56 protein-coding genes and 1 pseudogene (1 of these 57 running past the window's edge) are annotated in these 54,823 nt (G+C 66.4%); 22 read left to right on the top strand and 35 right to left on the bottom strand.

Features of this window, described 5'->3' with window-relative positions:
• Positions 1–1,823 carry the 5' portion of an alpha-glucosidase gene (locus tag ACFVTM_RS17480; RefSeq protein ID WP_390205007.1) on the bottom strand. It extends 10 nt beyond the left edge of the window, so 1,823 of the gene's 1,833 nt are visible here — the first part of the coding sequence; the start codon lies at positions 1,821–1,823; its stop codon lies off the left edge, out of view.
• A gap of 182 nt (positions 1,824–2,005) precedes the next feature.
• On the bottom strand, positions 2,006–3,259 hold the full coding sequence (locus tag ACFVTM_RS17475; protein ID WP_390205005.1) for a mechanosensitive ion channel family protein: 1,254 nt from the start codon (positions 3,257–3,259) through the stop codon (positions 2,006–2,008).
• Between the two features lie 331 nt (positions 3,260–3,590).
• On the opposite strand from ACFVTM_RS17475, the gene ACFVTM_RS17470 reads away from it, so the two are divergent.
• Positions 3,591–4,235, top strand: coding sequence for a hypothetical protein (locus tag ACFVTM_RS17470; RefSeq protein WP_390205003.1), 645 nt, complete (start codon positions 3,591–3,593; stop codon positions 4,233–4,235).
• Positions 4,236–4,361: 126 nt separating this feature from the next.
• Positions 4,362–5,210, top strand: coding sequence for a hypothetical protein (locus ACFVTM_RS17465; protein WP_390205001.1), 849 nt, complete (start codon positions 4,362–4,364; stop codon positions 5,208–5,210).
• A 112-nt stretch (positions 5,211–5,322) separates the two neighbouring features.
• Here ACFVTM_RS17465 and ACFVTM_RS17460 read toward each other — a convergent pair whose 3' ends face one another.
• A complete protein-coding gene (locus tag ACFVTM_RS17460) occupies positions 5,323–5,622 on the bottom strand; it encodes a YegP family protein (RefSeq protein WP_390205000.1) in 300 nt (99 codons plus the stop codon).
• A 246-nt stretch (positions 5,623–5,868) separates the two neighbouring features.
• Between ACFVTM_RS17460 and ACFVTM_RS17455 the strand changes: the two genes are divergently transcribed.
• The 5 genes from ACFVTM_RS17455 (at position 5,869) to ACFVTM_RS17435 (ending at position 10,416) form a co-directional block, all read left to right on the top strand.
• Positions 5,869–6,186, top strand: a complete 318-nt coding sequence (locus ACFVTM_RS17455) for an acylphosphatase (protein WP_390204998.1) — start codon at positions 5,869–5,871, stop codon at positions 6,184–6,186.
• Positions 6,187–6,246: 60 nt separating this feature from the next.
• The gene (locus ACFVTM_RS17450; RefSeq protein ID WP_390205090.1) at positions 6,247–6,582 is read left to right on the top strand and encodes a cupin domain-containing protein; all 336 of its coding nucleotides are present in this window, start codon (positions 6,247–6,249) and stop codon (positions 6,580–6,582) included.
• A gap of 173 nt (positions 6,583–6,755) precedes the next feature.
• Positions 6,756–8,120 carry a diacylglycerol/lipid kinase family protein gene (locus ACFVTM_RS17445; protein WP_390204996.1) on the top strand — a complete coding sequence of 455 codons (1,365 nt, stop codon included), beginning with the start codon at positions 6,756–6,758 and terminating at the stop codon, positions 8,118–8,120.
• 234 nt (positions 8,121–8,354) lie between these two features.
• Positions 8,355–9,713, top strand: a complete 1,359-nt coding sequence (locus ACFVTM_RS17440) for an MFS transporter (RefSeq protein ID WP_390204994.1) — start codon at positions 8,355–8,357, stop codon at positions 9,711–9,713.
• Positions 9,714–9,828: 115 nt separating this feature from the next.
• Complete coding sequence (locus tag ACFVTM_RS17435) at positions 9,829–10,416, top strand: TM2 domain-containing protein (protein WP_390204992.1); 588 nt, start codon at positions 9,829–9,831, stop codon at positions 10,414–10,416.
• A gap of 112 nt (positions 10,417–10,528) precedes the next feature.
• On the opposite strand, the gene ACFVTM_RS17430 is transcribed toward ACFVTM_RS17435, so the two are convergent.
• Complete coding sequence (locus ACFVTM_RS17430; RefSeq protein WP_390204990.1) at positions 10,529–10,852, bottom strand: hypothetical protein; 324 nt, start codon at positions 10,850–10,852, stop codon at positions 10,529–10,531.
• A gap of 181 nt (positions 10,853–11,033) precedes the next feature.
• Entirely contained in the window at positions 11,034–11,624 is a 591-nt protein-coding gene (locus tag ACFVTM_RS17425) for a TetR/AcrR family transcriptional regulator (protein ID WP_390204988.1), read from the bottom strand.
• Between the two features lie 90 nt (positions 11,625–11,714).
• Here ACFVTM_RS17425 and ACFVTM_RS17420 point away from each other — a divergent pair, with 90 nt between their 5' ends.
• From ACFVTM_RS17420 to ACFVTM_RS17410, 3 genes are all read left to right on the top strand, one after another.
• Positions 11,715–12,548, top strand: a complete 834-nt coding sequence (locus ACFVTM_RS17420) for an oxidoreductase (protein ID WP_390204987.1) — start codon at positions 11,715–11,717, stop codon at positions 12,546–12,548.
• 264 nt (positions 12,549–12,812) lie between these two features.
• Entirely contained in the window at positions 12,813–13,226 is a 414-nt protein-coding gene (locus ACFVTM_RS17415; protein ID WP_390204986.1) for an ester cyclase, read from the top strand.
• Positions 13,227–13,523: 297 nt separating this feature from the next.
• Complete coding sequence (locus tag ACFVTM_RS17410) at positions 13,524–13,943, top strand: ester cyclase (RefSeq protein ID WP_390204984.1); 420 nt, start codon at positions 13,524–13,526, stop codon at positions 13,941–13,943.
• A gap of 163 nt (positions 13,944–14,106) precedes the next feature.
• Here ACFVTM_RS17410 and ACFVTM_RS17405 read toward each other — a convergent pair whose 3' ends face one another.
• The 10 genes from ACFVTM_RS17405 to ACFVTM_RS17360 all read right to left on the bottom strand — a co-directional run bounded on the left by ACFVTM_RS17405 (position 14,107) and on the right by ACFVTM_RS17360 (position 24,016).
• Complete coding sequence (locus ACFVTM_RS17405) at positions 14,107–14,892, bottom strand: DeoR/GlpR family DNA-binding transcription regulator (RefSeq protein ID WP_390204982.1); 786 nt, start codon at positions 14,890–14,892, stop codon at positions 14,107–14,109.
• Between the two features lie 88 nt (positions 14,893–14,980).
• Entirely contained in the window at positions 14,981–15,661 is a 681-nt protein-coding gene (locus tag ACFVTM_RS17400; RefSeq protein ID WP_390204980.1) for an SDR family NAD(P)-dependent oxidoreductase, read from the bottom strand.
• Positions 15,658–16,950 carry an exo-alpha-sialidase gene (locus tag ACFVTM_RS17395; protein WP_390205089.1) on the bottom strand — a complete coding sequence of 431 codons (1,293 nt, stop codon included), beginning with the start codon at positions 16,948–16,950 and terminating at the stop codon, positions 15,658–15,660. Before ACFVTM_RS17395 ends, ACFVTM_RS17400 begins: the two co-directional genes overlap by 4 nt.
• Before the next feature lie 18 nt (positions 16,951–16,968).
• Positions 16,969–17,745: an HpcH/HpaI aldolase/citrate lyase family protein gene (locus tag ACFVTM_RS17390; RefSeq protein ID WP_390204978.1), complete on the bottom strand. Its 777-nt coding sequence runs from the start codon at positions 17,743–17,745 to the stop codon at positions 16,969–16,971.
• Positions 17,746–17,787: 42 nt separating this feature from the next.
• Positions 17,788–18,777: an aldo/keto reductase gene (locus ACFVTM_RS17385; RefSeq protein ID WP_390204977.1), complete on the bottom strand. Its 990-nt coding sequence runs from the start codon at positions 18,775–18,777 to the stop codon at positions 17,788–17,790.
• 74 nt (positions 18,778–18,851) lie between these two features.
• Positions 18,852–19,679, bottom strand: a complete 828-nt coding sequence (locus tag ACFVTM_RS17380; RefSeq protein WP_390204975.1) for an ATP-binding cassette domain-containing protein — start codon at positions 19,677–19,679, stop codon at positions 18,852–18,854.
• Positions 19,672–20,565, bottom strand: a complete 894-nt coding sequence (locus ACFVTM_RS17375; RefSeq protein WP_390204974.1) for an ABC transporter ATP-binding protein — start codon at positions 20,563–20,565, stop codon at positions 19,672–19,674. The genes ACFVTM_RS17380 and ACFVTM_RS17375 overlap by 8 nt, the downstream gene beginning before the upstream one ends.
• Positions 20,566–20,568: 3 nt before the next feature.
• Positions 20,569–21,507, bottom strand: coding sequence for an ABC transporter permease (locus ACFVTM_RS17370; protein WP_390204972.1), 939 nt, complete (start codon positions 21,505–21,507; stop codon positions 20,569–20,571).
• Complete coding sequence (locus ACFVTM_RS17365) at positions 21,504–22,439, bottom strand: ABC transporter permease (protein ID WP_390204970.1); 936 nt, start codon at positions 22,437–22,439, stop codon at positions 21,504–21,506. The genes ACFVTM_RS17370 and ACFVTM_RS17365 overlap by 4 nt, the downstream gene beginning before the upstream one ends.
• A gap of 2 nt (positions 22,440–22,441) precedes the next feature.
• Entirely contained in the window at positions 22,442–24,016 is a 1,575-nt protein-coding gene (locus ACFVTM_RS17360) for an ABC transporter substrate-binding protein (RefSeq protein ID WP_390204968.1), read from the bottom strand.
• Positions 24,017–24,245: 229 nt separating this feature from the next.
• Between ACFVTM_RS17360 and pdxA the strand changes: the two genes are divergently transcribed.
• Together pdxA and ACFVTM_RS17350 are read left to right on the top strand one after the other, a co-directional pair.
• Complete coding sequence (pdxA, locus tag ACFVTM_RS17355; protein WP_390204966.1) at positions 24,246–26,660, top strand: 4-hydroxythreonine-4-phosphate dehydrogenase PdxA; 2,415 nt, start codon at positions 24,246–24,248, stop codon at positions 26,658–26,660.
• 87 nt (positions 26,661–26,747) lie between these two features.
• On the top strand, positions 26,748–27,320 hold the full coding sequence (locus tag ACFVTM_RS17350) for a GNAT family N-acetyltransferase (RefSeq protein WP_390204964.1): 573 nt from the start codon (positions 26,748–26,750) through the stop codon (positions 27,318–27,320).
• Positions 27,321–27,439: 119 nt separating this feature from the next.
• Here the strand turns inward: ACFVTM_RS17350 and ACFVTM_RS17345 are convergent, their stop codons facing one another.
• Positions 27,440–27,790, bottom strand: a complete 351-nt coding sequence (locus tag ACFVTM_RS17345; RefSeq protein ID WP_390204963.1) for a hypothetical protein — start codon at positions 27,788–27,790, stop codon at positions 27,440–27,442.
• Positions 27,791–28,438: 648 nt separating this feature from the next.
• Positions 28,439–28,921, bottom strand: a complete 483-nt coding sequence (locus ACFVTM_RS17340) for an SRPBCC domain-containing protein (RefSeq protein ID WP_390204961.1) — start codon at positions 28,919–28,921, stop codon at positions 28,439–28,441.
• Positions 28,922–29,170: 249 nt separating this feature from the next.
• Between ACFVTM_RS17340 and ACFVTM_RS17335 the strand changes: the two genes are divergently transcribed.
• Both ACFVTM_RS17335 and ACFVTM_RS17330 read left to right on the top strand, forming a co-directional pair.
• Entirely contained in the window at positions 29,171–29,650 is a 480-nt protein-coding gene (locus ACFVTM_RS17335) for a DUF6325 family protein (RefSeq protein WP_390204959.1), read from the top strand.
• A gap of 225 nt (positions 29,651–29,875) precedes the next feature.
• Entirely contained in the window at positions 29,876–30,256 is a 381-nt protein-coding gene (locus tag ACFVTM_RS17330; RefSeq protein WP_390204957.1) for a VOC family protein, read from the top strand.
• A gap of 42 nt (positions 30,257–30,298) precedes the next feature.
• Here the strand turns inward: ACFVTM_RS17330 and ACFVTM_RS17325 are convergent, their stop codons facing one another.
• Positions 30,299–31,366: a glycerophosphodiester phosphodiesterase family protein gene (locus tag ACFVTM_RS17325; RefSeq protein WP_390204955.1), complete on the bottom strand. Its 1,068-nt coding sequence runs from the start codon at positions 31,364–31,366 to the stop codon at positions 30,299–30,301.
• A gap of 482 nt (positions 31,367–31,848) precedes the next feature.
• Here ACFVTM_RS17325 and ACFVTM_RS17320 point away from each other — a divergent pair, with 482 nt between their 5' ends.
• The gene (locus ACFVTM_RS17320; protein WP_390204953.1) at positions 31,849–32,022 is read left to right on the top strand and encodes a hypothetical protein; all 174 of its coding nucleotides are present in this window, start codon (positions 31,849–31,851) and stop codon (positions 32,020–32,022) included.
• 94 nt (positions 32,023–32,116) lie between these two features.
• Here ACFVTM_RS17320 and ACFVTM_RS17315 read toward each other — a convergent pair whose 3' ends face one another.
• The 6 genes and pseudogenes from ACFVTM_RS17315 to ACFVTM_RS17290 form a co-directional block, all read right to left on the bottom strand.
• Complete coding sequence (locus ACFVTM_RS17315; RefSeq protein WP_390204951.1) at positions 32,117–33,490, bottom strand: MFS transporter; 1,374 nt, start codon at positions 33,488–33,490, stop codon at positions 32,117–32,119.
• Positions 33,491–33,530: 40 nt separating this feature from the next.
• On the bottom strand, positions 33,531–35,006 hold the full coding sequence (locus ACFVTM_RS17310; protein WP_390204949.1) for an NAD-dependent succinate-semialdehyde dehydrogenase: 1,476 nt from the start codon (positions 35,004–35,006) through the stop codon (positions 33,531–33,533).
• A gap of 19 nt (positions 35,007–35,025) precedes the next feature.
• Entirely contained in the window at positions 35,026–36,276 is a 1,251-nt protein-coding gene (locus ACFVTM_RS17305; RefSeq protein WP_390204947.1) for an iron-containing alcohol dehydrogenase, read from the bottom strand.
• 201 nt (positions 36,277–36,477) lie between these two features.
• Positions 36,478–36,822, bottom strand: a complete 345-nt coding sequence (locus ACFVTM_RS17300; RefSeq protein ID WP_390204945.1) for a helix-turn-helix domain-containing protein — start codon at positions 36,820–36,822, stop codon at positions 36,478–36,480.
• Between the two features lie 29 nt (positions 36,823–36,851).
• The gene (locus ACFVTM_RS17295) at positions 36,852–38,015 is read right to left on the bottom strand and encodes a low temperature requirement protein A (RefSeq protein WP_390204943.1); all 1,164 of its coding nucleotides are present in this window, start codon (positions 38,013–38,015) and stop codon (positions 36,852–36,854) included.
• Between the two features lie 151 nt (positions 38,016–38,166).
• Positions 38,167–38,649: pseudogene (locus ACFVTM_RS17290) on the bottom strand (SRPBCC domain-containing protein).
• A 313-nt stretch (positions 38,650–38,962) separates the two neighbouring features.
• On the opposite strand from ACFVTM_RS17290, the gene ACFVTM_RS17285 reads away from it, so the two are divergent.
• On the top strand, positions 38,963–39,481 hold the full coding sequence (locus ACFVTM_RS17285; RefSeq protein WP_390204942.1) for a cupin domain-containing protein: 519 nt from the start codon (positions 38,963–38,965) through the stop codon (positions 39,479–39,481).
• Positions 39,482–39,572: 91 nt separating this feature from the next.
• On the opposite strand, the gene ACFVTM_RS17280 is transcribed toward ACFVTM_RS17285, so the two are convergent.
• From ACFVTM_RS17280 to ACFVTM_RS17260, 5 genes are all read right to left on the bottom strand, one after another.
• Complete coding sequence (locus ACFVTM_RS17280) at positions 39,573–40,703, bottom strand: flavin-containing monooxygenase (protein WP_390204940.1); 1,131 nt, start codon at positions 40,701–40,703, stop codon at positions 39,573–39,575.
• A gap of 35 nt (positions 40,704–40,738) precedes the next feature.
• Positions 40,739–41,038, bottom strand: a complete 300-nt coding sequence (locus ACFVTM_RS17275; RefSeq protein WP_390204939.1) for a hypothetical protein — start codon at positions 41,036–41,038, stop codon at positions 40,739–40,741.
• Positions 41,039–41,137: 99 nt separating this feature from the next.
• A complete protein-coding gene (locus ACFVTM_RS17270; RefSeq protein WP_390204938.1) occupies positions 41,138–42,826 on the bottom strand; it encodes a LuxR C-terminal-related transcriptional regulator in 1,689 nt (562 codons plus the stop codon).
• A gap of 204 nt (positions 42,827–43,030) precedes the next feature.
• On the bottom strand, positions 43,031–43,159 hold the full coding sequence (locus tag ACFVTM_RS17265; RefSeq protein WP_390204937.1) for a hypothetical protein: 129 nt from the start codon (positions 43,157–43,159) through the stop codon (positions 43,031–43,033).
• 276 nt (positions 43,160–43,435) lie between these two features.
• Complete coding sequence (locus tag ACFVTM_RS17260; RefSeq protein WP_390204936.1) at positions 43,436–44,398, bottom strand: lipid kinase; 963 nt, start codon at positions 44,396–44,398, stop codon at positions 43,436–43,438.
• 294 nt (positions 44,399–44,692) lie between these two features.
• Between ACFVTM_RS17260 and ACFVTM_RS17255 the strand changes: the two genes are divergently transcribed.
• Positions 44,693–44,947, top strand: a complete 255-nt coding sequence (locus ACFVTM_RS17255) for a hypothetical protein (protein ID WP_390204934.1) — start codon at positions 44,693–44,695, stop codon at positions 44,945–44,947.
• A gap of 169 nt (positions 44,948–45,116) precedes the next feature.
• Here the strand turns inward: ACFVTM_RS17255 and ACFVTM_RS17250 are convergent, their stop codons facing one another.
• The 4 genes from ACFVTM_RS17250 to ACFVTM_RS17235 form a co-directional block, all read right to left on the bottom strand.
• Complete coding sequence (locus ACFVTM_RS17250; protein WP_390204933.1) at positions 45,117–45,419, bottom strand: YciI-like protein; 303 nt, start codon at positions 45,417–45,419, stop codon at positions 45,117–45,119.
• A 149-nt stretch (positions 45,420–45,568) separates the two neighbouring features.
• Complete coding sequence (locus ACFVTM_RS17245; RefSeq protein ID WP_390204932.1) at positions 45,569–46,141, bottom strand: FadR/GntR family transcriptional regulator; 573 nt, start codon at positions 46,139–46,141, stop codon at positions 45,569–45,571.
• A gap of 52 nt (positions 46,142–46,193) precedes the next feature.
• Positions 46,194–47,864 (bottom strand): thiamine pyrophosphate-binding protein, encoded by a 1,671-nt coding sequence (locus tag ACFVTM_RS17240; RefSeq protein ID WP_390204930.1) that lies wholly within the window; start codon positions 47,862–47,864, stop codon positions 46,194–46,196.
• A gap of 129 nt (positions 47,865–47,993) precedes the next feature.
• Complete coding sequence (locus ACFVTM_RS17235) at positions 47,994–48,497, bottom strand: Lrp/AsnC family transcriptional regulator (protein WP_028272046.1); 504 nt, start codon at positions 48,495–48,497, stop codon at positions 47,994–47,996.
• 93 nt (positions 48,498–48,590) lie between these two features.
• On the opposite strand from ACFVTM_RS17235, the gene hisC reads away from it, so the two are divergent.
• From hisC to ACFVTM_RS17210, 5 genes are all read left to right on the top strand, one after another.
• On the top strand, positions 48,591–49,700 hold the full coding sequence (gene hisC / locus ACFVTM_RS17230) for a histidinol-phosphate transaminase (protein WP_390204928.1): 1,110 nt from the start codon (positions 48,591–48,593) through the stop codon (positions 49,698–49,700).
• A 43-nt stretch (positions 49,701–49,743) separates the two neighbouring features.
• A complete protein-coding gene (locus ACFVTM_RS17225) occupies positions 49,744–51,156 on the top strand; it encodes an amino acid permease (RefSeq protein ID WP_390204926.1) in 1,413 nt (470 codons plus the stop codon).
• Positions 51,157–51,654: 498 nt separating this feature from the next.
• Positions 51,655–52,497, top strand: coding sequence for a hypothetical protein (locus ACFVTM_RS17220; RefSeq protein ID WP_390204924.1), 843 nt, complete (start codon positions 51,655–51,657; stop codon positions 52,495–52,497).
• Positions 52,498–53,048: 551 nt separating this feature from the next.
• The gene (locus ACFVTM_RS17215) at positions 53,049–53,285 is read left to right on the top strand and encodes a hypothetical protein (RefSeq protein WP_390204922.1); all 237 of its coding nucleotides are present in this window, start codon (positions 53,049–53,051) and stop codon (positions 53,283–53,285) included.
• 74 nt (positions 53,286–53,359) lie between these two features.
• On the top strand, positions 53,360–53,941 hold the full coding sequence (locus ACFVTM_RS17210; RefSeq protein WP_390204921.1) for a hypothetical protein: 582 nt from the start codon (positions 53,360–53,362) through the stop codon (positions 53,939–53,941).
• A gap of 130 nt (positions 53,942–54,071) precedes the next feature.
• Here ACFVTM_RS17210 and ACFVTM_RS17205 read toward each other — a convergent pair whose 3' ends face one another.
• The gene (locus tag ACFVTM_RS17205; RefSeq protein ID WP_390204920.1) at positions 54,072–54,473 is read right to left on the bottom strand and encodes a hypothetical protein; all 402 of its coding nucleotides are present in this window, start codon (positions 54,471–54,473) and stop codon (positions 54,072–54,074) included.
• A gap of 12 nt (positions 54,474–54,485) precedes the next feature.
• Positions 54,486–54,791: a putative quinol monooxygenase gene (locus tag ACFVTM_RS17200; protein ID WP_390204919.1), complete on the bottom strand. Its 306-nt coding sequence runs from the start codon at positions 54,789–54,791 to the stop codon at positions 54,486–54,488.
• Positions 54,792–54,823: the final 32 nt, after the last annotated feature.

Here is a 54,823-nt window from a genome sequence, read left to right as displayed (position 1 = left end):
CTGCGCCGGCGCAAGACCCGCAGTTCCCAGGGCCGCAGGCGGATCGCGCCGGCCCGCACGGCAGTCGCGCCTGCACCGCTGTCGGACGTGCCGGCGTCGGACGTGTAGTTGCCCAGCACAAGCTCCGCGTCGTCCCAGTTCTGATCGCCGAGCTCGACGCCGTGTTCCGCACCGGAGAAGTTGCCCAGCACCAGCAGCTCGGGAATCTCGTCTGAGGCGCCGTCTGAGGAACCGCCTGGGGAACCGCCCGCCAGTGCCCGGGTGAACGCGTAGACGTGCGGGTCATCGGGCAGCAGCATGGTGAAGGTCCCGTGCGAGACCACCGGCTCGGCATGCCGCAGGGCGATCACCTTGCGGTAGAAGCTGAAGACCGAGTCCGGATCATCCACCTGGGCGGCGGCGTTGATGTGGTTGGCGTTCGGGTTCACCGCGATCCAGGGCGCCCCGGTGGTGAAGCCGGCATGCCGGGAGGCATCCCACTGCACCGGGGTCCGCGCGTTGTCCCGGTTCAGCGGCGCGAGCGCGGCGAGGACTTCGGCGTCGGTGTGGCCGAGGTGCGTGGTGGCTTCGCGGTGATGGTTGAGGACCTCGATGTCGCGGTAATCGCTGATCGCGCCGAACGTCATGTTGGTCATGCCGAGTTCCTCGCCCTGATAGACGTAGGGCGTGCCCCGGTGCAGGTGCAGGATCCCGGCCAGCATCTTGGCGGACAGCTCGCGGTACTTGCCGTCATCGCCGAACCGGGACACGGCGCGGGCCTGATCGTGGTTGCCCCAGTACAGGCTGTTCCAGCCCCGCTCGGCCAGTCCCTCCTGCCAGCGGCCCAGGGTCTGCTTCAGCTCGGTGAGCAGGAGCTTCTTGGGCCGCCACTTGTCGCCGTCCTCCTGGTCCAGGGCCACGTGCTCGAACTGGAACACCATGTCCACCTCGGCCCGGGCGGGGTCGGTGTACAGGACGGCGTCCTCCACGGTCACGCCGGGCATTTCGCCGACGGTGAGCAGCTCTCCGGTGCGGCCGGCGAAGACTTCCCGGTGCATCTCCTGCAGGAACTCATGCATGCGCGGGCCGTCGATGTAGTACGGCGAGCCGTCGCCGAAGAGCTTGCCGTCGGCAACGGGCCCGTCAGGCAGCGAGGTGTCCTTGGAGATGAAGTTGATGACATCCATCCGGAAGCCGTCCACGCCCCGGTCCAGCCACCAGTTCATCATCTCGAAGACCGCCGCACGGACCTCGGGGTTCTCCCAGTTCAGGTCCGGCTGCTTCTTCGAGAAGATGTGGAGGTAGTACTCCCCGGTGGCCTGGTCCAACTCCCACGCGGGCCCGGAGAACGCCGAGCCCCAGTTGTTCGGCTCCGCGGCGCGTCCTTGCGCGGCCCCGGCTTCGATGTTCCGGGGTTGCCACCACCAATACCAGTCGCGCTTCGGGTTCTCCTTCGAGGACCGGGACTCCACGAACCAGGGGTGCTCGTCCGAGGTGTGGTTGACCACCAGGTCCATCACCAGTTTCATGCCGCGCGCGTGCAGCCCGTCGGTCAGTTCGCGGAGCTCCTCGAGCGTGCCGAAGAGCGGATCGACATTGCGGTAGTCGCTGATGTCATAGCCGTTGTCGTCCTGCGGCGAGGTGTAGATCGGGGAGAGCCAGACGACGTCGACCCCCAGCTTTTGCAGGTAGTCCAGCTTGCTGATGATGCCGCGGAGGTCGCCGATGCCGTCGCCGTTGGAGTCGGCGAAGCTGCGCGGATAGATCTGATAGACGACGGCGCGTTGGAACCAGTCGCGGGCCGCGATCTTTGGTGTTTCCGCGGGTGCTTGTTCGACCGTCATGGGGACTCCTCAGCTGGTCCGGCAGACTATGGGGGCAGCGTTGCTGCTGTCCCGCCAACGTCTGATTATTGACCAGTTGGGGAAGGCTGGGAAGACCCTGCCCGGCCGTGCTGTCCGAACCTGCCAGCCGTGCTGTCCTAACCTGCCAGCCGTGCTGTCCTAACCTGCCGGCCGGCCGATCTTCAGTTCTGCGAGGCGATGGCGTTGTCGCGGTCCTCGAAGACCTCGTCGCCGGGACCGGAGAAGGCCTTGGAGCGCTGGATCGCCTCGATGGACCCGGTGAACAACTGGGAGTCCTGAGGGTCCGCGTGCCGGGTGTGCTCGCCGGGGGCAGCATCCTTGCCCGGACGCTGGGACCCCGTGACGGCGTCGGACGCGGCGGATCCGGCGGATGCCGCCGTCGCGGACGGCAGTGACTCGAGGCGCACATGGGGTAGCGCCGTCGGGTGGCCCTGCTGCAGGAACAACACCAGTTCCTCCCGGATCAGGCAACGGAGGTCGAACAGGGAGGCGCTGTCCGCGGCGCTGACCAGGATGCGCACCCGGACAAAGCCGGCGGTGGCGTCAGTGATCTGCAGGATTCCCACGCGCTTGTCCCACAACGGGGTCTCCGCCAGGACGGTCTTCAGTTCGGCGCGCATCGCCTCGACGGGGGCGCGCCAGTCGAGGTCGAACTCCACCGTTCCCATGACCTCGGACTGCCGCCGGGTCCAGTTCTCGAACGGAGTGGTGGTGAAGTAGGTCGAGGGCAGGATCAGCCGTCGGTCATCCCAGATGTGGACCACAACGTAGGTCAGGGTGATCTCCTCGATCCGGCCCCATTCCTTCTGGACCACCACCACGTCGTCCACCCGGATGGCGTCCGTGAAGGCGAGCTGGATGCCGGCAAAGACGTTGACCAGCGAGGTCTGCGCGGCGAGGCCGGCGACGATCGAGATCACCCCGGCCGAGGCCAGGAGCCCGGCGCCGAGGGCCTGGATCGCGGGGAACGTGAGCATCATGCTGCCCAGGGCCACCACCACGATCAGGGCGACGCCGATCCGCCGGGCCAGGATCACCTGGGTGCGCAGCCGCCGGGCGCGGCGGTTGTCCGCGACATCCACCCGGTACCGGGTCAGGACCATCGCCTCGACGATGAGCAGCAGCGCGATGGCGAGCCAGGCCAGGGAAGCAATGAGCGCAATCAGCAGCACATGGTCCAGGCCGTGCCGCCATTCGAGGTCCCCGGTGGCGGTGGCCAGTGCGATCCGGACGGCAATCAGGCACAGCGACAAGCGCAACGGCATCCGGGCCACGCGGGACGTCTCGCGCAGTTCGGGCTTGCTGCGGTTGAGCCGGAGCACAATCTTGCGCACCAGCCAGGACAGGACGAGTCCGGCAACCACGGCGAGGGCCATGGCCAGGAACGGCATTGCTTGTGTCAGGAACTCTTGCATTGTTTAAGCTCTAGCAAGCTTCCGCGGGCAACTGAAATCGTCGGCATGTCAACGTGGGTCCGGTCACGCCGCTGCCGGCGGCTGCCGGCAAGATCCGGCGGCAGCCCGACGGCGGCTGCCGGCAAGATCCGGCGGCTTGGTCCGCCCGGGACTTTTGGCACTTGTTTGTGAGCCCGGACGAACAACAATGGTCGAACCACTTGAATCCCAGGGGGAGGGTGACATGCGTCGATTCAGGGTGATCGGCACGGCAGTTTCGGCCAGTTTCTTGGTTGCGGCACTGCTTGGCGCTTGCGGTGCGCCCGCGAGCCCCGGTCCGACGACGCCGTCGATGCCCTCCGTCCCTCCGCTGACGTCCGCGCCCGGCAGCAGCGCAAGCGATGTCCCGCCCACCGAGGCGCCGTCCTCGCCGGCCACGCCCGCGCCGACGGCGGCGGACTGGCAGATCTTCACAACGCCGGACGGGAAACTCCAGTTCGACCACCCGGCCGAATGGACCGTCAAGGACCGCGGCGCCGAGGCGGCCCCCGGCGGGGTGTTTGTGGAGGTCCTCACCGCTGGCGGCAAGTCGCTGGCAACGCTGCGGACCAACGTGGCCACCGGCGCGGAATGCACACAACGGATCCCCTACTCCGTGCTCGACCTGGTGCCCGTTCCGGCCTTGGCCCAGCAGGGGGTCACTCCGCACTTCATCTTTGAGTTGCGGCTGTACCCGGCGGAGAAGGATCCCACGAAGGCCAACGTCATGGCGTACGGCATCAGCTCGGCGCCCAAACCGTCGGGGCCCGATGCCTGCCCGATCTTCCACTTCTTCACGTGGCCGCCCAGCGGCGCGTCGTTCGGGGGCGTCTACAACCCGTTCGACACCAGCCCGGGCAACGAGCCCAATATCGACACTCCGGAGGCTTACCTGGAGACCTCCGAGTACAAGGACATCAGGAAGATGATCACCTCGCTGCGCCCGGCCGGGCAGTAGGGCCGGTCCGGGCTGATGGTGAGGCGGCGAGGAAGCGGAAACGGGGACGAGCCGGGGCGTGTTAGGCGGCGACCCGCAGCGTCTGCGGCTCCGTTCGACCCGGCGCTTGTCCTGGCAGCCCTCATCTTGGCAGCCCCGATCCTGGCCGGCTGCGGCTCGCCGGTGGTGCCACCTGCGACTTCCGGCGCCGCGACGGCGGCCGACGCAACGTCGGGAACTCCGGCTCCGGGAGAAACGCAGCCGGGAACGCACGGAACGCAGGAAACCCCGTCGCCGGGCGACGCCTCGGAAACGGCAACGGAATCCTCGCCGGGAACAGCGCCGGGGACCACGACGCCGGCAACGTCACCGTCGTCGGGGGCGCCGACGTCGTCGTCCGCTTGGAAGACGTTCACCACGTCGGACGGGACGCTAAGTTTTGACTACCCAGCCGCGTGGGTGATCCGGGACCCGGCCGGGGAAGCGCCGCTCGGCGGTGAGTTCGTGGACGTTGTGAACGCCGCCGGCAAGCAGATGGCCGCGCTGCGCACGAACGTGGTCACGGGCGCCGAATGCGGCGATCAGCAGCCGTATATGCTCATCGATTCGGAGCCGATGCAGGCGCTCGCCGAACCTGGCGCGGCGGACCAGAATGTGCCCCGCTACGTCTTCGAGGGCCGCGGTGACGCCACGGCGGCAAAAGCGTCGCCGCCGACGTATGCGTCGTATGGGATCACCATGATGCCGGAGGAGACCGGACCCCTGTCGTGCCCGATGTTCCAGCTCTTCCTCTGGCCGCCCAGCGGCGCGCTGTTTGGCCAGGCCTATGACCCGGCGAAGAACACGACCCCGGGGGACCCCGGGCTGCCGTACCTGGAGAAGGCGAAGCTCTATGCCACCACCGGGGAGTATCAGGACGTCCGGACGATGATCACGTCTCTTCGTCCCGCCGCCAAGGATTCGAGCACGGGCGCCGTGACGGATCCGACGAAGTAGCCGGAGCCGGGGTTGGGATGGCGGGCGGGGGCGCGCCTCAGGGGCCGGCCCCAACTGCCGCCCCGCATGCCTCAGGGGCCGGAACATGGCCGGCTGGCGAACCGGATTCGCGCTAGACGGCGGGCAGGTGACGGTGGTGGTGGTGAATTACCGGTGTCTGCGAGGCGATCCTCGCGCCTTGATGATCGGTGCCGTGATGATCGGCGCCGTGATGACCGGCCCAGGGGTTGCTGCTGCGGTCTTCCCGGATCAGACCGGTGCCGGCGCACTCGCGGACGGCCATGATGCCGTTCGCCGCCTGGCGTTTGTCCTCGAATGCTTTGGAAATGGCCAACACGGTGCCGTCCGCGGCGAGCAGCCGGAACCGGATTTTGGCTTCAGCGTCGGTAAAGATTTCGAATTGTCCAGCCATTGTCATGTCCTTTCGGGCAGTTGTAACTGCCGGTGGAGCGTGAGAGCACTTCGGTGTGCGGTTGCCGGGTCTTCGACAAGCTGTTGCAGTGCTAAGAGCCAGCCTTTCCCGCGCGGCCGTGGCTAGAAAGAGCCAAAGGTCCCTTAGTGTCTGGGTGGTCAGACTAGGCCTGGATGGCCCAACCCGGTGTGACTAAACCCTGTATGACCAAGAACTCGGACGCCGCGCGGGCGCTACATTGGGAGCATGACGGAGAAACACCCTGCGCAGTTTCCGGCAGATTCCGGCGAGCCCGTGCGGCTGAATGCGCGGGTCTCCGGTGTGGTCCAGGCTGTGGGCTTCCGGTACTGGACGGTCAGGAAGGCCGAGGAGCTTGGGCTGAGCGGTACGGTCAGGAACAACGTCGACGGCTCCGTGGGTATCGTGGCCGAGGGGCCGCAGTCCGTGGTGCTGGAGCTGCGGCGCTGGTTGCGCTCGCCGGAGGCACCCGGCCGGGTGGAGCACGTCGAAGAATCCGTCTCGGCGGCGACTGGGGAGTTCGGCGGATTCGACGTGGCGTACTAGGTCCCGGGTTCGGGGCGAAGGACCCTCGGCAGCGCGGCGCGAGGCGAGTACCGTGTGCCCATGCAGAAAATATCGATCGATGCCTTAGCCAGGCAGCAGGTCGCTGCTGCCCTCGCGGCAGGGAGCGGACGGGCCGCGGACACGGTGTTCGGCGGGCACGAGAAAGTTCTGCGCCAGACCGTCATGGCGTTCAAGGCCGGCACGCAGCTGAGCGAGCACCAGAACCCCGGCGAGGCGACCGTGTTTGTGCTCCGCGGCTGTGTGCGCCTGCGGGCCGGCAACGAATCGTGGCAGGGCAAGACCGGCGATCTGCTGATCGTGCCGGATGGGCTGCACAGTCTGGAGGCCGAGGAAGACTCGGCGATCCTGATGACGGTGGCCAAGATCAGGACCTGAACCGCCGGCCCGATTCCGGGAGGCCCGCAGCCATCCGATGAGGCGAAGGAGAGGCCGAAAGTGAATTCCAGGGATGCCAGAGAACTCAGGCACTTGCGCCCCCTATGTGAAAGGGACCGCGCGGCAGGGGCCGCGGTGACCGCCGTCGTCGTACCGCAAATCGGGGGTGCGACATGACCGCCGTACCTTCCCTGGAAGAGATTCCGGAGACCCGTCGGTGGTGGGCGAGGGGGGCCTACGCCGCCGTCGTCCTCGCAGTGGCTGTCCCCTTGGCGGCTGCCGGTTTGGCAGGCACTATTGCGCTGGTGGTGACCGGTCTCGGCGCTGTGCTGGTGTCCGTGGCTGCGATCTACTGGTTCCTCATCAGCCGCGGTTTTCTGCGCTGGTGTGCGCTGGCATTGGCCGTGCTGGCCCCGCTGGTGGTCGTGGTCCTCTACGTCCAGGCGGGCCTGCTCCGGGAGGTGGTTATCTCCCTTGCGCTGGTGTTTGTTGCATTGGTCTGTGCCCGCGCCGCCCTCCGGGAAAGGGGGGAGGGCAAGGCCATGGCGGAATACCCTGCCCCCACTTGGCGGCACGCCTTCCTGGTGATGAATCCGCGTTCCGGCGGTGGCAAGGTGGTGAAGTTCGACCTCCAGCGGAAGGCGCAGGAACTCGGCGCCGAGGTGGCACTCCTTGAGGGCCCGGGGCCGGTGGATGTTGACGCGTTGACCCGGCAGGCGGTGGAACGCGGGGCCGACCTTCTCGGCGTCGCCGGGGGTGACGGAACCCAGGCACTGGTGGCAGGCATTGCGGCCGAGCACAACCTGCCGTTCCTGGTGATCAGCGCCGGCACCCGCAACCATTTCGCCCTGGATCTCGGGCTGGACCGGGAGGATCCGAGCGGCTGCCTGGACGCCCTCCGGGACGGGGTGGAGCTGCACGTCGACCTTGGCAAGATCAACGGCCGCACGTTCGTCAATAATTCATCGTTCGGGGTGTACGCCGAGGTGGTGCAGAGCCCGGCGTACCGCGATGACAAGACCGGGACGGTGCTACAGATGCTTCCGGACCTGATCAAGGGCCATAAGGGTGCACGGCTGCGCGCCGAGGTGGGCGGCGTGACGGTGGACGGCCCGCAGGCGGTGCTGGTGAGCAACGGTCCTTACGGCAGCAACGACCTCGCGGGCCTGGGCCGCCGGACCCGGCTGGACCGCGGCGTTCTCGGTGCCGTGGCGCTGTCCGCGGCCAGCACGCGCGAAGCTGTCGGCCTGTTGCGGCGTGCCACGAAGCGTGGCCTGATGCAACGCACCGCGCCCGAAGTGGTGGTCGGCGCCGACGTGCCCGAGATTCCCGTCGGCGTGGACGGCGAGGCCCTGCTGATGACAACACCGGTGCGCTGCACCATCGAACCGTGCGCGCTGCGGGTCTTGGTTCCGCGGAATCGTCCGGGCGTCCCGCCGGCCCAGCCCTCCCTGGACCTGGTCCGGCTCCGGGAGTTGGCTTGGGGGCGGCACCTGACCGCGCCCGCACCGTCCGCCCGGGCGTCCGCGGGGGAGTGAGTTCAGCGTAGCTCTGTCGGCAGGCACCTGGTTTTTCGGACCTGGTGTCACGTACGGCTGGCTTTCCGGTCCCGGCCGCCGGGTCTTCCGCGGATTCCCGGGAGGTTCCTGCTGCCGCAGCGTCCAAAGTCTGCCCTGCGTGACGCGCCCACCCGACCGACGTCCACCCGACAGATACCGCGGCGTGTGTCGCCTGGTTCGATTTCGGCTGGCGCGGTAGGACAGACTGTTGCCGTGAGCAACTCTCCCCGGACGGGCTTGGCCGTCGCCGGACTCAGCCTCGGCACGTCCCTGAACCCGCTGAACTCCTCGATGATCGCCGTCGCCCTCGTGGTGCTGCGCGAGGACTTCGGGCTCGACGTCGCCACGGTCACCTGGGTGATCACCGCGTTCTACCTCACCTCCGCGGCCGGCCAACCGCTCATGGGCCGGCTCGCGGACCGCTTCGGCCCGCGGCGGCTGTTCCTGCTGGGCATGGCGCTCGTGGCCGTGACCTGCGCGCTCGCCCCCTTCGCGCCGAACTTCGCGCTGCTCTGCGTGGCCCGGGCCTTCATGGCCCTTGGCACCGCGACCGCCTACCCGAGCGCCGTCGTCATGGTCGCTGCGCTGGCGCGGGAGGCGAACGTGAAGTCCACGCGGCCGCTGGGCCGGATCCAGATGGCGAATACCTCGGCGGCTGCGGTCGGGCCCGTGGTGGGCGGCCTGCTGGTGAGCCTGGTGGGGTGGCAGGCGTTGTTCCTGATAAACGTCCCGCTCTCGCTGGTGGCGATCCTGGTGGTCCGGCGGTTTGCCCCGGCGGACTGTGCGCGGGAGCGCGGGCGGGTCTCGGAGCTGGTGCGGGACTCGGACCTGCCGGGCATCGGGGCCTTCATCGGGGCCCTGGTGCTGGTGATGATGGCGCTGCTGAATGTGCTGCCTGACTACCGGTGGTGGCTGCTTGGCGGAGGGCTGGTCCTCGCGGCGCTGTTCGCGTGGCGGGAGCTTCGGTTCAGCCCGCCGTTCCTGGACCTCCGGCTGCTGGGCCGCAACCGGCCGCTGCTGCTGGTCTACCTTGGCTTCGCACTGTTCAACGGCGTCTACTACTTCGCGTTCTTCGGCCTGCCGCAGCTGCTGCAGACCGCGGGCGGCTACGATCCCGGCGTCGTGGGGATCCTGATGCTGCCGCTCGCGGCGATCTCGGTGGTCGGGACGCCGTTCGCGGTCCGGGCGATCGACCGGTTCGGCGTGCGGCGGGTGCTGATTGCCGGCGTCGGGCTGCTCCTCGTCGCGTCGGCGTGCATGTGGCTGCTGACGGTGTCGCTCGCCGTCCCGCTGGTGATTGCGCTGACGGCGTTGCTTGGAGTGCCGTATTGCGTGGTCGCCATTTCGTCGAGCCAGGGCATGTACGTGTCCACGCGGCCGGAGGAGCGCGGGGTGGCCGCCGGGATCTTCCAGACCTGCCGGTACCTGGGCGCGATCACGGCCACCGTGCTGATCGGCGTCTTCTACGGCAGCGGCGTCACCCAGGCGAACTGGGGGCTGATGGTGTTCGTCATGCTGGGGCTGGGCGCCGTGGTGTTTGTGGTGTCGCTGGCGTGGCGGGAGCGGCGGTAGCGCAAGTTCGGTCAGAATAAATCCGGTTCGTGGATTCTTGGGGGATGCCGTCTGTTGACGGTGAGCTGCCGCCCGGGGCGCGGGCAGCATCCTCACCTCATCGAAAGGCACCAGCATGACCCAGCAGCACCCCGAGCCGAAGAGCGGCGCAGCCGAACCGGCGTTCCCCGTTTCTCCCGCTGATGGCACCGTCCCGCCGTACGCGCCGCCGCAGCCGTACGCGCCCGCGGACCCGTACGCGCCCGTGGACCCGATTCAGTACCCTCCGGTCGCGCCTCCGCAGTACCAAGGGCAATATCCCGTGCAGTATGGGAATCCCCAGCAGCCTCAGCCCCCCATGCCTCCGCAGCCTTATCCGGGCCAGCAGTACCAGGGCTATTTGCCCGCAACCCAGCCGCCGTATCAGATGCACTACCCCCAGATGTCACAGCAGGCTCCGATGCCCAACCTGGCCTACGGCTACGCGCAGCCAAAGTCCAGGCTTGTCGCCGGGCTTCTGGGCATCTTCCTGGGCGGACTGGGCGTCCACCGTTTCTACCTGGGCTACACCACGATCGGCATCATCCAGATTCTCCTTACCGTCTTTGTCGGCATCTTCACGTTCGGCCTCGTCGCGCTGTGGGGCTTCGTTGAGGGCATCATGATCTTCGCCGGTGCGTCGTACTTCCGGAATGACGCCACGGGAATCCCGCTGCGCGACTGACCGCTGCCTCCACTATTTCTTCCCGATAGAGATGATCACGCAAAGGACGGCCGGGATCACCCGGCCGTCCTTTCTTTCCCGAATCTTCCCGAAACGCGACAGCGCCGGGGGTTTAGCGCTCTGAAACCAGCGACGTCGGGGGTTCTGCCGCGGCGGGATCGCCAGCCTGCGTCCGGGGCCGGGCGAGCCCACCCGCTAGCGCTACCACCAGGGTGAGCGCTGCCGTCAGTAGGACACCGAAGCCTGCGTGAACATGCAGCAGGGCGGCACCTGCGGTTGCGCCGGCCAGGATGAGGACGACGGCGCCCAGCCTCCTGCCCCAGTGCGCTCCGGTACCGCCGCCCAGGCGTGAATCGGCGGCCAGGCCCGTGAGCGCGCGATTCGCTGAGGCGGGTCGCCACGGTGATGAGCTCGGCGTCGCGGTTGACGGGACCAACAATACTCACGCCGCAGGGAAGACCCGCGTCCGTGGACAGCGGCACGTTCACGGCGGGGAGCCCGGCAATGCCCGCGACGCACGTCAGCCTGCAGGGAATGTCTGAAGTCGTCTGCACGTCCCACTCCGGAGTCTTGCTGTCAGGGCTGCCTCGGCCACCAGCGGCGCCGCGGTTGATGCCCTACCGTCGTGCAACCTCGTCGAGATTGATGTGGGCGGCGTCAGCAGTGAGGCACGGCAAGACGAGCCCGGCCCACCGTTCGCGGACCGGTTCGGGCTGATCCAGTGGTGCGGCTGAGATGAGAACGTAGATATCGGCAACGGTGAGGTCGGGCCGGATCTGCCCTGCAGCGACTCCCAGGTCGATGAGTTCTGACAGTGCCGCCGCTGCACGTGTCTCGTCGACGTTCGCAGCGGCACCCAGTGCCGGCGCTGCCGACTTCGCGGCTTTGTTGATGGCCGAAATCCGGATCACCTCGTGCAGGAACACAACAATCACCGTCAGTGGCGAAGCGCCTCCGCGGACGCGCTCCAGGGCCGCTTCTGCTTCCGTGGTGATCTGCTCGATGTATTCGGCGAGTACCGCGCCCACCAGATCGGTCTTCGTCGGGAAGTGCCGATAGAGGGTTCCGACGGCCACCCCCGCAGCGGCCGCGATGACCTCCATGCCCACGTCAGGACCCCGGGCGGCGATTTCCGCGCGGGCGGCGTCGAGGATCTTCGCGCGGTTGCGTATCGCGTCGGCTCGCACGGGGCGCTGCTGTGTGGTCACGAAGGATCCTCCTGCCAGGGCTTGCACGAAAGTGAATACCGGTTCATCATTTAAGTGAACCACGATTCATATTACGGCAGGAGCATCATCATGACCACCAAGACCGCACTTGTCACCGGCGCATCCTCCGGGATCGGGGAGGCGACCGCGAGGAAACTGGAGAGCCTCGGCTTCACCGTCTACGGGGCGGCACGGCGCACCGACCGCCTGAAGAGCCTTGCCGCTGACGGCATCCGGCCGCTGGCGATGGATGTCACGGACGACGCGTCCATGCAGGCAGGCATCGACCAGATCCTCACCGAGACCGGCCGCATCGACGTCCTGGTCAACAACGCCGGATACGGCTCCTACGGCGCGCTCGAGGATGTCGACATCGACGAGGGCCGCCGGCAGTTCGAGGTCAACGTCTTCGGAGCAATGCGGCTGGCCCAGCTGGTGCTGCCGCACATGCGCACGCAGCGTTCGGGCACGATCGTGAACATCACCTCGATGGGCGGAAAGATCTACACGCCGCTGGGCGGCTGGTATCACGGCACGAAGTTCGCCCTCGAGGCACTCAGCGACTGCCTCCGCCTGGAGGTCAAGCCCTTCGGCATCAACGTCGTCGTTATCGAGCCCGGCGGCATCGCGACCGAGTGGGGCGGCATCGCCGCCGACAACGTGGAGGCCACGTCCGGTAACGGCCCCTACGCCCCACACGCCGAAGCCGTCGCGAAGTCGCTGCGCTCTGGGGAGAACGGGAACCGCAACTCGCCGCCGTCGGTCATCGCCGACGCGATCGCAAAGGCTGTGACGGCTTCAAATCCCAAGACCCGCTACGCCGTCGGGTACGGTGCCAAGCCACTGATCACAGCCCGGGGCCTGCTCAGCGACCGCCAGTTCGACGCTCTCATCACCCGCGCCGTCGGGCTCCAGCGCAGTTGAGCAGAGCCGTTCGGATGTCTTGTCGCAATTCGGTTTCGGGGTCGTACTGACCACTTCCGACAATCCGTGCAGCTGGTGGCAAATCACGGAAGCGACGGCGTTCGCTGCACCCCGTGAGGCAGCGTGTCAGGAACGACGATTCATGAATCGTTTCCGATGCGCGCCGCCGCGGCCACGTCGTCGGCGGAAGCTTGAGCCGTTGATGTGCCATGGGCGGAGTGGGAAACTTGGGTTGCGGTCTCATCCACTTTTAAGGAGTCGGAAATGGCTGACGGAACTGGATTGATCAAGCGGTTCTACACAGAGGTGATTGGGGACGGAAATCTCGCCCTCATCGATGAACTGGTCAGTGATGACTTTGTCGATCACGATCCCATGCCCGGACAATCGCCCGCTAAGGACGGGGTCGCGTTCTTCGTCAACGCGATGCGGACGGCATTCCCGGATCTCAAAGCCAAGACCAGCGAGCCGGCGCTGGTAGATGGAAATCTGGAGGCGCTGTACGTGGTCCTAACGGGAACGCACCAGGGAGAATTGATGGGCGTCGCGCCCACCGGCCGCAGCGTCGAATTCAGCGGCATCGACATCATCCGGGTCGAGGAAGGCAAAGTCGTTGAGCACTGGGGAGCCACCGACACCATGACCCTCATGCAGCAGATCGGCGCCGGATCTCAGTAAGGCAGCACCAAAATAAGCAGCAACAAGGGGCCGTTCCTGAAAGGGAAGGGCCTCTTGCGTAATGGTTTGCCCTCTCGCAGCCCCGCCGGAACGGCATCGGCCAAGGCATCTTGACACTCTCAAAGTCCCGGAATATCTTCTGCCTTAACGAGGCTTTTCGCCCGTTTCTCACTGTTATTTCACAGTATTGTTCGGCGCCCTGCGCGGACCGTTGATGTCTGGCTGCGTCTGCGTGCCCCGCGGGTGCACTAAGCCGGGGGGATCAAAATTCGGTCTCTCGCCTGCAAGGAGTCGGAAATGTCTGAAGATGTTGGATTGATTGAGCGGTTTTACAAGGACGTCATAGAGAGCGGAAACGTCGACCTCGTCGATGAGTTGGCCGCGGACAGCTTTGTGGATCACGAAGAGGCCCTCCCCGGGCAGCCGCCCGGCAAGGACGGGGTGAAGTACTTCGTGAAGACGATGCGGTCGGCTTTCCCGGACATCAAGGTCAAGGAGATCATGCCCAGGGTAGCCGCCGGAAACCTGGAGGCGTGCCATGTGGTTCTCACGGGTACGCATCGTGGGGAACTGGCCGGCATCCCGCCAACGGGCAAGAGCGTCGAGTTCGACTGCACTGACATCATCCGTGTCGAGGGAGGCAAGGTGGCCGAGCACTGGGGCACCACGGACAACCTGAGCCTCATGCGGCAGATTGGCGCCGTGGCCGTTGGATGAACTAAACGACGAACGGGGCGTCGCGGAACAAAGCAACGCGCGCAACAAAAATGGCTGTCCACGTTCCCCACAGGGAAACGCGGACAGCCGTTCGACGTCGACGCCGTTCGACGGCGTTCGGCACCAGTCGACGCCGACGCCGTTATGTCAGCCGGCGCTTGTGTCAGGCGGCCTGCGCCGGCGACACCTCAACGAGTTGGACGGTCACCCCGGACTGCCGGAAGAGCTCGACCTGCTCCGGGTCGGCGCGGTTGTCTGTGACCAGGATCCACGGCGCGGGAAGCTTCACCCAGGCATGGAAGGGGCGTTTGCCGAGCTTGGTGGAATCCGCCAGGACGTAGACGGTGTTGCCGCGGCGTGCCATCAGTTCCTTGAGGCGGGTCTGGGCCTGGTCGGCCTCGCACAGGCCGGCGTCCACCGTGACGGCATCCGCGCCGAGGAACACCCGGTCGAAACTCATCCGCTCCAGGGCGGCCTCGGCGATGGGACCCACGAAGGTCTGGCTGAGTCCGCGGAGGCGCCCGCCCAGGCAGTCCACCTGGATGCCGGGCGAGTCGGCGAGTTCCTGGAGGGTGTTGATGCCGGGCGTGGTGACGGACAGGTTCTCGCGGTCCCGGAGGGCGTGCGCCAGGGCCCCGACCGTTGAGCCGCCGTCGAGCAGGATGTTTTCGCCCTCCTTGACTTCGGCGGCCGCCCAGGCGGCGATGGCTTGCTTCTGCTCGAAGGCCTCGCCGGTCCGCTGCCGCAGGGACGGCTCGGGGTGTGCGCCCAGCGCCACGGCGCCGCCGTAGGTCCGGGCGAGTTTTCCCTGTTCGTTCAGCTGGGCCAGGTCCCGCCGGATGGTGGAGGCGGTCACGGCAAAATGCCGCGACAGGTCTTCCACGGACGCCAGGCCCGTGGTCACGGCGAGGTGGTAGATCTCTTCGCGCCTGGCTTTGGCGGTAGTCATCGTTGGCTCTCCTTCACCGGCTGCTGCCGCATCCGTAGCTGTACCCCTCGGTACATCACTGTCCCCATGCTATTCGGCGCCGATCCTCTCATAGCGACGCGCCGCCGCAGATCACATAGTTCTGTCCCGTGATGGACTTTCCGTGGTTCCCCAGCAGGAATCCGGCAAGCGCCGCCACGTCCTCAGGGTCCACGAGCTTGCCCAGGGCGGGCAGCTTCGGCGGGGTGGCGGCCCGGCCCGGATCGGCGAGCATCGGCGTGTCCGTGGGGCCGGGGGACAGCACGTTCACCGTGATCCCGCGCGGTGCCAGCTCCTGCGCCCAGGTCCGGCCCATGCCCAGCAGCGCAGCCTTGGTGGCCGCGTACTGGCTCTTGCCCGGGGAGCCGGTGGAGGTCCGGCTGCCCACCAGGAGCACCCGGCCCCCGTCGGGCATCCGCGGAACCAGGGCGTTGGCCAGGGTGCTCGCGGCCGCCACATGGACCGTGAACATCCCGGCCAGCGCCTCAGGATCCAGCCCGCCCAGCAAGGCGGTCCGCTGGAAACCGGCGGCGTGTACCAGGGCGTTGACCGGAGGCAGGTCCTCGACGCACGCCGCCAGGGACGACGGGTCCGAGAGGTCAGCCTGCCGCCACTGGAAGCCCGGCCCGAGCTCGGGTTCGCTCCGGCTGAGCCCGGTCACCTGCCAGCCGTCCGCCAGCAGCCGGACCGCGATCGCTTTTCCGATCCCGGAGCTGCAGCCGGTGACGACGGCGTGCGGCGCACGGATCACTGAACGTCGCCGCCCGGTGTGCTCGTCCCCTCGTAGGCCCACTGGGGATCCATACGGACGAACTTGATGGCCTGCCGGAAGTACGTGTAGGCGATGTTGAGGGCGCCGTCCGGACCCTGATGGATGGACGGGTAGGAGTATTCGCGGTTCAGGCCGTCGCGGGAGTTGTTGGACAGGCAGTAGCCGTCGCCCACGTCGAGGTTGCGGCGGACGGGCCAGCTGCGGCCGGAGTCCTCGGAGATCGCCAGCGTCATCGGCGATCTCGGGGTACCCCAGAAGGCCTTCCGTTCGCCGCTGTCGTCGGCACCCGGACCGGCGTGCGTGACCACCGGCTCGGTGATCTGCCCCTGTTCCTCGGCCAGGCCGTCGTCGTCGATCTCGTCGTAGAGCGAGAGCCGGCGCTCCGTGGAGGCCTCGGCGCGGCTGTGGTTGTAGACCAGGGCCAGGCGGCCGTCGGCCAGCGCGGTGAACTGGATAGAGGAGTTGTTGTTCGGCAGCTCGGTGGGAACGGGTTCGCTCCAGGTGCTGCCGCCGTCGGTGGACCGGGATTCGTAGATCGAGTCGGCCCAGCGGCTCCGGAACAGGGCCAGCAGGGACCCGTCGGCCACGGGCTGGATGTTCATGTGGACGCAGCCCAGGCTGCCCGGCAGGACATGCTCAGTCCAGGTGGCGCCGGCATCGTCGGAGATCATGACGGCGCTGTCATCGCTGTTGCCCACCCACTTCTCGCCGGGGGTGGTGATGCAGCGGAAGATCGGGATGATCAGCCGGCCGGACGGCAGCACCACCGGCAGTTGGCGGACGAACACGCCGCCGGTCTCGTTGGCCGCGAACAGCGTCTCCACCGGGCCCCAGGTCCGGCCGCTGTCCGTGGAGATTCGACGGCGGACCTCGGCGGTGTCCTGGTTGCCCGCCTTTTGCGCGGTGTACAGCAGCCACAGCCGGTTGTCCGGGGCGGCGAACAGGATGGGGTTCTGCTCCGAGCGGGCGGAGTCGTCGGAGAGCTGCTCCGCCGGCGACCACTGGCGGCTGCCGGGTTCCAGCGTGGCGAACCAGATCGAGATGTCCGGCACGCCTTCCTGCGTGCCGCCGAACCACACGCAGCCGAGCCGGCCGTCGGGAAGCGTCAGGAGGTTCGCGGCGTGGCTCTGCACCGTGGGGGCCGGCAGGTACGCGTACAGGCTGCCGCCTGCCTCCTTGACCTCGCCGTCGGGCGTGATGGCGCTGTAGCCAGCGTCAGAAGCTGCGGCGGCCGCGGCGGGGGTGCTCAATGAGTCAGTTGCAGACATGTCAGTTGCAGGCACGGTTCAGTCCTTTGCGGTTGCGGCAGCCAGGTGGGCCTTGGCGGCCAGCTCCAAGTGGGTCAGGTCGGAGGCGATCGTGGTGAACGTGTAGCCCTGGCGCAGCCGTTGCGCGGCGACTTCGCCGGCCGGGGTGTGGATGCCGGCGGCCACGCCTGCGGCGGCCGCCGCGTCCGCGATGGTCTCCAGGGCGGCGTTGAATTCCGTTTCGACGGCGGGGTCGCCGGGGTAGGCTGCGCCCACGGCGATCGCGAGGTCGGACGGGCCCACGTAGATGCCGTCCAGCCCGGGTGTCTGGCAGATTTCCTTGACGTTGGCCAGCCCTTCCGGGGTTTCGATCATGGCGAAGACCAGGGTGGCGGCGTTGGCCTCGGCGGGAACCGGGCCGATCCGCAGTGCCGAGCGCATGGGGCCATAGGAGCGGCCGCCCAGCGGCGGGTATTTGGCCGCCGCGACGGCCGCGGCGGCGTCTTCCGCGGTGTTCACGAGCGGGACAATCACGCCGACGGCGCCGGCGTCGAGAGCCTTGCCGATCGCGGTGAAGTCGTTGCCCTCCACCCGCACCATGCCGACGGCGGTGTGCCCGGCGTCGATCGCCATGAGCCCGTTCAGCACGCCCGAGTAGCCGAGCAGTCCGTGCTGCGCGTCCAGCGCCACGTAGTCGTAGCCGAGGCGGCTGATGCGCTCGGTGGCGACGGGCGCGTCCAGCACGGCCCAGTAGCCGACGGCCTGCTCGCGGGCGCGGACCTTGCGGGCGAATTCGGTAGCGAGTTCAGATGTCATGTTGGTGTCTTCTGCCTTCAGTCGGGGAAATGGTTGCGTATGTCAGCGGTTGTAGGCGGGCATGGGGCCGCGGAGGCCGGAGCCGACGGCGTCGCACGCCTCCGATACCTCGGAAGGCAGCGGTCCCTTGGCCACGGCGGCGATGTTGGCCTGCAGCTGCTCCACCTTCGAGCCGCCGAGCAGCATCGAACCGACGCCGTTCCGGTACGCAAGCCAGCGCAGGGACAGCTCGGCGAGGCTGATCCCGGCCTCCGAAGCGATGCCGGCCAGGGCGTTGACGGCCTCGAACAGCTGCTTGTCCCAGTACCGCTGGGTGTACATGGCGGCGAGCTTGGAGTCGCCGAACCGGCCTTCGGAGGGCCGGGCGTCAAAGCTGTGCTTGCCGGTCAGCAGGCCGCCGCCGAGCGGGTTGTAGACCATGGTGTGAACGTCATGCGTGGCGGCGAATTCGAGGTATTCCTCCTCCACCCGACGGGCCACCAGGTTGTAGAGCTGCTGCGCGACCACGGGGCGTGGCGCACCCACCTCACGGGCCACATGGATGACGTCGGCGATCTGCCAGGCCGCGAAGTTGGACACGCCCAGGGCGCCGATTTTCCCTTCGGCGGCGAGCTCCGCCACCGTTCCCAGGGTTTCCTGCAGCGGGGTGACCCGGTCCGGCTGGTGGAGATAGAAGAGGTCGATGCTGTCCGCGCCGAGCCGGCGCAGGCTGCCCTCCACGCTGTTGCGCAGCCCTTCCCTGGACAGCGGGGCGTGCTGGCCGTGGTCCGGATGCGGCATGCCCGCCTTGGAGGCGAGGAGGACGTCGGCCCGGCGGTCCTTCAGGAGGCGGGACAGCATCTCCTCGGTGGCTCCGCCGACGTAGGCGTTGGCGGTGTCGATGGTCGTGATGCCGGCGGCAAGTGCCTCATCGATCATGCGTCCCGCGGTTGCCTCATCGGCGGTGTCGCCGAACGTCATGGTGCCCAGGACGAGCCTGGAGATCGGTAGCTTCAGGCCGTCCACTGGGGTGCCTTCGGGCTGGATGCTCATTGGTTGATTCCTCGCAGTTGCATTGACGGGTGGATGCTTAGGTTGCGGATGGCTGGCGGTGGTATTCGGCGGGCTCAGGCGGTTTTCAGCGCCAGCGATGAGACCACGTGCCGCGGCTTCAGTCCGGTCATGGTGGACGGGTCCAGGGCGGCCCGGCGGAGCCGGCGGGTGTAGTCCTCCTTCGGCGCGGTCAGGACCTGCGCGGTGGTTCCGTGCTCCACAAGCTTGCCGCTGCGCATGACCATCACGGTATCGCTGATTTCCTGCACCACCCCGAGGTTGTGCGAAATGAACACGTACGTGATGCCGGTTTCGTCCTGGATGGACTTCAGCAGCCGGAGGACCTGGGCCTGCACGGAGACGTCGAGCGCGCTCGTGGCCTCGTCGCAGACCAGCAGTTCGGGCTTGGAGGCCAGCGCCCGGGCAATGCCGATGCGCTGCCGCTGCCCGCCGGAGAACTCTGACGGGTGCTTGTCCAGGGATGCGACCGGGAGGCCCACCTGGTCGATCAGGCTGGCCGCCGCCTTGTGCCGCTCGTGCCGGGACCGCACGCCCTGGAGCTTGAGCGGCTCGGCCACGATCTCCTGCGCGGTGAGGTGCGGGTCGAGGGAACCGTACGGGTCCTGGAAGACCATCTGGAACTTGGAGCGCAGGGGCCGCAGCTGGGCCTCGCTGAGCCGTGCCAGGTCCGTGCCGTCCAGTTCGATCCGGCCGCTACTGGGCGTCACCAGGCGCATGAGCGCCTTGGCGATGGTCGACTTTCCGCAGCCGGATTCCCCGACGACGGCGATCGTCTTGCCCTTCTCGACCGAGAACGAGACGTCGTCCACTGCCCGGAAGGTTCCCTTCGAGACGTGGTAGTCCACCACGAGGTTTTCGACGGAAAGGAACGGCTTAGTCATTGCTGGCTCCGATTCTGGTCAGGGTGGTGGCATCCGGCGATTCGTCCCACGCGCCCAGGACGGGCACGGCGGCGAGCAGCTTTTGGGTGTATTCCGTGGCGGGGTTGTCCACGATCTGCTGGACCTCGCCGGACTCGACGAACGCGCCGTCCTTCATGACGTGGATGCGGTCCGAGATGAGCCGTGCCACGCCGAGGTCGTGCGTGATCATCAGGATGCCGATGCCGCGCTGTTCCTGCAGTTCCAGCAGCAGGTCCAGGATGCCGGCCTGGACGGTGACGTCCAGGGCGGAGGTGGGCTCATCGGCCACCAGGAGCTGGGGTTCGCTGGCGAGCGCGATGGCGATCAGGACGCGCTGGAGCATGCCGCCGGAGAGCTGGTGCGGGTATTTCTTCAGCTGCTGCTCCGGGGTGGGTATGTGGACCTGTTCGAGCAGCCGGATGGCGCGGGCACGGACGGCACCCGGGTCCTTGGAGGCCGCGCCGGCGATCCTAATGGCCTCGGAGAGCTGGCTGCCGATCGAGTGCACGGGGCTCAGGGCCGTCATGGGGTCCTGCGGGATCAGCGCGAGCGTCTTGCCGCGGACCTTGTCGATGGCCTTGGGGTCGGCGGTGATATCCACGCCGTCGATCCGGACGGTGCCGGAGAGCACGGCGAGGTCCTCCGGCAGGAGCCTGAGGATGCCCATCGCCGTCGTCGATTTCCCTGACCCGGACTCACCGATGATGGTGACGGTCTCGCCCCGGTGGATTGAGAAGCTGACGGCGTCGACGGCGCGGACGATGCCGGCGTCGGTGATCAGTTCCACCTGGAAGTCGCGGACCTCCAGCAGCGGCTGTTCGGTGTGGGCTGCGGGGTTTGCTGTGGCTGCAGTTTGTGCGCTCATTTCTCAGGCACCCTTCTTCTTGCGGCGGGGACGGTCGCGGAGGCCGTCGCCCAGCAGGTTCACGCCCACCACCATGATCGCGATCACCAGGCCGGGCACCGTTACCAGCCACCAGGCGGTGGTGAGGTAGCCCTGACCGTCGGAGATGATGCGCCCCCACGTGGCGAACGGCCGCTGCGGGCCGGCGCCGAGGAAGGCGAGCGCGCTTTCCAACAGCACGGCTTGGGCCAGGAGGAGCAGCACCACCAGCGTGGCCTGCTTGATGACGTTCGGAATGACGTGCTGGACCAGGATCTGCACGCGGTGCAGGCCCAGGATCCGCGCGGCGGAGACGTAGGGCTTTTCGCGTTCCACGAGCACCATGGACCGGGTCAGGCGTGCCACCTCGGGCCATTGGGCGATGGCGATCACGAACGTGATGACGGGAATGGACGGGCCGAAGAGCGCCACCACCAGCAGCAGCATCATCAGCAGAGGCAGGGACATCTGCGCCTCGATCAGGCGCGAAACAACGGTGTCCAGCTTGCCGCCGAAGTACCCGGCTGCCGCGCCAAAGATGATGCCGATGGTGCCGGAGACCACCACGGCCAGGACACCGATGGTGAGCGAGACCTGGCCGCCGTGCAGCACCCGGGAAAGCAGGTCGCGGCCCAGCTGGTCGGTGCCGAACAGGTGCCCCTCGGTCAGCGGGGGAAGCAGCCGCTGGGCAAGGTTCTGGTGGTTGGGGTCCGCCAGCGGCAGGAACCCGGCCAGCACGATGGGAACGACCACCAGCAGCGTGCAGATGACGCCGGTGCGTATCTTGAACTTGGCGCCGGCCCGTCGGCGGGTGGCGCCGGCCTTGGCGATCAGCTCCTTGGTGACGGCGCTGGGGGAGGACTTCCTGGCCGGGGGCTCGGTGGGTACGCCTGCGGGAGGGACTGCGGTGTCGCTGATACTCATGCTGTGGCCGCCTTTCCAAGACGAATGCGGGGATCAAGTAGCGGGTAGGCGAGGTCGACGAGCAGCTGGACTCCAACCGCCAGCAGAGCCGTGATCAGGACCGTGGCCTGGATTAGCGGGTAGTCGCGGGTTTCGAGCGCCCGCACAATCAGGGAGCCGACGCCGGGCCACGCGAACACCACTTCCACCACCACCACGCCGTTGAGCATGGCCGCGAAGCGGGTGCCGAGGGCCGTGAAGACGGGGATGGCGGAGTTGCCCATGGCGTAGCGCCAGGTCAGCAGGGAATTCCGGACGCCGCGGGAGCGGGCAACGGTCAGGTAGGGTGCGGCGAAGTTCGCCGTCATTTCCCGCCGGACCATCCGCGAGATCAGGGCGATCTGCAGGATGGCGATGGTGACGGTCGGCAGGACCAGGCTGCCCCAGGTGGCGAAGCCGGAGGCCGGGAAAATCGGGATGAGGACGGCGAAGAAGGTGAGCAGCATGATGCCGGTCCAGAAGTCCGGCATGGACTGCCCGGCGATGGTCAGGACGTTGACGCCGAATTCCTTTTTGGTGTCCGGGCGGCGCGACATCCAGACGCCCAGCGGGATGGCGACCACTGTGGTGAGCAGGATCGCGGACGTGGCCAAGGTCAGCGTGTACGGCAACCGCTCCATGACCACCTGCACGGCCGGGGCCTGGAAGGAGTACGAGGTGCCGAGGTTGCCGGTGAACAGCTGCTGCAGGAAGATCCAGTACTGCTCCAGCAGGGGCAGGTCCAGGCCGAACTGCTGGCGGACCTTGGCGAGCTCTTCGGTGGTGGCCAGCGGTCCGGCGTAGGCAACTGCCGGATCGCCCGGGGCCAGGCGGATCAGGATGAACACCGTGGAAACCGTGAGGAACACGGTCAGCAGGCCCTGGCCGATCCTCTTGAGGACGTACTTCGTCATGGTCAGGCCTCCAGCCGGACGTCAGCGAGCGGGTAGGAGTTGGTGGGAGCCAGCGAAAGGCCGCCCACCCGGTTGCGGTGGGCCAGCACGGACTTGGGCACGAACGCCCAGGCACAGGGCCAGGTCTCCCAGATGGCCTGCTGGGCCACTGCGAGCAGCTGCTGCCGCCGTACGGGATCAACTTCAGTGGCGGCGGCCTGGATCTTGGCGTGCACGGCGGGATTCACGTATCCCTGGTAGGTGTCGCGGGTCTTTTCCTTCTCCGCGGTGCCGGCGTACATGCCCTGCATCATGGTGATGGCCAGGCCGGTGGGGCTGCTGAAGCCGTTGCCCAGCAGGTCCCAGTCGCCTTGCTTGCCCTGGCGCCAGGCCGAGATGTTGCCGCCGGCTTCGAACTGCTGGAGCTGGGCCTGGACGCCGATGTTGCCGAACATTTCCACGAGGGCCTCCATGACGGAGGTGTCGGAAGCGAATTCGCCGGTTTCCCAGATGATCTTCAGGCTGAGGTCGTTGACGCCCAACTCCTTGAGCCTGGCCTTGGCCTTCTCGGGGTCGTAGACGTAGGCACCGGTCTTGGCGAAGCCGGTCAGGCTGGACGGGGTGACGCCCTCCGCCTGGCTGACGGAGTTCACCAGCACGTCCTTGACCAGCGCTTCGCCGTTGATGGCCCAGCTGAGGGCCTCACGGACCCGGACGTCGGCCAGCGGGTGCCCGGCGGGCTTGCGGAAGTTGTAGAAGATCTGGTTCAGCCGGAGGCTGGACGCTTCACTCAGTACGACGCCGGGAAGTCCGGCCAGCTGTTCGCGCGAGTCGGGTGTGATGGAGTCAATGACATCCACCTCGCCGCTGCGCAGGGCGATGACGCGGCTGGATTCCTCGGGAAGGAACCGGACCTCGACGGTGTCCACCGCGGGCGCCGGGCCCCAATAGTTCCCGTTGCGCTTGAGGCTGTAGGTGCCGGCGCCGCGGTTGAACTTGGTCACGACGTACGGGCCGGTGCCGACGCCTTCCTGCAGCTCTTCGGGCTTGTTCTTGGCCGCGGGGCTGATCAGGATCATGCTCATCAGCGAATCGAGGATGGGAATCGGCTTCTTGGATTCCATCCGGAAGGTCCGGTCATCCACAGGTACCACGGTGGGGAATTCGGGGAAGAAGCCGGCAACGAAGGAGCCCTGGACCTGCTGGTACATCTTCAGAGCCGTGGCGACGTCCTCGATCTTCAGCGGCGTGCCGTCGGAGTACTTGACGCCTTCACGGAGCCGGACGGTCCATACCGTGGGCGAGGTCATTGTGAAGCTTTCGGCCAGGACCAGGACGGGCTTGGTTTCGGGGCCGATGGCGGTGAGGCCCTGGCGCACGGCGCGCTGGACCGTGACGGCGGCGTCGAACTGGTTGAGCTTGTTGTCCAGGCTGACCAGGGAGCGGTTGAGCGCCAGGGTCAAGGTGCTGGGTCCCGGCAGGCCGGTGGGGCCGGCACATCCTGCGACGGTGCCTGTGCCGAAGAGAACTCCGGCGACTGCGCCGAATTGCAGCAGGCGGCGCCTGGAAATCTCGGGTCCTTGAGGAAGAACGGTCATCGTTGACCTCTCGGTAGAACGGGGGACGGCTGGCGACCGGATGGCCGATGCCGCTGTTATGTGCATCACTCTGCCACCATTGCGCGTTTCGCGCAACCCATCTAGCGCGATTCGCGCAGTTGTGTCATGATGAGGACATCGAGAGCTTGATGAATGGCTCGATAACCAGCTTCAACACCAGCTGCGTTGCTAGCTTCGATACCGGTCCGATCCAAGGGAGGAGGGAGACATGGCAACAGTGCTTATACAGGCCGATGACTTTTCCGGCGCCGCTGAAGTAGGGGAGTGTTTTGCCCGGCAGGGGTTCGGCACACGGATCCTTCTCGAACCATCTTCCGCGACTTCCGACGTAGTGGTCGTTGACACCCACTCGCGGTCTTCCGCACCGGAAGCCGCCGCAGCCGCCGTCGCCCAAGTCTTTGCCGGGCCGGCCGCTGCGGACGCTGCCGTGCTGTTCAAGAAGATCGATTCAATCTGGCGGGGGAACGTGGGCGCCGAAGTGGCGTCCCTGACGGACCTCGGTTTCCACGTGCTGGTCGCCGGCGCATTGCCGCAGTTGCGGCGCGCCGTGGTGGATGGACGTCCCTACGCCGACGGCGTGCCGCTGGCCGACACCGGACTCTGGAAGGCGGAGGAAACTGCGCCGCCGACCTTGATCGCGGAGGTTCTGCCGCAGAGTTCCGTTCAGGGGCTGGATCTCGCTGCGGTGCGATCGCCGAACCTCGCCGACAAGCTCCTTGAATTGCTCTCCGGTGGTGACGCCGTGACCGTGGTGGCCGACGGCGAGACCGAGGCTGACCTGGAAGCCGTGGTCCAAGCCCTTGGGCGGCTCGACTATGCCGCCGAAGGCCGGCGGATCGTCCTGGTGGGCACTGGTGGCATCGCGGCCGTGCTCGCGCAAAGCGTATCGCCCGAAGCGCGCTCGACGCCGAGCACGGGAACCCCAGTCCCTGCGCGAAACGCGCAGATTGCCGCGGGGGACTCACGTACTCCAGACGCCACGGGAAGCGGCAGGGCGCGGCCGGTGCTCGCCGTCGTCGGATCCGCGTCCGAGGCCGCACGCAGGCAACTGCGGGAGCTTCAGTCCGGAGGTTTCACCCTCGTCGGGCTCAGCCCGGAGGAACTGCGACAGCCTGGAACAGCCCCGAAGCTCGGCGCTGTCCGTCAGGCCCTCGCCGCCGGCGAGCCCGTGGCACTGACCGTCGTCGCTGACAAGGTGGATCCCCGCGAAGCCGGCGCAATCGTCAGCAACCTGGCGGACTTCGTGTCCGCCGCCGTCGACCCCCCGTCGGGACCCGCCGTCGTCCTTCCTGATCTCATCCTGACAGGCGGCGAGACGGCCCGCGAGGTGCTGGACCGCCTCGGCATCCGGGCGCTGGAGCCGCTCGGCGCCCCACAGCACGGTGCAGTAGTCAGCCGCGCCGACGACGGCAGGCTGGTGGGCACTAAACCCGGCAGCTTCGGCGATGACCAGGCCCTGCTGCAGCTCTACCACTCAATCCAAAGCCGCTGGGCCAATGAACCGGCCGGCACCGCACGTCACGAACCACTCGACCCTTCCGCAAAATCTGGAGAAACCATGAATTCAGCGTTGAATGCCACCGATTTGAATGCCACCGATTTGAAGGCAACAGCACAGGAAACCCGCCCCGTCATCGCGGTCACCATGGGCGACGGCGCCGGCGTCGGCCCCGAAGTGACGGTGGGCGCGCTGCTGGCCGAAAACGCCTACCGGGACTGCCGTCCGGTGGTCATCGGTGACGTGTACCGGCTGGAGCTGGGGGCGAAGGCACTGGGTGCCGAGGCCAACATCGTGGAGATCCAGAACGTGGCCGAGGCCGTGTTCGAACCGGGCCGCATCAACGTGATTGATCCGAAACTGCTCTCGCACGACCTGCCCTGGGGTGTGGAATCCGCCGAGGCCGGCAACGCCGCGTACCACTACATCCGGATCGCCTGCGAGCTGGGGATGAAGGGGGAGGTGCAGGGGATCTGCACCGCGCCGCTGAACAAGGCCGCACTGCACAAGGCGGGGCACATCTACCCGGGCCACACGGAACTGCTGGCGCACTTCATGGGGATCGAGGAAGTGTCCATGATGCTGAGCACGCCCAAGGTCAAGGTCATCCACGTCACCACGCACATCGGCCTGATCGATGCCATCAACAAGATCGAGCCCGGCCTGGTGGAACGCGTCGTCCGCCGCGGGCACAGCGCCATGCAGCGCGCCGGCGTCGCGAACCCCAAGATCGGCGTCTGCGCGATCAACCCGCACGCAGGGGAGAACGGCCTGTTCGGCTACGGCGAGGAAGCGGAGAAGATCACCCCGGCCATCGAGAAGCTGCAGGCCGACGGCATCGACGCCCGCGGCCCGCTCCCCGCGGACACCGCCTTCTTCCTGGCCGGCCGCGGCGACTATGACCTGATTGTCGCGATGTACCACGACCAGGGCCACGGCCCGGTGAAGGTCCTGGGCATCGAGGCCGGCGTCAACATCACCGTGGGCCTGCCCGTGATCCGCACGTCCGTGGACCACGGCACGGCCTTCGACATCGCGGGCAAGGGCATCGTGGACGTGCGCAGCATGATCGAGGCCCTGCGCCAGGCCGCGGAGATGTCCCCGAGCCCCGTGCTGCAGAAGTAACCCCGCACTGACGGCAGCGCGGTGTCACCTACCGCCAATCCGGAGGCCTTTGTGGGCGTCCTATGGCCCGGGTGCAAGAATGTCCGCATGCGCATATTCCTGGAGACGGAGCGGCTGTTGCTGCGGCAGTTTGATCATCATGATTCAGACCTGCTCGTGGAGTTGGACGGCGATCCGCGCGTGATGCGGTACATCACGGGCGGCGTTCCGACGTCTCGAGATGAGGTTGAAGGCGAGTATCTTCCGGCGTTCCTAGGCTACTACGAGCGATTCCCCGGCTATGGTTTCTGGGCAGCGATCGAGAAGTCAACTAATGACTTCCTCGGCTGGTTCCACTACCGGCCCGCCCCCGGGGATCCACTCGATGAGCCGGAACTTGGCTATCGCTTGCGTTGCGAGGCTTGGGGAAAGGGGTATGCGACTGAGGGTTCCCGTGCCCTGATCACCAAGGGTTTTACCGAGTTCGAAGTGAGGCGGGTCGTTGCTTCGACCATGGCAGTCAACACGGCCTCGCGACGGGTGATGGAGAAATCCGGGATGCGTCTAGTGCGTACGTTCGTCGCTGACTGGCCAGTGTCCATTCCTGGCAATGAACACGGCGATGTCGAGTACGCGATCTCCCGAACTGAATGGGAGCTAGACCGGACTGAATCGCCATAACGGAGATTCTGTAGACCTGAGTCCTAGCGACGGGCGGTCTGTTCATCCCCAAGGATCCGGAAGTGCCCGGCCGCCTCGAGTCGGAAGACGGTCGGTCTCACTGGGCGGTGCGCCTGCAGCTACGCGGCCAGGTCCGCTCCGAAGAGGCGTTCGGCCAAACGAAGCAGATGTACGGGTGCATCTGCATCCCAGCCGTTGGTCCCGTTGCCGAGAAAGACGGCGGTCCCCCCGACTGCCGCCTCAAGCGGGACACCCGCTTCCCGGATCAGCACTTCGGCTCGCAGGTTGAGAGGTAACGGAATAGCTGCCGCCTCGTCATTCAGATAAACGAGCCAATCCATATAACTGATTGCTTTAACATTTCCCTCCACCAGGACCTGTCTAGAGACCAAATCATGGTCGATGTCTTCGATACGAATAGGGCTACCAAGGCGACACGGGATAACCAGGGCGGCGCAGATCGTTCCCATGATTGGTCCTCTCCCTCAGGGACAAATTCGGTGTAAGATGTGAAGTCGCTTTATCAAATTACAGCTGAGACGGCATTGGGCAGTGATGAGCTCCAAGTAATTGTCACGCAACGTAAATCCTTAGTCGCGGTCGGGACTGACCCCTTTCCTCGGTGTTCGCGAGACACGTTCGCCGGCCGTCACCCCCGGCAGGTCAGCCGTTAGAGCGAAACGACCGACCGGCATGGGCGCTTTCGGGGCGGACCTCTCCGCCCTCGGATTCCAGCATTACCGGCAACGGTGTCCAGCACTTGGTGACACCAAAGCCTTCGCTGGGACGTTTTAGCGGTGGTTCTTGCGCGGCTTCTGGAAAAGTGACTCGTGGCTTTCAGCCTTGGCTCTTTTGTCGGCTCTCTTCTCAAGAAGCGACTTCCCGGGCTTTTTTCCGGTGGTTTTCTTGATGTTTTTTCCTGCCATGGCGTATCGGCCTTTCTTAACGCTGAGTACACATCACCATACGCACTTTAAATTTAAATGCCAGTCGGTCTGTTTGCGCGCAGTCGTGGATTTACTTGGGGTGGACGTTTTGTTGTTCTTTGCCGCTTCCCTTTGAGCGAAGGATCACAGAACGTCGCCTAAGAGGGATCAAATCCACTTCCCGGGGCTTCCTCAGGCGCGGCTCTCCAACACTGCCTGCAATTTCTCGAACGACTCAGTCCACCCGTTTCGGTGCAGGGACAGCCGTTCCTCCGTTAGGAACGGTCCCTGTGAGAGCACCAAGCGCGTGCCTTGGCCGATACTCCCGAGGGAGAGGTCGACGACGGTGTCCCGGTCGTCCGGCGTCGGTTCCTCCCAGCGGAAGGTGTACACCAGACGCCAGGGAGGATCGATCTCCAGGAACTCGCCCGAGAGGTGGAACGGTTCGCCGTCCGCCGGGGCCATGCGGAACCGGTAGCGGCCGCCTTCCGACAGGTTCACTTCGGCTGCCGGGATGGTGAAGCCGCGAGGACCCCACCACACGGCCAGTTCGCTCGGCTCGGTCAGCATTCGAAAGACTTCTTCCGGGACAGCCGGGAGCGTGTACTCCAGGTTCAGGACCAATCCGCCGGTTTCCTGACGCACGCTGGCCTCGTTCTCCGTTGGCTCATTCACGGTTCAACTCTGGCACCCGGCGGACGCTGACGGAAGCGGATGGGACACGGAGCCGCCGGTCACGTCGCCAGCGTCAGCAGCTTGCCCTCTGTCACGGCCCAGGCGGGACAGCGTCCGGTAGCCCTCCTGCTTGAACAGCGTGAGCTCACCCGGTCAGGATGAGGCGCCGCACCTCACCGGGGGCACAGGATGGAACTGCGGCGGTCCGTCGGATCGCCTTGTACCCAATGAGAAACGGAGGTCCTCAGCATGTCTGAGTCATTGGATGATCTAGGGCCGGTGGACTGGCTCGTGGTGGAGTTCCCGGGGCCCGACTTCGGCAAAGGTCAGATCGCCCCGTATCTGGAGGATCTGGTCAAGCGTGACCTCGTCAGGGTGCTCGACATGGTGTTTCTGAGGAAGACCGAGGACGGCACGCTCGAAACGGCGGAGATTTCAGACCTCGACGCGAGCGAGCTCGGCGAGGTGCGCATGGCCGAGGCCGACCTGGCCATGGTGCTCTCTGAGCAGGACGTCATGGATTTGGCCGAGACGATCGAGCCCGGCCATTCGGCCGCGGTGCTCGTATGGGAGAACCAGTGGGCGGCCCCGTTCGGCGCGGCTGTCCGCAAGGCTGGCGGCCAGCTCGTGGCCAGCGGCCGGATCCCGACCCAGGCCGTCATCGCTGCCTTCCAGGCCGATGCCGACGCTGAGGCCCAGATGCCCAACGGAATGAAGGAAGGAGCCTGACATGCCACTGGCAGCAAGGCGCAGGCGCCGGACCGCCGCCGCCGTCGGCGGGGCCGTTGTTGTCGCCCACGGGATTAACCGTCGCGGCGACCGACGTGACGACAGGCGTGACGACCGGCGGGACGACCGCGGCGATCGTCGCGACGACCGCCGCGACTGACACCACAGAGCCGGGTGCGCATGACCCTTCTCGGGTTATGCGCACCCCACTGAAGGGGAATCATCATGGTCAAGGATTCAAACATCATCGCTGTCCTCCCCGCGAAGGACATCAACAGGGCGAAGGAGTACTACCGGGACAAGCTGGGAATCGAACCCTCCGAATCCACGGAGGAGGGCAGCGTCATGTACAGCTGCGGCCAGGGAACCCGCTTCCTCGTGTACCAGACAGACAATGCCGGGACCGCCAAGAACACCCAGATGGGCTGGGAAACGGACAATCTCGAACGCGAGATGGAAGAACTGCGGGGCCGCGGCGTCGTTTTTGAAGAGTACGATTTTCCCGGCCTGAAGACGGAGAACGGCGTTGCCACCGCTGACTGGGGAAAGGCAGCCTGGTTCCTGGACAGCGAGGGCAACATCATCAACATCTCCCAGCGCGCGTAGGCCCGCGAGAGTCGAGAACCCCGGCCCCTGGAAATCAGTGAATCAGCCCTTGGGCTCGTACGCCTTGGGGAGCTTCAGGCCGCGCTCATTCATGACCGTGCGCAGGCGGGTGGGGTAGTCGCTGATGATGCCGTCCACGCCGAGCTCCATCAGCCGGTTCATGTCCGCCGTGGTGTTGACCGTCCAGGGGATGACCGGCAGGCCGAGCTCGTGGGCTTCCTTGATCATGCCCGGGGTGACGGAGCTGAAGGTGGGGGAGATGACGTCGTAGCCCTGGGCAGCCGCGGCTTTGGCGAGGGAGCCGCCGTAGGTGTCGATGTCGATGCCGCCGAGGTTGGGGCTGGCGCCGGGCTTGCCGACCTGGAGCCAGGCATCGCCGCTGGACAGGGCAACGAGCGGCAGTTGCGGGGCGATCTTCTTGGTCAGGTTCAAGGAGGACCAGTCGAATGACTGCACGGTGCTGCGCTCGGCCATCCCGGCGGTGTAGATCTCGGTGACCACGGCCTTGGTCAGGGCCACCATGCCCTCGCCGCCGGACCGGCCGTCCTCCACCTTGGTCTCGATGTTGAAGCGGACCTTCTTCGCGTCGGCGTCGCGCACCAGCCGGAACACGTCCTTGAGCTCGGCGATCCGGTTGCCCTCGATCACGTCCTGCTCGGGATACCCCTTCAACTGGGTGAACCCGCAGTCCAGGGTCTTGATCTGGGCGAGCGACAGCTCGGCGACCCGGTCACCGACGTACGGGTACTGCGTGTCGCCGGGAACCGCCGGCGCGGTATCGCGGCACTTGTCCGCCTGGATGGTGTCGTCATGCCAGACGATGACCTTGCCGTCGGAGGTCAAATGGGTGTCCAGCTCCAGCGTGGTGACCCCGAGCTTCAGCGAGTTCGCGAACGCGGCCAGGGACTCCTCGGTCCACTCGCCCCGGCCGCCGCGGTGGGCCTGCAGGTCAAAGGAGCCGTTGCTCTCGTTGGTCTTGATGGCAGCCGTTGCGGCAGCGTTCGACGACGGCGCGTTGCCTTCGGGGGTGGGAGCGGCGACGGCGGGGCTCGCCAGAGCGGCGATGAGCACGGCGGCGGCCGCGGCAGTCAGGGGTGTGCGCATGGTCATGGTTCCTCCTGGGTGACGGTCGCGGGCGCTGCGCCGGCGACCCGACCACCCTAGGGAGCCCACGTTGACGGTTGGGTCCCGGGAGTTGAAGGGGAAGCTAACGCGGGGTGTCGGTTCGTTCACTCACGCCCGCACCAGACTTCCTGCAGGAGACGGGAACCTCCCGCCCCTGCCCGTTAACGCGTTACCTCGGTCTCCTCGACGGCCCGGGGCCGCTTCCAGGCGGACTCGCGCGGGCCCGGCGGGTAAGCGGCGGTCCGGCCGGCGTAGGCGATCACCAGTGCCGCCACTACCGGGAGGCCCGCGGCGGCCGGGACCAGCAGCGGGCAGGCTGCCGCCCACGAACGGCAGCACGAGCATCGAGACGGCGATTGCCGCCGTCGTCATCAGAAGTGAGCGGCGCGGGTGGGAGCCGACGGTGAGCCCGGCGATCCAGATGCCGAGCAGCGGCGATCCTGTGCGCCTTCCTCGCCGGACCCTGGGTGGGCCGCAACATCATCCAGTACCAGATCGCCGGGGGACTGATGGCGATCGGCCTGGTGCTGTGGCTCATCACCTGGTTCATCAACAAGAGGACCAACACCCGGGAAGGCGAACCGGTCGGCACGCAGAACGTCGGCAAAGATCGCCGGGAACCGCCGCCGCGCGGCGACTGACCACATGGCACCATAAGCGCGGTGGTCCGAAAAAGAAGGGCGCCGTCCAAGTCCTCGTTCGACCCGGACGGCGCCCGCCTTACTTCAGGGAGTACTACTTGGCGCTGACGCGCTCCTGTGCAATTGCTGCGTTCTTATCGTCCAGCTCCTGGGCGGCGGTGATGCGCCGGTCCAGCTTCGCGAGCGTTTCCGGGGCAAGCAGTGTTGCCACGACGGTGATGACGCCGATGATGCTGAAGTACAGGATCACCCAGCCCGGCTTGCCGTTGCCGGCGGTGAGCAGCGCCACGGCGACAAGGGGTGCGACGCCGCCGGCCAGGACCGAGCCGAACTGGTAGCCCATGGACGCGCCGCTGTAGCGCAGCTTGGTGGAGAACAGCTCCGCAAAGAAGGCAGCCTGGGGGCCGTACATCGAGTTGTGGAAGATGGCGAGCCCGATGATGATGGCGAGCGTTGCCAGCAGTGCGCTGCCGGTGTCCGTCATGACGAAGTACAGCGGGAAGAACAGGAGTCCGCCGATGGAACCGAACAGGTACAGCGGCTTGCGGCCGATCTTGTCGGAGAGGATCGCCCACAGCGGGACGGCGAAAACGCCGATGGCGGAGGCAATCAGAACGGACATGGTGCCCTGGTTGGCGCGTTCGGCACCGAAGGTCTTCATGATGTAGACCACGGAGAAGGTGGTGTACAGGTAGAACGCGGAGTTCTCCGCCAGGCGCATGCCGACCACAAGCCAGATGCCCTTGGTTTCCTTCTTCATGGCCTCGCCCAGCGGCTTCTTCGCGGTCTGGTTCGCCGCCACGAGTTCCTTGAAGTCGCTGGAGTCTTCGAGCTTGTTACGGACGATCATGCCGGTCACGATCAGGATCACGCTGAGCAGGAACGGGAGGCGCCAGGCCCAGGCGTCGAACTCTGCTGCCGGGACGGCAGCCTTGACGGCAAGGACGCTGGAGTTGGCCAGCAGCATGCCGGCTGGCACGCCCATCTGGGTGAAGCTACCGAAGAATCCACTGCGTCCGGCAGGGGCGTGTTCGATGGAAATGACGGCGGCACCGGCCCACTCGGCTCCGGCGCCGAAGCCCTGCAGCAGGCGCAGGACCGTCAGCAGGATGGGAGCCCAGACGCCGATCTGCGCGTACGTGGGGAGCATTCCCATGGCCAGTGTGGCGAAGCCCATGATGAGCAGGGAGAGCACCAGCATGGGCTTGCGGCCGATCTTATCCCCGTAGTGGCCGGCGAACATGCCGCCGAAGGGACGGGCAACGAAACCTACTGCGTAGGTGACAAATGCCATCAGCAGGCCGGTGGCCGGGTCCTGTTCCGGGAAGTACAGACGGCTGAAGACGCCCGTGGCGGCGAGCAGGCCGAAGATGTAGTAGTCGTACCACTCGATGGTGGTACCGATGAAGCTTGCAGCCGGAACGCGCCAGGGCGCCTTCGTCTTGGCTTTGGTGTTGGAGATCGTCATTGGTCTTTTCTTTCGGATGGAAACGAAGGGAACGTCAGCGCTACCAGTCGAGGGCGATGTACTTGGTTTCGGTGAAGTCCAGCAGGCCCTGGTGGGCACCTTCACGGCCGAGGCCGCTCTGCTTGACGCCGCCGAACGGCGCTGCGGGGTCCGACACCAGTCCCCGGTTGAGGGCCACCATGCCGCTTTCGATGCGTTCGGAGACCCTGAGTCCGCGGCGAAGGTCCTCAGTGAACACGTAGGCTGCGAGGCCGTACTCGGAGTCGTTGGCGGCGGCGATGACTTCCTCTTCGGTGTCGAAGGGGATGACCGAGGCTACCGGTCCGAAGATTTCCTCACTCACCATGCGGGCCTGGAGCGGCACGTTGGTCACGACAGTGGGCGGGTAGTAGTACCCGGCGCCGTCGATGGCCTGTCCGCCGGCGAGGAGCCGGGCTCCCTGGCTGACGGCGTCGCGGACCAGCGAGTCGACTTTGCGGACGCTGGCCTCATCCACCAGCGGACCGACCTCGGTCTCGGCGTCGGTGCCCGGGCCCACGCGCATGGCGCCCATCCGCTCAGCCAGCCGGCGGGCGAACTCGTCGTGGATGCTGCGCTGGACGTAGATCCGGTTGGCGGCGGTGCAGGCCTGGCCGCCGTTGCGCATCTTGGCGATCATGGCGCCGTCGAGGGCCAGATTGAGGTCCGCGTCATCGAAGACAAGGAACGGAGCGTTGCCGCCGAGTTCCATGGAGCACTTGATCACGTTGTCGGCCGCCTGGCGCAGCAGGTGGCGCCCTACGCTGGTGGAGCCAGTGAAGGACAGCTTGCGGACGCGCGGGTCCGCAAGGATCGGGGTCATGACGTCGCTTGTTTTGCTCGTGGTGATGACGTTGACCACGCCTGCCGGGACTCCGGCGTCGATCATGAGCTGGGCGATTGCCAGGGTGGTCAGCGGCGTGAGCGTGGCGGGCTTCAGCACGGCGGTGCAGCCCGCGGCCAGCGCCGGCGCCAGCTTCCGGGTGGCCATGGCCGCCGGGAAGTTCCAGGGGGTGATGAGCACGCTGACGCCGATCGGCTGGTGCTGGACAAGGATCCGGTTGGAGCCCGACGGCGAGACGGAGACGTCGCCGATGATCCGGACCGCTTCCTCGGCGTACCAGCGGAAGAACTCGGCGGCGTAGGCCACCTCTCCACGGGCATCGGCCAGGGCCTTGCCGTTTTCGAGGGAGATGAGGTGGGCGATCTGCTCGCTGCGCTCGGTCATCAGGTCGAAGCAGGCGCGCAGGATTTCGGCGCGGCGTCGCGGGGGCGTCGCGGCCCACTCCGGGAGGGCTGCTGCTGCGGCGTCGACGGCGGCGAGGCCGTCCTCGACGTCGGCGTCGGCGATGTAGGTGATAACCGAAGCGTCGGAGGGGTTGATCACCTCGACGGTGTCACTGCTGCTGGCGTCCTGCCAGTTTCCGGCGATCAGCAGCTGGCGGGGTACCGTCAGGCCGTCGACGTCGAGCGGTTCCTGGGTGGAAAGAAGAGTCATCAGTGGTCCTTAGTCCTGATCAGCGGATGGTGCGGTCGCCGGCGTAGGCGGCGGAAACGATGGAGGTGACGGCGTCGAGGTCAAGCGGCACCGGGTTGTTGTCGATGAGCCGCTTGGAGTTAAGCGACAGCTTGGCGATCTGGGCGAGGTCGCTTTCCTGCACGCCAAGGTCCTGCAGCGTCGGCGGCAGCTCGATGGCGGCAATGACCTCATCGATCGCCTCGACGCCGGCGACGGCGGCAGCGCGCGGGTCCAGCCCGCGGATGTCGCGCCCCAAGGCTTCAGCGATTTGCGCCAGCTGCGGCTGGATCGCGTGGAAGTTGTGGCGGACGACGTAGGGCAGCAGGAGGCCGACGCCCACGCCGTGCGGGGTGTGGGTCAGGGCGCCCACCGGGTACTGGATGGCGTGTGCCGCGGCGGTTCCGGCGTTGCTGAGGACCACGCCGCCGTAGAGTGCCGCGAGCATCATCCCGGCACGGGCCTCGGTGTTCTCGGGGTCCTTGTAGGCGGTGACCAGGCTGCGGCCCACGAGCCCGATGCCGTTCAGGGCAATGGAGTCCGTCAGGATGTTCTTGCCGACGAAGACCCGTTCCGTGGCCAGGGTGGGGGTGGGTTCCCGGGTGATGGCGGTGAAGGACTCGACCAGGTGGACGAAGGTGTCGGCACCGGTGGCGGCCGTCAAGGACGGCGGGCAGGAGTAGGTGAGTTCCGGATCGCACACCGAGGCGAACGGGATGATGTGGGGGCTGGAGATGCCCATCTTCATGCCGAGGTCGGGGTCGGAGACGACGGCGATCGCCGTTGCCTCGGAACCGGTGCCCGCCGTGGTGGGCAGGGCGATGACCGGCTTGGTGGGGCCGGGAACGGCGAATTCGCCGTAGTAGTCGCTGGGCTTGCCGCCGTGGGTGAGCAGCACGGAGACGACCTTGGCCATGTCCATGCAGCTGCCGCCGCCGAAACCGATGATGGCGTCGATCTCCTGGCCCTTGAGCTGCTCGACGCAGGCCAGGATCCCCGGGGTGGGAAGCTCGGCCTGGGTCTCGCCGTAGACCCGTACGGTCAGGTCCCGGTCCTCGAGGCTGCTGACCAGGGCTCGCAGTTCGTCCGATGCGGCCAGCCGCGGATCGGTGACCACCAGGACGTTGGTGCCGAATTCGGCGGCGATGTTGGCGACGGCGAAGCGCTGCTGGGCGCCGACGACGACGCTCCGCGGCAGACGGAGGACGCCGAAAGTTGCGGGACGGATGCCCGCTGCATGCGCACACGACATTGTGAATAACTCCTAGAGATGGGGTGGGCGGCTGCCTGAAAGGTGCCGCAGATCTCAGCATTCCAGAAGCGGGTGACCCTCACCATGTGGTTCCGAGCCATATAAACCCCCTGCGCATGTGTACTGCTGCCATGTGCGTGCCGCGTCAGGGGGGGGACGTGTCCGTTGTTCAGGAACCGCCGGAACTGACACCGGCTGCCTTCATCCGCCAAAGGCGCAGCGCCACCTGGACATCCAGGGATCGGCTTCCGCGGCGCCGATCAGGGCGTCGATCCGGTCCAGCCGTTGCCTCAGGGTGTTGGGATGGATGTGGAGGGCGATGATTCCCGGGATCCCCTCGGACCGATGCCGCAGCACGGAGAGTGCCCGTTGGCGCTGGTCGTCGCCGACCCCCACCACGCGCACCACGAGCTGGAGGTGGTTCGCAAGACCGAACTGCCCAGCCCTGCGGGTGAGCGCCGCGGCGTTTTCAGCGCGAGGGCTGAGCAGGTCATCAATGAGTTCCAGCTGAAGCCGGTATTGGGCGTCCTGGAATGTGCGTTCCAACCCGGCAACGAAGCCCCGGATCACAGCCGTCAGTGGGCTCCCTGTTGCGTTCGGCGGCGGCGGTTCAGGGCGTCGGAAACTGCCACGCCGATGAGGGGAAGAACGGCCCCTATAGCGGCAACGAAGGCCGGGAGGAGAAAGCTCAAGTTTGCCAGGACCGCCAAGGCTCCGATGCCGGCGAGATCAGATGGTTGGCGGTGGCCCAGTACCCGTCGAACAAAAAAGCCCCGGCCGGCCAGGAAAAGAGTCGGCCCACCAAAAAGAAGCAGAATCGTGGCCAGATCGGGGCGGACGGCCGGATCAGTGATCACGAGCTGATCACCAACCGCCACCAGGATCAGGCCCGCCAGTAACACCACCAAGGTGTTGCCCGCCAAAATGCCGGGCCGGAATTGATCATCGACAGAAGCAAGCTTCTCCAGAATCTCCTGCTCAAGGCCGTGGAAGTAACACCACCAGATCGCGACGCTTCCGGCCAAACTTACGGTCCCGGTCAGAAATATCAAAGGGTCTTCCAGATTGCCTGCAATCGCCAGGCCGGTTGACAGGATCGTCTCGCCGAGCGCGATCAGGTAGAACAACCCGAACCGCTCAAAGATCCTCTCGCCCGGGAGCGGGACCCGGCTTCCTTCGGTCTTCCGGCCCGGCAACCGGTGTGCCAGCATATGGCCGCCCAGATCGATCGCGGCAGCGACACCCCAGAACATCAAACGGGGCCCCGGACCGAAGAAGACGCCGGCAATCCAAAACGGCGCGCTCATACACCCCCAGATCAGCGTGCGCACGAAATGGTTGTGGGTGATCTGGTCAAGTCCGACGGTGAGTATCCACGCACCCCGACCCAGCTGGACCAGGAGATAGCTCGCAGCAAAGAGCCAGCCGAAGGCGCCAAACGCTGAGCCGATTGAGGCGTTCATGAACAGTGTGACAAGCATGACGATCAGCAGCATCCACTGCACCTCAAGCCGCGAAGTGTCCAGCAATGTGGCCGTCCAGGTGGTGTACACCCACACCTTATAGACCGCAAGAAGAAGCACAAATGTCTCGCCGGCCCCCACCCATGAGGGATGCTCCAGCAAATGATGGGACAGCTGCGATAGCGCGAAGACAAAGACCAGATCGAAGAATAGCTCAAGACGCGTAACCCGGTCTCCGGAGGTCGCGGAACGCATCAGCGACCTGGCACGGAACATCAGTATCCTCCACGGGGCTTCAGGAGCGGACGGACGCCCCCTCCTGTTGTCGAAAAGAGTGACGACGGTCAGCAGAGAAGTCAAGGGGGGTCTCGCCGGAGACGTCTCATCGACTGAACGATCACGACGACGGGCGGCAGGCCAGACTTCCTCAGGCGCGGCTGTCTAAGACCGCCTGCAATTTCTCAAACGACTCGGTCCATCCGTTGCGGTGCAACCCCAGCCGTTCCTCCGTCAGAAACGGTTCCTGAGAGAGCACTACGCGCGTGCCTTCGCCGACACCCCGGAGGGAGAGGTCGACGACGGTCTCCCGGTCGTCCGGCAGCGGTTCCTCTCAGCGGAAGGCGTACACCAGGCGCCACGGAGGATCGATCTCCAGGAACTCGCCCGAGAGGTGGAACGGTTGGCCGTCCGGCGGCGTCATGCGGATTCGGTAACCACCGCCCACCACGAGGTTGACCTCCGCCTCGGGGACGGTGAAGCCGTGCGGACCCCACCACTTCACCAGTTCGGTTGATTCCGTCAGCATCCTGAAGACGTCTTCCGGGACAGCAACGAGCGTGCACTCCAGGTTCAGGACCAGCCCGCCGGTTTCGTGATTCCCGGTTGCATCGTTCCCGGTTTCCCCGTTCATTGTTCAACTCTGGCATTGCAGGGCACATATCCGGAAGGCCGACGGGACATCAGCGACGGTGAAATTGGACGCCTCATTCAACATCACGGGCACCGAAACGGGCAAGCAACGCTCAGGCAGCGTGGGCGCCCTGCGGACCCGGGAAGGCGGGCTGGCAGCCCTGCTGGGAGACCGGGACCCCTCGTCACGATGGGTCCCGGCGGTGCCATGTCGGTTCCGCACTGTGGCGGGTGCGGACGCCAGTAAGCTGCACGGCATTGATCGGATCGGGATCCTGAGTAGCATTGCAGGCAGTGCCAAGCTGAGGAGCGTCATGGACAGGATCGATGATACGGCCGCGCCGGCCACCGGCGTACAGGGCAAGGCGTACAAACTTGCAGCCGACGAGGGGACCGCCCTGTGGTTCACGAATGCACTGGTTATGGTCAAAGCAGGCGGTCCGGAGACGAAGCAGCGGCTGACCGTTGTAGAGATTTTGCATCCGGCGGGTTACTCTCCGCCGATGCACCGTCATTTGGTTGAGGATGAATCCTTCTACATTATTTCGGGTACGGCTCTCTTCGAGAGCGACGGTGAGCGCTTCACCGTGCAAAGGGGTGATTTCGCCTTTCTTCCCCAAGGTTCCACCCACTCGTTTTTGGCGGGCCCTCACGAGCCCTTCCGCTGCCTGGTGATCACCGTGCCGGCCGGCTTCGAAACCTTCACCGCCGAGGTGGGAGCACCCGCAGCGCGGAGGGAACTGCCGGAACCTGAACCCATCGACGGCCAGGCACTAATCGCGATTGCTGCACGCCACAACATCGAGATCATCGGGCCGCCGCTGACGACCTGACAATGGCGAGATGTCCCGGCCTTGAATCCGACGACGACATCCCGACAAAAGGCCATGTCGCCGTGCGGCGCGAGAAAGGGCCGTTCGTGCGTTACGCCGCCAGCCCGCTCTGGACCGCCGCTGCGTGCTCCGGTGTCCGGGTGGCGGCGAGCCGCTTCGCCAAATATTTGGCGTCCCGGCACACGCCGGGGAGGGTTTCCGACGCCGCTGCGAAGATGAGATCTTTCCCCAGCAGATACAGGCCCGGCAGGGCATCCACGATCCCGCGGTGCTGCTGCTCCCGCCAGTTCGCGGGCAGCGCCGGGATGCCCAGCCACGGGTAGGCCTCGGTGAAGCCGGTGCACCAGATGACGTTTGCCACCGGAAGGCCCTGACCGCCGTCGAGCATTACTTCGCCGTCCCGGACTCCGGTGACCCGCGGCACCAGGTGGACGCCGGCGGCCTCGAGGTCAGCGAGCTTGGTGCGGATCAACGGCGTAGCCGTGGCAGCCATCCTGGGCAGCATCTTGCGCCCGACCGGCGTGTTGGTGTTGAGCACGTGCAGCCCGGCGAAGCGGACCACCGGGAGGAAGAAGCGGGCCGCGGTCCGGCCGTGCCGGAACGGGATCTCGGCGCTCGGCTTGCCGGCCAGCCAGGTTTCATGCGTGCGGCTGGTCTCCAAGGCGATCTCCGCCCCGGAGTTGCCCACCCCCACCACCAGGACGGGACCGGGCTGGAGCTGGGCCGGGCTCTTGTAGTTGTGGGAGTGGAGCTGCACGACGTCGGACGGCAGTTCCGCCGCAAAGCCCGGCGTCTTGGGCAGTTGGCAGGCACCCGTGGCGAGGACGACGTTCGCCGCCGTCCAGCGCTGCGTCCCGGCCGTGACATGGAACCGCTGCCCGTCGTGGCTTAGCCGGGTGACGGCCGTGTTGGGCCGGACCGGCAGGTGAAACCGGGAGGCGTAGTCCTCCAGGTAGTCCGCCTGCTCGTCCTTGGTGGGGAAGGCGAGGGGGTCTCCCGGGAAGGGCCGGCCGGGCAGGCCGTCGTACTTGGCCGGGGTGAACAGGCGCAGCGAGTCCCAGCGGCTCCGCCATGCGTCGCCGACCCGTGTGCCGGCGTCGAGAATGACAAAGCTGCGCTGCTGCTGCGCCAGGTAGTAGCCCAGCGCCAGGCCGGACTGTCCGGCGCCGACGATGACGGTGTCGACGGCGCCGCCGGTGTCAGTTGCTGGGGTGGTGTTCATGGTGGTCCCTTCTTGGTTGCGTGTGCAGTGGGTGGCTATGAACGTTGTGGCTGCTGTGGCGCCGGGTGGCCGGCGGGTTCGGACCGGAAGCTTAGGTACCAGATGAGCAGCAGCGCGGAGGCGACGACGTAGAAGGAGTGCAATAGCCAGATCGGCCCCGGAGGGAGGCTGAAGACGTAGACGGAGTGCACTGCGTTGGCGACGTTGCTCAGCGCGAGGTAGCCGAGGCTGTAGGAGTCAAGATCCCTCGTGCGTAGTGCCTTGAGCAGCATGGGCAGGTAGCTCACGGCGAAGAGGCCGGTGGATACCATTCCTGCGAGCACCGAAACGTTCATGCCATTAACGCTATTTTTCGTCGCGCCGTGGCGAATCGGGCGAATCACCCATTTCCTATCTGCCGGAGAGAAAAATCCGGCGGGCGGGGATGGGTAATTTTATGCAGGGAGGGAGGTCGGGGCGAGCCCGTGCTGGTAGGCGTAGGCCGTGACCGCGGCCCGGGAGGTCAGGCCCAACTTGGTGAAGATATTGCTCAGGTGCCGGGCCACCGTTTTTTCGCTGATGAACAGCTCGGATGCGATGTTCCGGTTGCTCAGTCCGGCGGAGACGAGCTGGACCACCTCGGTTTCGCGTGCGGTGAGCGGCCCGGCGTCGGCGGTGTGATGAGCGTCGTTCCCGGTGGTTGGCGCCGGGGTTGTCCGGGTGTCCGGCGCGACGGGCAGCGAGTGCTCAAGCTCCGATAGCGCCGGCGCGGCGCCCAGCTCGGAAAATACTGCCCGGGCCGCTTCAAGTTCCAGCCGGGCGGATTCCTCATCGCCGAGTGCGGCGCACAGCCTGGCCAGGAGGGCGCGGCAGCGGGCCGCTTCGAACGGTGCATCGAGGCTGAGCCAGCGGGACCACGCGCGGCGAAGCGGGATCAGGGCAGCCCGGGGGTCGCCTTCGTGGAACAGGACAGAGGCCTCGGACTGCTCGGCGAGGGCGTGCAGCAGGGGCATGTCGATCGAGGCGCAGAGCGAAGCCAGCTCCTCCATGGCAGCCCGTGCTGCCCGTGCGTCGCCTGCTGCCAGTTCGATTTCCACCCGGGCGGCGAGCATCTGGCGCCGGTGGGTGGGGTCGGCGCCGTCCATGGCCTGCCGGAGCAGGGACTGGGCCTGGTCCGGCTTGCCCTGGGCCAGGCGCAGGAGCGCCAGTCCGGGCTGCGGCGGGAAACCGGTCTCCAGAGCGTGCCGGTAGGAGGCCTCGGCGGCGTCGAAGTCGCCCCGGAGCCTGTGGATTTCGCCCTGCTCGTAGAAGCCGCCGTAGGTGGCCAACAGGTCGCCGCGGAAGGCGAGGTCCTGCGCCCTCTTGGCCGCGTCGATCGCCTCGGCCCAGGCGCCGTGCAGCCGGTACAGCTGGGAGCGGTGCATCTGGCATTGGCCGCTGTAGGCCACCAGGCTCTGCTGCGCGTCGCACCACCGGTCCAGCGCCCGGGTCCACTCGTGAGCCCGTTGCAGGTCGAAGGCCAGATGGCAGGTTCCGATCACAGCGCAGTAGATGATCCCGGCCGGGACCGGCGAGATCTCCCCCACGGTTACGGCCACCATGGCTTCGTCGAGTAGGGCCAGCCCGTCCTCGAGCCGGCCCTGCATGATCTTTGCCTGCCCCAGACCCAGCAAACCGAGGGCGGCCGCGTCAGCGTCGCCACGTTCCCGTCCGAGGTCGGCGGCACGGGTGAAGGCCTCCGCGGCGGCGGCGCCGTCGCCGCGGTAGAGGGCGCCCAGCCCGGCAGGGACGGACAGCATGCCCTCGAAAGGGCAGGGTTCGGGCAGGTCCTCGACGATCCGGTGGGCACGGGCGAGCCAGCCGGCGCTGCGGGCCGCCTCGCCCAGCAGCATAAGGTTCAACCCGGACCAGGCGGCGCAGCGGACGGCGGCGGAGTAGTCGCCGTCGGCGAGGTACTTCAGGTGCGCCCGGGCCAGGATCTCCACTCCCTCGGAGCCCCGGCCGGTGAGGATGATGGAGGTGGCCAGCTGTTCCAGATCGCTGGCCGGAAGTTCGGCGTCGTGGTCGGCCGCGGTGTACTGCCCTACGGCGTCCGGCCAGCGCCGTTCGGCGTAGGCTTCCCGGCCGTGTGCGAGTGTAGACATCGCGCCTCCCCGTTCCCGGTGGCGGGTCTGAGCCGGTGGGCGCTGCCCAGCCCGGCGCTCGCGGAACCGGTGGTGGGCGGCGCGGCCCGTCATCTGCTTTTCAGGCTACCGCCGGGGTTAAGGGGCGGCAAGGTGCGGGGCTGGCGCGGCCCAGCACTCGGCGAGGGGCTACTTTTCGCCTATGCGGCCGCCAGCGTTCATCGCTCAGAAGTGGAACCGGCTCTTCCGTCCGTCAAGCCCATGAACATGGTCCTGCAGGATGTCCACGTGCTTGCGCGAGACCTCCACGGCATTCTGGACATCGCCGGCACGCAGGGCCGCCACCAGTGCCACGTGAGCTCTCAGCAATAAGTGTTGATCCGGATCCGTGGATATTGCCGGACACCGGTTTTGTTGTTCTTCGCGATGTTGACACGCCCTTCCCGACAGCAGTCCCCGTTCCAGCGGAGCCTTCCAGCGCCTAGTTCAGCGAGACGTTCGCTGCTAGTGGTCGGGACGACCCAAGGAATCAGAGCTTTGCGCAACAAACCGGCTAGGGCTTCCGTCGCCGGGGTGCAGTCCCCGGTCAAAACCGTGATTCACTCCTGAGCTGTTTAGGAAACAACACCCTCAGGACGGCCAGTTCGCGGCGCCCGGCCCGTCGAACAACGCGCTGGTGCTGCTCTGAGGCACCACCACGTGGACGGCGTTGCGCTCGATGGTGAAGTCGGTCGGCGTGGTGACGGCGATCTCGCCGTCGAGGTTTACCGGCATCTGCGGCTCGGTGACCAGGCGGACGTGCCGGCTGGTCAGGTGGTGTACCCGGTCGTGTTTGATGAAGCTTCCGTCCTTGAGTAGCCGTGCGATCGTCACGTGCTCCCGGACCGGGCCTGCCAGGATGGCATAGATGTCAAGGGTGTGATCGTCGATCCCTGCCGTGGGGGAGACCGTGTTGCCGCCGCCATAGTGCCGGCCGTTGCCGACGGCCACCTGAAGCAGGTCCTCGAGCTCCAGCGGCTCGTGGTCCCCTTCCGGGAACTCGAGGCGGGCCCGGAACGGCTTGTGCCGGGCGTACGCCCCAAGCGTGGCGATGCTGTACGCAAAGGGTCCGATGTACCGCTTCAGCCGGGGGCTGAGCGCTTCGGTGACTGCCACGGAGAGGCCCGCGGAGGCGACGTTGAGGAACGGCGCACCGTTGGCCCGGCCGAGGTCGATGTCCACCACCTTCCCTTCGGCGACGGTAGCGCACGCCTCGGCAAGATTGTTCGGCAGCTCCAGCGTGCGGGCGAAGTCGTTGGCGGTGCCCAGCGGGAGAACGCCGAGCATAACGTTGGTGCCGGCAACCCGGCCGGCGGCGTAGGACACCGTCCCGTCGCCGCCTCCAACAACGATCATGTCGTGCCCGTCCGCAAGCACCCGGTCAAGCGTCCCGGCCAGGTCTGCCCCGGAGAGCACATGGTGCACGGAGGAGATGGGTACTCCTTCCTTGCGCATTGTGTCCACGGCAAGTTCGGATGCCGCCCCTCGGCGGGATCCGGCGTTGATGACAACGGCGGCGGAGCGTGGGCCCGGGGCAGTTTTCATGTGGGCCATGCTAGGTGACGGACCCGGGTGTTTACCATCGCGCCGGCGCCGTTCGGGGTCGCCCGCAGGTGCCTTGCGCAAAACGTGAGCCGTCACACCTTCTAAGGTGAGCCTTCCCACCTTATTCTGAGTAAGTCACAATAAGCCTGTAAAGTTGGATGCAGGCCAGCGTAGCCCTTGAGTACCGCACCGGTGAAGATACCCGGGACAGCCGGGCAAACGCCACAATGCGCAACGCCCTCCTGCTTGAGCGGCACAAGAACCTATGTGTGTGGCCCTCATCCAGAAACCTCACGGAGAACCATGACTATCTTGACCGAACGTCCCGAAGCCTCCTCATCCACCACCGTCGCTGACACCGCATCGCGCGGCGGCAGCTACGTGACCCTCCCCGCCGGCAGCGTCCCCGCCGGCGTCGAGGGCAGCTATGTCACCGTCGCCGGTGTTCGAAACCTGCCCCCCGTCACCCGGGGCAGCTATGTCACGGTAGACGGCACTCCCGTTGTTGCCGCCGGCGTCATCGAGGGCAGCTACGTCACTCTTCCGGCGGCGGCCTAGTTTCCAGCGCCCTGCGGGGGTAGAACCACCGCGCGGGCATGAAAGGAGGCCGACGGCGACACCAGGTGTCGTCGTCGGCCTCCTTTTTTCGCGCCAGCGGACGTTTGTACAGGCTTCGACGAGCTCAACCACGGAGTTCCACGGTGTCCGGAGGCGCGCTCGACAGGGCTTAGGGACGAACGGGTGAGGCCGCTTCGTTTCCGAGCACCGTCGTCCAGGGGCTGGCGGTCCACTCCGTCACGACGCCGTTGATGACGTAGGGATCGGCGGATGCAAAAGCTTTCGCGGCCTCGAGCGCGTTTTCGCCGGTGAAGATCAGCAAGCCTTTGAAGGGGACTTCTCCAACGGCGCCGCCCAGCAGAAGCTCGCCGCGTTCGACTGATTCCCACCCCGCCCGAAGATGGTCTGCGCGGTATTGTTCGCGGCTTTCAAGGTAGTTGTCTGCGTAGGTGTATTCGAGGACGGCGTGCATGCCTGTCTCCATATCGTTCAGGGATTTCGTTCGTTGTAGAAGCAGCCTACCCACCGGGACTTAGCCAGAAACGGAGGCCGCCCCAACCTGTACCCGGCGGGTGTCGGCGAAATCGCCAGCTTAATGGTCCGCCTTCCGGCGTCCGTTCGTCAGGTGGCGCCGCCGCCCTCCGTCAGGCCCATGAACATCGTGCGGTGCAGGATGTCCACGTGCATGCGCGAGACCTCCACGGCTTCCTGGATGTCGCCGACGCGCAGGGCCGCCACCAGGGCAACGTCGTCGCAGTTGGACTTGTGCAGCAGCTCGATGGGGTAGGGGATGAAATAGGCATACAGCTCCGCCAGCGTCTCGTGATAAACCTCGACGGCGGTGCCCAGCCCGGACGCGGTGCCCACCAGTTGGTGGAACTGCTCGTCCGCCTGGTGGTAGCCGGACCAGTCCGCGGACTCGGCCATGCTGTGCGTCAGCCGGTCGAGCTCATCCAGTTGCTCCGCCGTCGCGTTGAGGGCCGCGTAGTGGGTGACGGCGCATTCGAACGGCAGCCTCCGGTCCACCAGCCGGTTCACGGCCTGGGACTCGGCCGGTGACGCCGTGAGCTCGGCCAGCACGTTCCGCGGAGGCTCGTCGGCCACGAACGTGCCGCCGGCCCGGACCCGGCGGCGGACCACCACGCCCTGGTCAGCCAGGCTGGCCAGCGCCCGGCGGGCGGTAATCGGGCTCACCGCGGCGACACTGGGTGTCGTCGTCGGCCTCCTTTTCGTGCCAGCCGGGCAGCTACCCCGCCACCGCCGCCTTCGCGGCCTGCTTGGCCTTCATCCACTCGCTCAGCCACGGGGCCCGGACGCTCGACGTGATCCGGCAGTCGGCCACAAAGGTTCCCTTGGCGCCGGCGTCGATCCAGTCCTGGAGCGCGGAAAGATCCGCCAGCGAGTGGACGATCGCCGACTCAGCACCGAGCGCTCGGGCGACGCCGCTGAAGTCCACCTCGGGGATCAGCATGGGCTTCTCGGTCAGGCCCTGGGAGCCGTACTGGTGGATTTCGGCTCCGTAGGCGGCATCGTTGTAAATCACGACGACGGCGCTGCTGGCCGTGCCGATGAGCGATTCGAGGTCGGACAGGCCCATCAGGAAACCGCCGTCGCCGGAGGCCAGCACCAAGGTGCGGCCGTCCTCCACCGCGCGGGCGGCCCCGACGGCGCTGGCAAGGCCCAGCCCGATGGCTTGATAGGCGGTCCCCACCATGACCAGGTCCTGCGGCCTCGGGATGCGCCAGTACATGGGTGCCCAGCCGACGAAGTGGCCGCCGTCCTGGACCACCGTGCGGCGCTCCGGCAGCACCGCATCCAGTGCCGTGGCAAGGGAGCGCGGATCCAGCCGGCCGTCCGGGGTCTCCGCGGAGCCTGCCTGGTGGCCCGGTCCCTCGGCCAGGCGTTTGCGGGCTTCCGCGCGCCAGGCTTCTGCGCGGCTGGCGGTCGGTGAGGCCGGGCCAACCAGCATCCCCAGGATGCGTGCCGCGGCAGACTTCACGTCCGCGCTGACGAACGTATCCACCCGGGGGTGCGTCGGCTGCAGGGCGGCGTCTATCTGGATGACGGTGCTGTCCGGGCCGATCAGGTGCCCGAACCGCATGGTGAAAGGGCTCAGGCTTGCCCCGGCCACGAGGACCACATCGGCCTCACCCATGAGCCCGGCCGCGGTTTCCGTGCCGAAGCCGCCCGCGACGCCGAGGTATCCCTCGCCCTGGAGGAGGTTGAGCGCCAGGGCGGTTCCGGCGGTCAGCGCGCCCAGACGGTCGGCGAGTTCCCGGAGCTCCGGGCCGGCGCCGGCGAGATGAGCACCGCGGCCGGCGAGGATCAGCGGCCGCTTCGCCCCGGCGAGCAGCCGAGCCACCTGCCCAAGGCCACCGTCGACGTCGTCACTCACCGCCGCTGCCAGCGGCGCCGGAAGTTCCTCTTCAGCAGCCTCGAGCGCCGCGAGGTCGTAGGGAATAGCAATGACGACGGCGGTCCGCTTGGTGAGCGCGTATTCCACCGCCTGCTGCGTGATGGCGCCCGCGGCTTCACGGGTGACGTTGAAGGTCGCCGCGCCGACGCCCGCGGCGATTGCCGCCTGGTCCACGTCCTGGGGCCGGGCGCCGCTGCTCGGGGCGTCGCCGGTGACCAGCACCACGGGGATTTGCGCCTGGACCGCCTCCGCGAGGGCGGTGAGTGCATTGGTGTAGCCGGGGCCGTAGGTGGTGGTGCCCGCTGCGAGACGTCCTGATGTCCGGTAGTAGGCGTCGGCCGCGGCGATGGCGGCGCCTTCATGGCGGACGGGGGAGAAGCGGAGGCCCAGCTTTTCCGCGGCGTCCAGGAAGTAGACGTTGCCGTTGCCCATCACGCCGAAGACATCGCTGAGATAGCTGCTGAGAACCTGCGCCACGCGGCCGGAGACGGTAAGTGTCATGCAGGAATCTTGTGGGCTGGTTCACAGATAGGCAAGAGCATGGAAGTGGATTGGGATTTTTGGCAGCAAGCTAACACTGCAACTGAAAATTTGCCCACCTGTGGCGCGCATCACCCGTGCTTAGTGCGCTTAGTGCGAGGGCCGGGATTCCTGCTCGGACAGCCGACTCAGGAGGCCGTCGTAGCGGGGCGGCATGAGTTCCAGTACGGAAATGGCCGTGCTGGTCCGTTGGATTCCCTCGATTTCCAGGATCTCGTTGGTGATGCGGTAGAGATCGGCCGTACTGCGTGCCACCACCTTGGCCATGAGGTCCGCGTCCCCGGTGGTGGCGTGCACCTCGATGACCTCCGGAATCGCGGCGAGCCCGTCTTCCACCGCACCTGTCCGCGTCTGGCTGATGGACAGTGAGAGGAAGGCCATCAGGTCATAGCCAAGCGCGGCGGGATCCAGTCTCCGGCTGAAGGAGCGGAGGGCGCCGCTGCGCTCGAGCCGCGCCAGCCGGGCGTGGACAGTGTTCCGTGCGACGCCGAGCGTCCGCGAGAGTGCCAGGGCGCTGGCTTCAGGATCTTTGTCGAGGGCCAGGATGATCCTGCCGTCGAGGGAATCCAGGGTGCGGGGGTTCGGAATGGTCATATTTTCACCGCAGACAGTAGAAGTTGAGCAGAAGTCCCAATGAGTTGAGAGTATCTTGCATTGTGGGACGGGTCACAATCATGATCGTTCCTCATGACCCGTGATCAGCTTCTGACCGCACCGGACACCGCGCTCCCCACCCTTCGTGGCGCGGTGGCTGGACTTCCGCCCTACGTCCCGGGCCGGCGCAGCGCCGGCGCGGACATTGCAGCCCTCGCCAGCAACGAAAGCCACTACGAGCCACTGCCCGCTGCCGCCGCTGCGGTGGCCGCAGCGGCCTGTACCATGAACCGCTACCCTGACAGTGCCGCCGTCGAACTCCGTGAACGGATTGCCCTCCACCTCGGCGTCACGGCCGGAGAAGTCGCCGTGGGGCCCGGCAGTGTCGGCGTCCTCCAGCAGATCATCACCGGACTTTGCGACGCCGGAGATGAAGTGATCTTCGCGTGGCGCTCGTTTGAGGCCTACCCCATCCTGGTTGAGCTGGCAGGCGCCTGGCCGGTCCGCATCCCGCTGGACGGCGCTGAGGGCCACGACCTCGATGCCATGGCCGCGGCCATCACTGCCCGCACCAAGGTCATCCTGCTCTGCACCCCCAACAACCCGACCGGTGTGCCGATCAGCCATGAAGGGATCGAGGCCTTCCTGCAGTCCGTCCGCTCGGACATCCTCGTGGTAATCGATGAGGCCTACGTGGAATACGCCGAAGCGGGCAGCCGTCCCGATTCCCTGGCGCTGTACCGCCAGTACCCGAACCTCTGCATCCTGCGCACCTTCTCGAAGGCCTACGGACTCGCTGGCCTGCGGGTGGGATACGCCGTGGCCGCGCCGGACATCGCCGAGGGACTGCGCCGGACTGCCCTTCCCTTTTCGGTGAGTGCGCTGGCCCAGAAGGCGGCCATCGCGTCGTTGGATGCCGGGGAGGAGATGGAAGCGCGGGTGGCCGCCGTCAAGCTGGAGCGGGCACGGATGGCCGCGCAGCTGAAAGCGCAGGGCTGGAAACTGCAGGCGAGCCAAGGCAACTTCCTGTGGATCCGTGCTGATGAACATTTGCTCGCGAGGCTGGTGGCCGCGTTCGACGCCGCCGGCATCCTGGTGCGGGGGTACCAGGGCGACGGCGTGCGGATCACCGTTGCTGACACGGCCTCCAACGACCGCGTGCTCCGGCTTTTGGAGGCCCACGTAGCCTCGACAATCGACTGACCTGAAACCCCAATCCGTTCCACCTACAACCAGAGGACTCCCCATGGAACAACAGACAAAGACGTCTGGCCGCGCACTGGGCGCGGCACTCAAACCCCGCCAGCTCACCATGATGGGGCTCGGAAGCGCCATCGGCGCGGGCCTGTTCATCGGCTCCGGCGCCGGCATCCAAGCTGCAGGACCGGCCGTGCTGATCTCCTACCTTGTGGCTGGCACCCTCATCATCTTGGTGATGTGGGCGCTCGGCGAGATGGCCGCCGCCCATCCGGACAGCGGCGCCTTCTCCGTCTATACCGCCAAGGCCTACGGGCCGGTGGCCGGTGCCACGGTGGGCTGGCTGTGGTGGCTGCAGCTCGTGGTGGTCATCGCCGCGGAAGCCCTCGGTGCGGCAGGACTGCTGGCCACCATCTTCCCGGCCCTGCCGGTATGGCTGATGGCCTTCGTGTTCATTGTTGTGCTCACCGCTGTGAACCTCACCAGCGTGAAGAACTTCGGCGAGTTCGAGTTCTGGTTCGCCCTGCTCAAGGTAGCGGCAATCGTCGGGTTCCTCCTGGTGGGCGCTGCCCTGCTGTTCGGCTGGCTGCCGGGCGTGCAGTCGCCGGGCTTGGCCAACTTCACCGGAGACGGCTTTGCGCCCGACGGCTTCGCCGGGATCGCCACAGCACTCTTCGTAGTGGCATTTGCGTTCGGCGGCACCGAGATCGTGTCCGTGGCGGCAGCTGAGACCGCCGAGCCTGCCCGCAGCGTGAAGAAAGCGGTCCGCACGGTGCTGTGGCGCATCCTGGTCTTCTACATCGGCGCCATCTTCGTCATCGCAGCGGTGGTTCCCGTGGGGTCGGCGGGGCTGAAGAGCCCGTTCGCCGCCGTGTTGGAAGCCGCCGGCATGCCCGGCGCAGCCACCGCCATCACCCTGGTGGCCGTCGCAGCGCTGCTCTCCGCCCTCAACGCCAACCTCTACGGTGCGTCACGGATGGCGTACTCCCTCGCGGAGAGGGGTGAAGCGCCACGCCTGCTAGCCTCGGTGTCCAAGGCGCGTGTCCCGGTTGTCGCAGTCCTGGCCAGCGTCGCCTTCGGCGTTGTCACGGTTGTGCTGGAGTTGGCTTTCCCGGAGAAGGTCCTTCCCATTCTGCTCAACATCGTGGGTTCGACGTGCCTGCTGGTGTGGACGTCCGCGCTCCTCGCCCAGCTCGCACTGCGCCTCCGCGCCGACCGCGAGGGAACGGAGCTTCCCCTGCGGATGCCCGGCTTCCCGTGGCTCACGGTGTTTGGTCTGGTCATCCTTGCGGCGATCTTCACGGTGGGATTCATCGGCGAGGATTCCCGTCCGCAGCTTCTGAGCACTTTCGCACTCGTGGCGCTTCTGGCGGTGGCTAACTGGCTGAACCACCGTTCCGGTAATGTTCCGGGCCGCATTGAATCTGAGGACCGCGATAATCAGCCAGTGCTTATCGACTAAAATCAGGTGCTTTAACGGGGGTTGAGCAGACGAAGGGCGCGTCCGGTCTGGCCGGGCGCGCCCTTGGCGTTTTGAGGTGCCGGGCGATAAAAGTGCTGAATGCTCCTGGGCCGGACGGCATACCCGACCAGCGAGTTTTAGTTAGCTGTTCAAAAAAGTGTTCGGTTACGTCGACCCCGACTTGGAGTGGTGTCTGTGCGACACGACGTAGGTGCTCGTCATCAGTGAAGTAAACTAAGTCGCCAATCAACAAGAACCGGAATCTGGTGAGCAGCAGAAACGTAACATTCCACGTCTTCTGCGTCCCTTTCTCGCCCTTTCCAGGGACCCTCTCCTGAAGTTCCCAGACAATACTCAGGTTTTCCGCCTATGTGGTTATAGTTCCTCGTGGGGGATTGATCTGTCTGGCCTGCCACAGGGCTATATCTCAGTGACACCGCATGGCGGAGAAGCCACCCAGAGAATCAGCCAATCGAGTTAGACAGGACAGGAACTCCCATGACAGAGAATACAACGGTGCCCGACACCACACGTGAGGGCGAGGCCCGGGCAGCAACGGGGAAGGCAAAGAAGCCGCTGAACGTCCTCGGGCTGATCGCGCTCATCACAGCAGCGCTCGGGTTCATTTTCGCTTGTGTCCCCGGCGCTCTCATCGTTGGCTGGGTGCTGCTGCCAATCGCGTTCGTTCTGGCCCTCGTTTCTCTGTTCCTCAAGGACAAAGCGAAGTGGATGGGCATCACGGCCCTGATCGTGTCCATCGTGGGAACTATCGTCGGGTTCGCGGTGTTTTTCTCCGTCGTCGCATCGTCGGTTGACAACGCTTTCGGAAGCGGAGACACCAAAGTCGTCCAGCCGTCCAGCAATGCAGGTGCCACTGGCGGAGCCGCGGACGCGAAGCCTGCGGCCAAGGCAGGAACCCGCGAGAACCCATACCCGATCGGCTCGGTTATCGAGTCTAAAGACTGGCGCGTTGTGATCAACTCGGTCACCCTCGCCGCCACGGATGCCGTTGTTGCTGCCAACCAATTCAATAAGCCGCCGACCGCCGGGTCGGAGTACATTTTGGTGAACTACTCCGCTACTTACATTGGCGATGACGCCAACGGTCAGATGCCTGCCTTCGTGTCAATTGACTACGTTACGGCGGACGGCAAGACGGTCAACGACCTAGACAACCACGCTGTCGCACCGAAGCCTATCGACTCCGTGAGCACGCTATACAAGAATGCCACCGCGACGGGCAACGAGGCCATTGAAGTTCCTGCCGCCACGGCCGGCCAAGGCGTCCTCGCCGTCAGGCCGGGCATGCTAGGTGACAAGGTATTCGTCGCCGTAAAGTAAACACTTACAGGAAGGCCAAGGCCCCCGGCACATCACCGGGGGCTTTGTCGCGCCGCGCCGGGAGCCAAGGCGGTCCTGTTTACCATCGCCGGCTTCCCGAAGCGCCCATGGAACACTGACCTAGCGCCCGAGGCAAAAGTCCTTGAGGATGGAGCTGCCCCCAGTTTCAAGGCCGAACGCGAGCGCGCCTTTATGTATATGCCTCGTATTTTGAGGCGATGCGACATCGCGGGCGGCGGAGGCGATGGCGTCAGACACTCAGCACCCACGCCGCGTAGTTCGGTTGCAGCAGCCAGCCGTCCTGGTCCGGCGGAGCGGCGCTGTGCCGGTAGGGAGTTTGACCTGATCGCTTCCCGTGGCGGAGGCAACGAGGAAGTGCTCGTTGCGTTCGCAGATGAGGAGGTTGCCCGACTCGACCCGCCAGGTGCCGCCGTCGTCTGCAGTGACCTTGTTCTTCCACAACTGCACTTCTACGTCTTTTCGACGACCAGCATGAGGTCGCGGCCGACTTCGAAGTCCAGAAGGTCATTAAGTCCGAGCACGAACGACTCGTGCACCCTGAACCGTACGCCGTCATCCACTTCTTCGACGTTTCCGAGAATCACCGCCGCCGGGGTTACAGAGCCAATGGCGTCCAGTTGCCCGCGGACCGGAACGCCGGCACCCCGCTTGTGGCGTTCTCCGTCTCCGAAGATTCGGATAAATTCTGGGGCTCCCGGAGCCGGGACCGACATGAGCACACAGCACAGCCGAAGGACTACCAGCGGATGTTCGTCGGCGGCTCGTAACCGCCAGCCCCGGGAGCAGCGACCGGCACATGTAATCTGTCTCCGTTACCAGTACCTATTGATGGGGGAACCTTTTGACCGAGAACGTCCCGCCGGTACCGCCGGCACCCGAGCACCCGTACGCCAATTGGCCCCAGCCCGGGCAGGGCAGCTACCCGTCTCAGGGCCCGTACGGCCCTCCGCAGCCGTACACCCCGCCAGGCTACGGCCAGCAGCCGCCGCAATACGCTCCCTACCCGCCGCAGCAGTACCCGCCCGCCGCCTATTGGCCGCAGGCCAGTCCGCTGAAGCCCAAGACCTCGGGCTACCGGGTCGCGTCCGGCATCGTCGGCATTGTCCTCGGTGTTTGGCTGTTCATCCCGTCCATCGCCGGCTTCAGCAACGGCAGCAGCACAGCCTTCATGGCGTTCCTCGTCCTGGTCGCGGCACTGGGCAACATCACGGCCGGCATCGTCCTTCTGGCTAACCAGCGGAACCGGAACCAGGGCCCGCCGGTGACCTCGCTGAGCTTCGCCGGATTCGCCTTGCTGCTGGGGCTCATTGGGCTCGCCGTGACATACTTCGGCGCGGCCCTCTTCGTGTCGTCGCTGCTGCTGGCCACGCCGGTGCTGATCGTAATGAGCCTGGGGCTGGCCAAGGAGATGCGTACTGCCTGAAACCACCGACCTGGCCCCGCATCGCTAGTTCGGTGCGGGGCCTAGTCCTGGGGTCCTAACCTGCGGCTGCACCTGTTCGCCGCCCAGGGCAACGGGATGCGGGCGCCGTCGCCCCGGGCGCACATCGGATTCATCCGGGCCCCACCGGGACATCGACCTCGGGCGGCCCGAGCTCCTGGCCATCGTAGAAGCAGGCGGCGCCGGGCACTTCGGGCAGCGCCACGAGCGCGGCCCGCGCCTGAGTGAGGAGGAGCTCGCCGCTGCAGAACTGGGTGACGGACTGGACGATGTCGTGGTTTTCCAGAGCCCACGTCGGAGTAGCACCATGCGCTAACCGCGGAGCCTCGAACTCGTTGCCGACGGTGGCCCGCCTCGGCGGAACCGGCCGAGATTCCCGAAGAGTCGCATCTAGCCGTCGTTCGCGGTGAATACAGCCAAGGGCTGCCTCCGCCGCCCAGCGCCAGCCCCGCAACGTCGAGGCAGTGTCAGCCTGGACGCGGACGAAACCGCCCGCGTCCAGCTGTACGAACACCCGAAACGGGCCTTACGAGAACTGCTCTTCAAACGCCGGGGCGCCAATGTGGACTGTCCGCTCTTGAAGGAGCGGGACCACTGACTCTGGGAGCCCGTCAATGGAATGCGGTGTTTCACGGTGGGATGCAAAGGTGTCCTCGTCTTTCCACCCCTCGATCAGGATCAGGTGGCCCTCATCGCTGGGCGTTTCGAGGATGTGGAAGTACTCCAGTCCTGGTTCGCTGAGGGTGGCTTGAGCAACTGGCAGCAGCCTCTCCAGCACCGCCTCCCGGGCCGTCGCCGGGAAGTGGTAGTGGGCCACAGTGGTGACGGTCATAGCTGAATCACCATGTTGTCGCCGCCGACGGC

The organism is Arthrobacter sp. NPDC058130, assembly GCF_042884475.1.
GTDB lineage: Bacteria > Actinomycetota > Actinomycetes > Actinomycetales > Micrococcaceae > Arthrobacter.
The sequence above is the reverse complement of the archived record's forward strand: the minus strand, read 5'-3'. Positions and strand labels throughout refer to the sequence as shown.

Bases quoted from the DNA above. Each gene is read 5' to 3' on its own strand.
- ACFVTM_RS17475 (WP_390205005.1), bottom strand. From the start codon at position 3,259: ATGCAAGAGTTCCTGACACAAGCAATGCCGTTCCTGGCCATGGCCCTC.
- ACFVTM_RS17470 (WP_390205003.1), top strand. From the start codon at position 3,591: ATGCCCTCCGTCCCTCCGCTGACGTCCGCGCCCGGCAGCAGCGCAAGC.
- ACFVTM_RS17460 (WP_390205000.1), bottom strand. From the start codon at position 5,622: ATGGCTGGACAATTCGAAATCTTTACCGACGCTGAAGCCAAAATCCGG.
- ACFVTM_RS17455 (WP_390204998.1), top strand. From the start codon at position 5,869: ATGACGGAGAAACACCCTGCGCAGTTTCCGGCAGATTCCGGCGAGCCC.
- ACFVTM_RS17450 (WP_390205090.1), top strand. From the start codon at position 6,247: ATGCAGAAAATATCGATCGATGCCTTAGCCAGGCAGCAGGTCGCTGCT.
- ACFVTM_RS17445 (WP_390204996.1), top strand. From the start codon at position 6,756: ATGACCGCCGTACCTTCCCTGGAAGAGATTCCGGAGACCCGTCGGTGG.
- ACFVTM_RS17435 (WP_390204992.1), top strand. From the start codon at position 9,829: ATGACCCAGCAGCACCCCGAGCCGAAGAGCGGCGCAGCCGAACCGGCG.
- ACFVTM_RS17420 (WP_390204987.1), top strand. From the start codon at position 11,715: ATGACCACCAAGACCGCACTTGTCACCGGCGCATCCTCCGGGATCGGG.
- ACFVTM_RS17415 (WP_390204986.1), top strand. From the start codon at position 12,813: ATGGCTGACGGAACTGGATTGATCAAGCGGTTCTACACAGAGGTGATT.
- ACFVTM_RS17410 (WP_390204984.1), top strand. From the start codon at position 13,524: ATGTCTGAAGATGTTGGATTGATTGAGCGGTTTTACAAGGACGTCATA.
- ACFVTM_RS17405 (WP_390204982.1), bottom strand. From the start codon at position 14,892: ATGACTACCGCCAAAGCCAGGCGCGAAGAGATCTACCACCTCGCCGTG.
- ACFVTM_RS17395 (WP_390205089.1), bottom strand. From the start codon at position 16,950: ATGTCTGCAACTGACTCATTGAGCACCCCCGCCGCGGCCGCCGCAGCT.
- ACFVTM_RS17390 (WP_390204978.1), bottom strand. From the start codon at position 17,745: ATGACATCTGAACTCGCTACCGAATTCGCCCGCAAGGTCCGCGCCCGC.
- ACFVTM_RS17385 (WP_390204977.1), bottom strand. From the start codon at position 18,777: ATGAGCATCCAGCCCGAAGGCACCCCAGTGGACGGCCTGAAGCTACCG.
- ACFVTM_RS17380 (WP_390204975.1), bottom strand. From the start codon at position 19,679: ATGACTAAGCCGTTCCTTTCCGTCGAAAACCTCGTGGTGGACTACCAC.
- ACFVTM_RS17375 (WP_390204974.1), bottom strand. From the start codon at position 20,565: ATGAGCGCACAAACTGCAGCCACAGCAAACCCCGCAGCCCACACCGAA.
- ACFVTM_RS17370 (WP_390204972.1), bottom strand. From the start codon at position 21,507: ATGAGTATCAGCGACACCGCAGTCCCTCCCGCAGGCGTACCCACCGAG.
- ACFVTM_RS17365 (WP_390204970.1), bottom strand. From the start codon at position 22,439: ATGACGAAGTACGTCCTCAAGAGGATCGGCCAGGGCCTGCTGACCGTG.
- ACFVTM_RS17360 (WP_390204968.1), bottom strand. From the start codon at position 24,016: ATGACCGTTCTTCCTCAAGGACCCGAGATTTCCAGGCGCCGCCTGCTG.
- pdxA (WP_390204966.1), top strand. From the start codon at position 24,246: ATGGCAACAGTGCTTATACAGGCCGATGACTTTTCCGGCGCCGCTGAA.
- ACFVTM_RS17350 (WP_390204964.1), top strand. From the start codon at position 26,748: ATGCGCATATTCCTGGAGACGGAGCGGCTGTTGCTGCGGCAGTTTGAT.
- ACFVTM_RS17345 (WP_390204963.1), bottom strand. From the start codon at position 27,790: ATGGGAACGATCTGCGCCGCCCTGGTTATCCCGTGTCGCCTTGGTAGC.
- ACFVTM_RS17335 (WP_390204959.1), top strand. From the start codon at position 29,171: ATGTCTGAGTCATTGGATGATCTAGGGCCGGTGGACTGGCTCGTGGTG.
- ACFVTM_RS17330 (WP_390204957.1), top strand. From the start codon at position 29,876: ATGGTCAAGGATTCAAACATCATCGCTGTCCTCCCCGCGAAGGACATC.
- ACFVTM_RS17325 (WP_390204955.1), bottom strand. From the start codon at position 31,366: ATGACCATGCGCACACCCCTGACTGCCGCGGCCGCCGCCGTGCTCATC.
- ACFVTM_RS17315 (WP_390204951.1), bottom strand. From the start codon at position 33,490: ATGACGATCTCCAACACCAAAGCCAAGACGAAGGCGCCCTGGCGCGTT.
- ACFVTM_RS17310 (WP_390204949.1), bottom strand. From the start codon at position 35,006: ATGACTCTTCTTTCCACCCAGGAACCGCTCGACGTCGACGGCCTGACG.
- ACFVTM_RS17305 (WP_390204947.1), bottom strand. From the start codon at position 36,276: ATGTCGTGTGCGCATGCAGCGGGCATCCGTCCCGCAACTTTCGGCGTC.
- ACFVTM_RS17295 (WP_390204943.1), bottom strand. From the start codon at position 38,015: ATGTTCCGTGCCAGGTCGCTGATGCGTTCCGCGACCTCCGGAGACCGG.
- ACFVTM_RS17285 (WP_390204942.1), top strand. From the start codon at position 38,963: ATGGACAGGATCGATGATACGGCCGCGCCGGCCACCGGCGTACAGGGC.
- ACFVTM_RS17280 (WP_390204940.1), bottom strand. From the start codon at position 40,703: ATGAACACCACCCCAGCAACTGACACCGGCGGCGCCGTCGACACCGTC.
- ACFVTM_RS17275 (WP_390204939.1), bottom strand. From the start codon at position 41,038: ATGAACGTTTCGGTGCTCGCAGGAATGGTATCCACCGGCCTCTTCGCC.
- ACFVTM_RS17270 (WP_390204938.1), bottom strand. From the start codon at position 42,826: ATGTCTACACTCGCACACGGCCGGGAAGCCTACGCCGAACGGCGCTGG.
- ACFVTM_RS17260 (WP_390204936.1), bottom strand. From the start codon at position 44,398: ATGGCCCACATGAAAACTGCCCCGGGCCCACGCTCCGCCGCCGTTGTC.
- ACFVTM_RS17255 (WP_390204934.1), top strand. From the start codon at position 44,693: ATGACTATCTTGACCGAACGTCCCGAAGCCTCCTCATCCACCACCGTC.
- ACFVTM_RS17250 (WP_390204933.1), bottom strand. From the start codon at position 45,419: ATGCACGCCGTCCTCGAATACACCTACGCAGACAACTACCTTGAAAGC.
- ACFVTM_RS17240 (WP_390204930.1), bottom strand. From the start codon at position 47,864: ATGACACTTACCGTCTCCGGCCGCGTGGCGCAGGTTCTCAGCAGCTAT.
- ACFVTM_RS17235 (WP_028272046.1), bottom strand. From the start codon at position 48,497: ATGACCATTCCGAACCCCCGCACCCTGGATTCCCTCGACGGCAGGATC.
- hisC (WP_390204928.1), top strand. From the start codon at position 48,591: ATGACCCGTGATCAGCTTCTGACCGCACCGGACACCGCGCTCCCCACC.
- ACFVTM_RS17225 (WP_390204926.1), top strand. From the start codon at position 49,744: ATGGAACAACAGACAAAGACGTCTGGCCGCGCACTGGGCGCGGCACTC.
- ACFVTM_RS17220 (WP_390204924.1), top strand. From the start codon at position 51,655: ATGACAGAGAATACAACGGTGCCCGACACCACACGTGAGGGCGAGGCC.
- ACFVTM_RS17200 (WP_390204919.1), bottom strand. From the start codon at position 54,791: ATGACCGTCACCACTGTGGCCCACTACCACTTCCCGGCGACGGCCCGG.